The organism is Comamonas sp. wu1-DMT, from assembly GCF_040187805.1.
In the GTDB taxonomy this organism is placed as follows: Bacteria; Pseudomonadota; Gammaproteobacteria; order Burkholderiales; family Burkholderiaceae_C; genus Comamonas; species Comamonas thiooxydans.
In genome coordinates this window covers 1-55,513 of sequence record NZ_JBANEM010000014.1, presented here as the reverse complement: position 1 = coordinate 55,513, position 55,513 = coordinate 1, and the positions used below count along the sequence as shown (strand labels likewise).

The 55,513-nt window shown below is 62.0% G+C and carries 52 protein-coding genes and 2 pseudogenes (1 of these 54 cut by a window edge); 44 read left to right on the top strand and 10 right to left on the bottom strand.

All coding sequences use genetic code 11. The features are described from left to right. The 30 genes and pseudogenes from V8Z78_RS19100 to V8Z78_RS18955 all read left to right on the top strand — a co-directional run. Nucleotides 1-514, top strand: partial view of an SDR family NAD(P)-dependent oxidoreductase gene (locus tag V8Z78_RS19100; protein ID WP_179626865.1) — the 3' portion only. 254 nt of this gene lie to the left of the window's left edge; only the last 514 of its 768 coding nucleotides appear in the window; its start codon lies beyond the left edge, outside the window; it ends in the stop codon at nucleotides 512-514. 179 nt (nucleotides 515-693) lie between these two features. Continuing rightward, the gene (locus V8Z78_RS19095; protein WP_046460588.1) at nucleotides 694-1,701 is read left to right on the top strand and encodes a Bug family tripartite tricarboxylate transporter substrate binding protein; all 1,008 of its coding nucleotides are present in this window, start codon (nucleotides 694-696) and stop codon (nucleotides 1,699-1,701) included. Between the two features lie 91 nt (nucleotides 1,702-1,792). After that, a complete protein-coding gene (locus V8Z78_RS19090; RefSeq protein ID WP_349731904.1) occupies nucleotides 1,793-2,800 on the top strand; it encodes a Bug family tripartite tricarboxylate transporter substrate binding protein in 1,008 nt (335 codons plus the stop codon). Nucleotides 2,801-2,968: 168 nt separating this feature from the next. Further along, entirely contained in the window at nucleotides 2,969-4,732 is a 1,764-nt protein-coding gene (locus V8Z78_RS19085) for an acyl-CoA dehydrogenase family protein (protein WP_057093539.1), read from the top strand. Between the two features lie 96 nt (nucleotides 4,733-4,828). Further along, nucleotides 4,829-5,389, top strand: a complete 561-nt coding sequence (locus tag V8Z78_RS19080) for a MarR family winged helix-turn-helix transcriptional regulator (protein ID WP_349731903.1) — start codon at nucleotides 4,829-4,831, stop codon at nucleotides 5,387-5,389. A gap of 50 nt (nucleotides 5,390-5,439) precedes the next feature. Continuing rightward, on the top strand, nucleotides 5,440-6,318 hold the full coding sequence (gene dapF / locus V8Z78_RS19075) for a diaminopimelate epimerase (protein ID WP_034362972.1): 879 nt from the start codon (nucleotides 5,440-5,442) through the stop codon (nucleotides 6,316-6,318). Then, nucleotides 6,315-7,028, top strand: a complete 714-nt coding sequence (locus V8Z78_RS19070) for a DUF484 family protein (protein ID WP_003069020.1) — start codon at nucleotides 6,315-6,317, stop codon at nucleotides 7,026-7,028. Before dapF ends, V8Z78_RS19070 begins: the two co-directional genes overlap by 4 nt. A 24-nt stretch (nucleotides 7,029-7,052) precedes the next feature. Beyond that, nucleotides 7,053-8,099, top strand: coding sequence for a tyrosine recombinase XerC (locus V8Z78_RS19065; protein WP_179626863.1), 1,047 nt, complete (start codon nucleotides 7,053-7,055; stop codon nucleotides 8,097-8,099). 210 nt (nucleotides 8,100-8,309) lie between these two features. Beyond that, nucleotides 8,310-9,425 (top strand): CobW family GTP-binding protein, encoded by a 1,116-nt coding sequence (locus V8Z78_RS19060; RefSeq protein WP_034362970.1) that lies wholly within the window; start codon nucleotides 8,310-8,312, stop codon nucleotides 9,423-9,425. 254 nt (nucleotides 9,426-9,679) lie between these two features. After that, nucleotides 9,680-10,423 (top strand): RNA polymerase-binding protein DksA, encoded by a 744-nt coding sequence (dksA, locus tag V8Z78_RS19055; protein ID WP_003069012.1) that lies wholly within the window; start codon nucleotides 9,680-9,682, stop codon nucleotides 10,421-10,423. 46 nt (nucleotides 10,424-10,469) lie between these two features. Continuing rightward, on the top strand, nucleotides 10,470-12,197 hold the full coding sequence (locus V8Z78_RS19050; protein WP_046460591.1) for an STAS domain-containing protein: 1,728 nt from the start codon (nucleotides 10,470-10,472) through the stop codon (nucleotides 12,195-12,197). A 149-nt stretch (nucleotides 12,198-12,346) separates the two neighbouring features. Continuing rightward, entirely contained in the window at nucleotides 12,347-12,892 is a 546-nt protein-coding gene (gene hslV, locus V8Z78_RS19045) for an ATP-dependent protease subunit HslV (RefSeq protein WP_003051248.1), read from the top strand. A gap of 77 nt (nucleotides 12,893-12,969) precedes the next feature. Beyond that, nucleotides 12,970-14,289, top strand: a complete 1,320-nt coding sequence (hslU, locus tag V8Z78_RS19040) for an ATP-dependent protease ATPase subunit HslU (RefSeq protein ID WP_003051251.1) — start codon at nucleotides 12,970-12,972, stop codon at nucleotides 14,287-14,289. A gap of 354 nt (nucleotides 14,290-14,643) precedes the next feature. Continuing rightward, on the top strand, nucleotides 14,644-15,072 hold the full coding sequence (mraZ, locus tag V8Z78_RS19035) for a division/cell wall cluster transcriptional repressor MraZ (protein ID WP_003051254.1): 429 nt from the start codon (nucleotides 14,644-14,646) through the stop codon (nucleotides 15,070-15,072). A 9-nt stretch (nucleotides 15,073-15,081) separates the two neighbouring features. Next, complete coding sequence (gene rsmH / locus V8Z78_RS19030) at nucleotides 15,082-16,011, top strand: 16S rRNA (cytosine(1402)-N(4))-methyltransferase RsmH (protein ID WP_349731902.1); 930 nt, start codon at nucleotides 15,082-15,084, stop codon at nucleotides 16,009-16,011. 43 nt (nucleotides 16,012-16,054) lie between these two features. Further along, nucleotides 16,055-16,336 (top strand): cell division protein FtsL, encoded by a 282-nt coding sequence (gene ftsL / locus V8Z78_RS19025; RefSeq protein WP_003068998.1) that lies wholly within the window; start codon nucleotides 16,055-16,057, stop codon nucleotides 16,334-16,336. After that, on the top strand, nucleotides 16,333-18,081 hold the full coding sequence (locus tag V8Z78_RS19020; RefSeq protein ID WP_003068995.1) for a peptidoglycan D,D-transpeptidase FtsI family protein: 1,749 nt from the start codon (nucleotides 16,333-16,335) through the stop codon (nucleotides 18,079-18,081). Before ftsL ends, V8Z78_RS19020 begins: the two co-directional genes overlap by 4 nt. Next, complete coding sequence (locus tag V8Z78_RS19015) at nucleotides 18,078-19,583, top strand: UDP-N-acetylmuramoyl-L-alanyl-D-glutamate--2,6-diaminopimelate ligase (RefSeq protein ID WP_349731901.1); 1,506 nt, start codon at nucleotides 18,078-18,080, stop codon at nucleotides 19,581-19,583. The genes V8Z78_RS19020 and V8Z78_RS19015 overlap by 4 nt, the downstream gene beginning before the upstream one ends. Further along, a complete protein-coding gene (locus V8Z78_RS19010) occupies nucleotides 19,580-21,007 on the top strand; it encodes a UDP-N-acetylmuramoyl-tripeptide--D-alanyl-D-alanine ligase (RefSeq protein ID WP_349731900.1) in 1,428 nt (475 codons plus the stop codon). Before V8Z78_RS19015 ends, V8Z78_RS19010 begins: the two co-directional genes overlap by 4 nt. Beyond that, complete coding sequence (gene mraY / locus V8Z78_RS19005) at nucleotides 20,998-22,176, top strand: phospho-N-acetylmuramoyl-pentapeptide-transferase (RefSeq protein ID WP_003068985.1); 1,179 nt, start codon at nucleotides 20,998-21,000, stop codon at nucleotides 22,174-22,176. Before V8Z78_RS19010 ends, mraY begins: the two co-directional genes overlap by 10 nt. A gap of 5 nt (nucleotides 22,177-22,181) precedes the next feature. After that, nucleotides 22,182-24,087 (top strand): annotated as a pseudogene (gene murD / locus V8Z78_RS19000) (UDP-N-acetylmuramoyl-L-alanine--D-glutamate ligase). Further along, complete coding sequence (gene ftsW / locus V8Z78_RS18995; protein WP_012839829.1) at nucleotides 24,084-25,355, top strand: putative lipid II flippase FtsW; 1,272 nt, start codon at nucleotides 24,084-24,086, stop codon at nucleotides 25,353-25,355. The pseudogene murD and the gene ftsW overlap by 4 nt, the downstream one beginning before the upstream one ends. After that, nucleotides 25,352-26,437 (top strand): undecaprenyldiphospho-muramoylpentapeptide beta-N-acetylglucosaminyltransferase, encoded by a 1,086-nt coding sequence (gene murG / locus V8Z78_RS18990; RefSeq protein WP_003068977.1) that lies wholly within the window; start codon nucleotides 25,352-25,354, stop codon nucleotides 26,435-26,437. Before ftsW ends, murG begins: the two co-directional genes overlap by 4 nt. After that, nucleotides 26,434-27,867, top strand: a complete 1,434-nt coding sequence (murC, locus tag V8Z78_RS18985) for a UDP-N-acetylmuramate--L-alanine ligase (protein ID WP_003068975.1) — start codon at nucleotides 26,434-26,436, stop codon at nucleotides 27,865-27,867. Before murG ends, murC begins: the two co-directional genes overlap by 4 nt. Further along, nucleotides 27,864-28,835, top strand: coding sequence for a D-alanine--D-alanine ligase (locus V8Z78_RS18980; RefSeq protein WP_012839827.1), 972 nt, complete (start codon nucleotides 27,864-27,866; stop codon nucleotides 28,833-28,835). The genes murC and V8Z78_RS18980 overlap by 4 nt, the downstream gene beginning before the upstream one ends. Next, nucleotides 28,832-29,641, top strand: coding sequence for a cell division protein FtsQ/DivIB (locus tag V8Z78_RS18975; protein ID WP_003068968.1), 810 nt, complete (start codon nucleotides 28,832-28,834; stop codon nucleotides 29,639-29,641). The genes V8Z78_RS18980 and V8Z78_RS18975 overlap by 4 nt, the downstream gene beginning before the upstream one ends. A gap of 72 nt (nucleotides 29,642-29,713) precedes the next feature. Beyond that, entirely contained in the window at nucleotides 29,714-30,943 is a 1,230-nt protein-coding gene (ftsA, locus tag V8Z78_RS18970; protein WP_003051293.1) for a cell division protein FtsA, read from the top strand. 146 nt (nucleotides 30,944-31,089) lie between these two features. Beyond that, entirely contained in the window at nucleotides 31,090-32,283 is a 1,194-nt protein-coding gene (gene ftsZ / locus V8Z78_RS18965) for a cell division protein FtsZ (RefSeq protein WP_003068965.1), read from the top strand. A 262-nt stretch (nucleotides 32,284-32,545) separates the two neighbouring features. Next, complete coding sequence (gene lpxC / locus V8Z78_RS18960) at nucleotides 32,546-33,469, top strand: UDP-3-O-acyl-N-acetylglucosamine deacetylase (RefSeq protein WP_003068962.1); 924 nt, start codon at nucleotides 32,546-32,548, stop codon at nucleotides 33,467-33,469. Nucleotides 33,470-33,480: 11 nt separating this feature from the next. Beyond that, nucleotides 33,481-33,657 carry a hypothetical protein gene (locus tag V8Z78_RS18955; protein ID WP_003068960.1) on the top strand — a complete coding sequence of 59 codons (177 nt, stop codon included), beginning with the start codon at nucleotides 33,481-33,483 and terminating at the stop codon, nucleotides 33,655-33,657. 3 nt (nucleotides 33,658-33,660) lie between these two features. On the opposite strand, the gene V8Z78_RS18950 is transcribed toward V8Z78_RS18955, so the two are convergent. Continuing rightward, nucleotides 33,661-33,861: a hypothetical protein gene (locus tag V8Z78_RS18950; protein WP_179626857.1), complete on the bottom strand. Its 201-nt coding sequence runs from the start codon at nucleotides 33,859-33,861 to the stop codon at nucleotides 33,661-33,663. Here V8Z78_RS18950 and V8Z78_RS18945 point away from each other — a divergent pair. Then, on the top strand, nucleotides 33,860-34,288 hold the full coding sequence (locus V8Z78_RS18945; RefSeq protein WP_046460595.1) for an RcnB family protein: 429 nt from the start codon (nucleotides 33,860-33,862) through the stop codon (nucleotides 34,286-34,288). The genes V8Z78_RS18950 and V8Z78_RS18945 overlap by 2 nt on opposite strands. A gap of 163 nt (nucleotides 34,289-34,451) precedes the next feature. On the opposite strand, the gene ruvC is transcribed toward V8Z78_RS18945, so the two are convergent. The 6 genes from ruvC to V8Z78_RS18915 all read right to left on the bottom strand — a co-directional run bounded on the left by ruvC (nucleotide 34,452) and on the right by V8Z78_RS18915 (nucleotide 40,630). Beyond that, entirely contained in the window at nucleotides 34,452-35,000 is a 549-nt protein-coding gene (gene ruvC, locus V8Z78_RS18940; RefSeq protein WP_003068955.1) for a crossover junction endodeoxyribonuclease RuvC, read from the bottom strand. A gap of 123 nt (nucleotides 35,001-35,123) precedes the next feature. After that, nucleotides 35,124-35,852 (bottom strand): monofunctional biosynthetic peptidoglycan transglycosylase, encoded by a 729-nt coding sequence (mtgA, locus tag V8Z78_RS18935; protein ID WP_003068953.1) that lies wholly within the window; start codon nucleotides 35,850-35,852, stop codon nucleotides 35,124-35,126. Nucleotides 35,853-35,866: 14 nt separating this feature from the next. After that, on the bottom strand, nucleotides 35,867-36,733 hold the full coding sequence (aroE, locus tag V8Z78_RS18930; protein WP_349731899.1) for a shikimate dehydrogenase: 867 nt from the start codon (nucleotides 36,731-36,733) through the stop codon (nucleotides 35,867-35,869). A 181-nt stretch (nucleotides 36,734-36,914) separates the two neighbouring features. Beyond that, nucleotides 36,915-37,775, bottom strand: a complete 861-nt coding sequence (locus tag V8Z78_RS18925; protein ID WP_349731898.1) for an energy transducer TonB — start codon at nucleotides 37,773-37,775, stop codon at nucleotides 36,915-36,917. A gap of 29 nt (nucleotides 37,776-37,804) precedes the next feature. Further along, a complete protein-coding gene (locus V8Z78_RS18920) occupies nucleotides 37,805-39,874 on the bottom strand; it encodes a ribonuclease catalytic domain-containing protein (protein ID WP_349731897.1) in 2,070 nt (689 codons plus the stop codon). Between the two features lie 171 nt (nucleotides 39,875-40,045). Continuing rightward, nucleotides 40,046-40,630 (bottom strand): YqiA/YcfP family alpha/beta fold hydrolase, encoded by a 585-nt coding sequence (locus tag V8Z78_RS18915; protein WP_003068947.1) that lies wholly within the window; start codon nucleotides 40,628-40,630, stop codon nucleotides 40,046-40,048. 177 nt (nucleotides 40,631-40,807) lie between these two features. Here V8Z78_RS18915 and rodA point away from each other — a divergent pair, with 177 nt between their 5' ends. The 4 genes from rodA to V8Z78_RS18895 all read left to right on the top strand — a co-directional run bounded on the left by rodA (nucleotide 40,808) and on the right by V8Z78_RS18895 (nucleotide 45,583). Further along, nucleotides 40,808-41,989 (top strand): rod shape-determining protein RodA, encoded by a 1,182-nt coding sequence (gene rodA, locus V8Z78_RS18910; protein ID WP_003068946.1) that lies wholly within the window; start codon nucleotides 40,808-40,810, stop codon nucleotides 41,987-41,989. A 384-nt stretch (nucleotides 41,990-42,373) separates the two neighbouring features. Beyond that, nucleotides 42,374-43,834, top strand: coding sequence for a metalloprotease TldD (gene tldD, locus V8Z78_RS18905; RefSeq protein WP_003051333.1), 1,461 nt, complete (start codon nucleotides 42,374-42,376; stop codon nucleotides 43,832-43,834). A 10-nt stretch (nucleotides 43,835-43,844) separates the two neighbouring features. Further along, entirely contained in the window at nucleotides 43,845-44,132 is a 288-nt protein-coding gene (locus V8Z78_RS18900) for a hypothetical protein (RefSeq protein ID WP_314353378.1), read from the top strand. Nucleotides 44,133-44,422: 290 nt separating this feature from the next. Further along, nucleotides 44,423-45,583 carry a 3-deoxy-7-phosphoheptulonate synthase gene (locus tag V8Z78_RS18895; protein WP_003068944.1) on the top strand — a complete coding sequence of 387 codons (1,161 nt, stop codon included), beginning with the start codon at nucleotides 44,423-44,425 and terminating at the stop codon, nucleotides 45,581-45,583. Nucleotides 45,584-45,678: 95 nt separating this feature from the next. Here the strand turns inward: V8Z78_RS18895 and V8Z78_RS18890 are convergent, their stop codons facing one another. Continuing rightward, entirely contained in the window at nucleotides 45,679-46,050 is a 372-nt protein-coding gene (locus V8Z78_RS18890) for a YqcC family protein (RefSeq protein WP_012839819.1), read from the bottom strand. 395 nt (nucleotides 46,051-46,445) lie between these two features. Here V8Z78_RS18890 and V8Z78_RS18885 point away from each other — a divergent pair, with 395 nt between their 5' ends. Further along, nucleotides 46,446-46,763 carry a hypothetical protein gene (locus V8Z78_RS18885; RefSeq protein WP_012839818.1) on the top strand — a complete coding sequence of 106 codons (318 nt, stop codon included), beginning with the start codon at nucleotides 46,446-46,448 and terminating at the stop codon, nucleotides 46,761-46,763. 164 nt (nucleotides 46,764-46,927) lie between these two features. Here the strand turns inward: V8Z78_RS18885 and mpl are convergent, their stop codons facing one another. Beyond that, nucleotides 46,928-48,346, bottom strand: coding sequence for a UDP-N-acetylmuramate:L-alanyl-gamma-D-glutamyl-meso-diaminopimelate ligase (gene mpl / locus V8Z78_RS18880; RefSeq protein ID WP_039050230.1), 1,419 nt, complete (start codon nucleotides 48,344-48,346; stop codon nucleotides 46,928-46,930). 43 nt (nucleotides 48,347-48,389) lie between these two features. Here mpl and V8Z78_RS18875 point away from each other — a divergent pair, with 43 nt between their 5' ends. The 8 genes from V8Z78_RS18875 (at nucleotide 48,390) to V8Z78_RS18840 (ending at nucleotide 55,156) form a co-directional block, all read left to right on the top strand. After that, complete coding sequence (locus tag V8Z78_RS18875) at nucleotides 48,390-48,578, top strand: hypothetical protein (protein WP_131667111.1); 189 nt, start codon at nucleotides 48,390-48,392, stop codon at nucleotides 48,576-48,578. Between the two features lie 40 nt (nucleotides 48,579-48,618). Then, nucleotides 48,619-49,221, top strand: a complete 603-nt coding sequence (locus tag V8Z78_RS18870; RefSeq protein WP_003068937.1) for a hypothetical protein — start codon at nucleotides 48,619-48,621, stop codon at nucleotides 49,219-49,221. After that, the gene (locus V8Z78_RS18865) at nucleotides 49,214-49,765 is read left to right on the top strand and encodes a TlpA family protein disulfide reductase (protein WP_003068935.1); all 552 of its coding nucleotides are present in this window, start codon (nucleotides 49,214-49,216) and stop codon (nucleotides 49,763-49,765) included. Before V8Z78_RS18870 ends, V8Z78_RS18865 begins: the two co-directional genes overlap by 8 nt. Before the next feature lie 147 nt (nucleotides 49,766-49,912). Next, on the top strand, nucleotides 49,913-50,374 hold the full coding sequence (accB, locus tag V8Z78_RS18860) for an acetyl-CoA carboxylase biotin carboxyl carrier protein (RefSeq protein WP_003068934.1): 462 nt from the start codon (nucleotides 49,913-49,915) through the stop codon (nucleotides 50,372-50,374). A gap of 124 nt (nucleotides 50,375-50,498) precedes the next feature. Beyond that, nucleotides 50,499-51,857, top strand: a complete 1,359-nt coding sequence (gene accC / locus V8Z78_RS18855; RefSeq protein WP_003081083.1) for an acetyl-CoA carboxylase biotin carboxylase subunit — start codon at nucleotides 50,499-50,501, stop codon at nucleotides 51,855-51,857. 142 nt (nucleotides 51,858-51,999) lie between these two features. Continuing rightward, a complete protein-coding gene (gene prmA, locus V8Z78_RS18850) occupies nucleotides 52,000-52,890 on the top strand; it encodes a 50S ribosomal protein L11 methyltransferase (RefSeq protein WP_003068930.1) in 891 nt (296 codons plus the stop codon). Between the two features lie 61 nt (nucleotides 52,891-52,951). Further along, nucleotides 52,952-54,232, top strand: coding sequence for a zinc-ribbon and DUF3426 domain-containing protein (locus V8Z78_RS18845; protein ID WP_349731896.1), 1,281 nt, complete (start codon nucleotides 52,952-52,954; stop codon nucleotides 54,230-54,232). 24 nt (nucleotides 54,233-54,256) lie between these two features. Next, complete coding sequence (locus V8Z78_RS18840; protein ID WP_046460600.1) at nucleotides 54,257-55,156, top strand: carbohydrate kinase family protein; 900 nt, start codon at nucleotides 54,257-54,259, stop codon at nucleotides 55,154-55,156. Between the two features lie 103 nt (nucleotides 55,157-55,259). On the opposite strand, the pseudogene V8Z78_RS18835 reads toward V8Z78_RS18840, so the two are convergent. Beyond that, nucleotides 55,260-55,513 (bottom strand): annotated as a pseudogene (locus V8Z78_RS18835) (hypothetical protein); the annotation flags it as partial.

Genomic DNA, 55,513 nt, shown 5'->3' with positions numbered 1-55,513 from the left:
GGCCGGCATCGGTACGGCCAAGCGCGTGATCGGCCGCGATGGTGAGCCCGCACCGCTGGAGGACTTTGAACGCGTGATCCGCGTCAACCTTGTCGGCAGCTACAACATGACGCGGCTGTTTGCCGCACGCTGCGCCAAGCTGGCGGCGCTGGAGGATGGCGCGCGCGGCGTGATTCTCTACACCGCCTCGGTGGCTGCCTTTGACGGCCAGGTGGGACAGCAGGCTTACAGCGCATCCAAGGGCGGCCTGGTCGGCATGACGCTGCCCATGGCGCGTGATCTGGCCCAGCACGGCATTCGTGTCTGCACCGTGGCGCCAGGCCTGTTCGCCACGCCGTTGATGAAGGAGCTGCCCGAGCCCGTGCAGCAGTCGCTGGCGGCATCCATTCCCTTTCCTTCGCGCCTGGGCAAGCCTTCGGAGTTTGCCGATCTGGCCGTGCATATCGTGCACAACGATCATCTCAATGGCGAGGTGATTCGTCTGGATGGTGCGCTGCGCATGGCTCCGCGGTAAGTGTTACCCCCTGAGGCACTTTGCGCCTTCCCCCAAGGGGGACGACACCATCGCTGCGGGGCTGCCCTTGCTCGATGTCTCTGGGTTGGAGAGTGCCAGAGCCAGCTCAGTGCCAAAGATTGAGACGTGTATTGATTCCACAGGACCGAAGAGTCCGTATTTCAAGCAGGAGACAAGTCATGCAAGGTCGTCGCAATTTCGTCAAAGGCCTGGGCGCTGGTGCCGCGCTGGCTGCATTCGGCGGCATCGCCAGCCGCAGTGCCTATGCCCAGGGCGGTGGCCCGCTGGAGCAGGTGCGCATTCTGTACGGCTTTCCGGCAGGCAGCGCTGGTGACTCGGTGGCCCGCCGCGTGGCCGAAAAAATGGGCGGCAGCAGCTACACCAGAAATATGGGCGTGGTGGAAAACAAGCCCGGAGCAGGTGGCCGCATCGCGCTGGAGAATCTGCGCAATGCCGTGGGGGACGGCTCGGTGATTGCGCTGTCCCAGGTCTCGGCCTTCTCCATCTACCCGCATATCTATAGCAAGCTGAGCTATCAGGCCAAGGATTTCGAGCCAATTTCGATTGGAGCCATCATGCACCATGGGCTGGCTGTCGGCCCCGCCGTGCCGGCCGAGGTGAAGACGCTCAAGGATTTTCTGGCCTGGTGCAAGAACAACCCCGACAAGGCCAGCTTCGGCAGCCCCGGTGCCGGCAGTCAGCCGCATCTGCTGGGGGCGCTGCTGAGTCTGCGCTCCGGCGTCAGGCTCAGCCATGCGCCATATCGCGGCATGGCACCCGGCGTCTCGGACGTCGTGGGCGGTCAGATCGCCGCCATCATGGGTACGTGCGGCGACTACCTGAGCTATTACAAGGCCGGCAAGCTGCGCGTGCTGGCCACCAGCGGCCCGCAGCGCAACCCCTATCTGCCCAATGTCCCTACCTTTGCCGAGCAGGGCTTTGCCGACTTGACGGCCGAAGAGTGGTTTGGCTTTTATGCCAATGCCAGGACACCCGCCGACGTGCGTGCACGCGCCCATGCGGCCATCACGGCGGCGCTCAAGAGCGACGCGCTCAAGGAAAGCCTGGGTGTGGTCGGCCTGATTGCCACCAGCTCCACGCCCGAGGAAATGGCCCGTTCGCAGCAGGCCGAGTTCGAGCGCTGGGGTCCGCTGGTCAAGCAGATCGGTTTTACGGGCGATTCCTGATGACCCCTCGGTATCGAATAGCATTCGGGTCGGGATTTTTCAGACAGGCTCAAGCCTGCATATAGCGATCGAACAATAGAGGAGACAAACCATGCAAGATCGTCGCAATTTCGTCAAAGGCCTGGGCGCTGGTGCAGCGCTGGCCGCATTCGGTGGCATCGCCGGCCGCAGCGCCTATGCCCAGGGCAGCGGGCCACTGGAGCAGGTGCGCATTCTCTACGGCTTTCCCGCAGGCAGTGCCGGTGACTCGGTGGCGCGCCGTGTGGCGGAAAAGATCGGCGGCACCAGCTACTCCAAGAATATGGGCGTGGTGGAGAACAAGCCCGGTGCCGGCGGCCGCATCGCGCTGGAGAATCTGCGCAACTCCGTGGGCGACGGCTCGGTCATCGTGCTGTCGCAGGTCTCGGCCTTCTCCATCTATCCGCATATCTATAGCAAGCTGAGCTATCAGGCCAAGGACTTCGAGCCGATTTCCATCGGAGCCATCATGCACCATGGACTGGCTGTCGGCCCTGCCGTACCGGCCGAGGTCAAGACCCTCAAGGATTTTCTGGCCTGGTGCAAGAACAACCCCGACAAGGCCAGCTTCGGCAGCCCCGGTGCCGGTACCCAGCCGCATCTGATCGGCTCCCTGCTCAGCCTGCGTTCGGGCATCAAGCTCAGCCATGTGCCTTACCGCGGCACGGCGCCTGCGGTGTCCGACCTGGCTGGTGGTCAGATTGCAGCCGTGATGGGCCCCAGCGGCGACTTCCTGAGCTACTACAAGGCCGGCAAGCTGCGCGTGCTGGCCACCAGCGGCCCGCAGCGCAACCCCTATCTGCCCAATATCCCTACCTTTGCCGAGCAGGGCTTTGCCGATTTGACGGCCGAAGAGTGGTTTGGCTTCTATGCCAATGCCAAGACGCCTTCCGATGTGCGTGCACGCGCCCATGCGGCCATCACGGCGGCGCTCAAGAGCGACGCGCTCAAGGAAAGTGTGGGTGTGGTCGGCCTGATTGCCACCAGCTCCACGCCCGAGGAAATGGCCCGTTCGCAGCAGGCCGAGTTCGAGCGCTGGGGACCGCTGGTCAAGCAGATCGGCTTTACTGCGGATACCTGATACACCCCCTGAGCCGCTTCGCGGCTTCCCCCTCTCTCGCTGCGCGGGAGGGGACGATGCCTTCGCGGCGGGACGGCCCTTGCTTGGCATCTCTGGCATGGGCCGCGCTCGGCGCGTATGGGGTCGTTATTTAGAGATTTTCATTTGCTGCGTTGCAGCCGGTTATGTATGTCTTATTTGCCTGCCAGTGCCGATAACGCGTTTCTTCTATTTGATGTGCTCAAGGCCGATGAGCAGTTGCAGCGCCTGCCGGCGCATGCTGCAACGGATCAGGCGCTGATGCAGCAGGTGCTGGAAGAGGCCGGCAAATGGGTGGGTGAAGTGGTGGCGCCGCTGTCGCGCGAAGGTGATGAGGTCGGCGTGCAGTTTGCAGCGGGCAAGGTCACCACGCCGCCTGGATTTGCCCAGGCCTATCAGGACTTCTGGCAGGCGGGCTGGCCTGCACTGGCCTGTGCCGAGGAGGACGGCGGCCAGGGGCTGCCCTGGGTGCTGGAAGGCGTGCTGTACGAATGGCTGAGTGCCGCCAACCATGGCTGGACCATGGCGCCGGGCCTGCTGCATGGTGCTTATGAGTGCCTCAAGCACCATGGCAGCGATGCGCTCAAGGCCGCCTATCTGCCCAAGGTGGCCAGCGGTGAATGGCTGGCAACCATGTGTCTGACGGAAGCCCATGCGGGCAGCGACCTGGGGCAGGTACGCACGCAAGCCGTTCCGGTTGGCGAATCCGAGCAGGGCGAGCGCTTCGAGATCAGCGGCAGCAAGATTTTCATTTCGGGCGGCGAGCATGATCTGACCGATAACATCGTGCATCTGGTACTGGCGCGTCTGCCCGGGGCTCCGGCAGGGCCCAAGGGCCTGTCGCTGTTTCTCGTGCCCAAGCTGCTGCCAGGCGGCGAGCGCAACCGCGTGGTCTGTGAGCGCATCGAGGAAAAAATGGGCCTGCATGGCAGCCCCACCTGCGTGATGCGCTTTGATGGGGCTGCAGGCTGGTTGATAGGCCAGCCCGGAGCGGGCCTGAACGCCATGTTCGTCATGATGAATGCCGCGCGTCTGCATGTGGCGCTGCAGGGCATAGGCCTGCTGGACGCAGCATGGCAGAAGGCCCATGCCTATGCGCTGGAGCGCCGTCAGATGCGCGCGCCAGGGGCGGTTCCGGCCTCGCGTGGCACAGGCGATGCAGCAGATCTGATCATCGAGCATCCGGCCATTCGCCGCACGCTCGATCTGCAGCGTGCCTGGGTGGATGGCGGGCGTGTGCTTGCCTACCAGACCGGTATTTATCTCGATGTGGCGCGACATGCCGAAAGCGCCCGCGAGCGCGAGCAGGCCCAGCAGTGGTGCAGTCTGATCACGCCCGTGCTCAAGGCCGCCTGGACCCAGCAGGCATTCGAGGGTGCCAGCGCCTGCCTGCAGGTGTTCGGCGGCCATGGCTACATCCGCGAGTGGGGCATAGAGCAGATCGTGCGTGATTCGCGCGTGGCCATGATTTACGAAGGCACGAATGAAATTCAGGCCATCGATCTGCTGGTGCGCAAGGTGCTGCCGGACGGTGGTCAGGCCATGGGGCAATGGCTGCTGACTTTGCGCAACAGCCTGGATGCAGGTCGGGCGCTGGATGCAGAAGTGCTGCGCTGCCTGGCCCAGCTGCGCTACTTCACCACGGTGCTGGCGCAGGCCTGCAAGGAAGATGACACCCTGGCCTGGCGCGTGGCCGACGACTACCTGCGCTGCGTGGCCGTGGTGCTGCTGGGCTGGGCGTGGGCACGTATTGCGGCTACAGCAGGGGGCGATAGTGAGCGCTGGCGAGGCCCCTGCAAGCAGGTGCAGCAACGCATATTGCCCGAAATGGACTGGCGTCTGACTCTGATGAAGGCGCAGTGGGCGCAGGCTTCCGTCGTGCACGGCAACCAGCTGTTCACCTCCGCGCATTGATCAAAATGGCTGCAAGATGCGAGCAATACCGGCACAATTGCGGTCTTTTCATCGCGCTCCTGGATTGCTCTTTTGCCTTCGAAGTTGACATCGCCAATGCTCGCTCACAAGACTGCTGAACCAGACTCCAAACCTGCACGCTCCTTGCGCGGCACGCGCTCCAGAGAGGTGGGTTTGGACCTCCCGGGCTCGGGGCAGGAGCCCAGGGACAGTGCCGAGGTTTTTGCCGTCGATCAGGTCGATGCCAGCTTTCTGGAGTCGCTGCTGGGCTACAACGCCAGGCGCGCCTCGCTGGCTCTGGTGGGAGTTTTCATGCGCTGCATGGAGCGTTTTGACCTCAAGATCGTCGAGTTCTCCGTGCTGTCTCTGGTGGGCAGCAATCCGGGTATCACCTCGCGTCAGCTCTGTCAGCAACTGGCCGTGCTGCCGCCGAATATGGTGGGCATGATCGATGCGTTGGGCAAACGCGGCTTTCTGGAACGGCGTCCGCACCCGCGAGACGGCCGCGCCACGGGTCTGTACCTGACCGCGGCAGGGCGCGAACTGGTGGATACGGCCGAGCCCGAGCTCAAGAGCAGCGAGACCCGTGCCATCGCGCACCTGAGTGCTGCCGAGCAGGTGCAACTCATGGAGTTGTTGCAAAAGCTGTATCGCTGATCCCATGGCATGGCGCAGATCCTGCGCCCGGCGCGATAATGTGCGGCATCATGCAGATTCGCTTTACCAAGATGCAAGGTGCGGGCAACGACTTTGTCGTGCTTGACGAAACCCAGGCTCGCCTGGGCTTGAGCACCGCCCAGTACCGCTACCTGGCCAATCGTCACTTTGGCGTGGGCGCCGACCAGATTCTGACGGTGCGCCCGGCACCCGCAGAGGGCGTGGACTTTGAATATGTGATCCACAACGCCGACGGTGGCGAGGTCGAGCAGTGCGGAAACGGCGCACGCTGTTTTGCGCGCTATGTGCATGACAAGGGTCTGACCGACAAGAGCGTGATCCGCGTACAGACCCTCTCGGGCGTCATCGCCCCCGAAATTCATGGCAATGGCCGCGTCACGGTCGATATGGGGGCGCCTCAGCTGGATCCGGCCAAGGTGCCATTCACGACCGACGGTCTGCAGGCCGAGACTCTGGGTTCGACGCAAAAATGGCCTCTGACGCTTGATACTCCTTTGCAGCCGGCTACAGTCTGGATAGCAGCCGTTTCCATGGGCAATCCGCATGCGGTGCAGTTGGTGGACGATGTGGATGCTGCTTTGGTGGGGTTGCACGGCCCGTTGATAGAGAACCATGCCCGTTTTCCTCAGCGTGTGAACGCCGGCTTCATGCAGATCCTCAACCGCGGTGAGGTCCGCTTGCGTGTCTATGAACGTGGTGCCGGCGAGACCCTGGCCTGCGGTACGGGGGCTTGTGCCGCCGTGGTGGCCGGCATTGGCTGGGGCCTGCTCGATCAGCGAGTCGATGTGCATACCCGCGGCGGTCTGCTGACCATTGAATGGACTGGCGGTGCGCACGATCGCGTGCGCATGACCGGCCCTGCCGAATTTGTTTTTGAAGGCCAGATCGACATACCTGATACCTTATGAACAGCTTGACCGATACCGCCATGACCGAAGAGTCGATTGCCGATTACCTCCAGGAAAACCCCGATTTCTTCGAGCGCCATGCCGAGATGCTGACAGGCGTGCGTTTGATCAGCGGCCATGGCCCACGTGCCGTCAGCCTGCAGGAACGTCAGGCCGAGATGCTGCGCGAAAAGATCAAGGGTCTGGAGCATCGCATCATGGACATGGTGCGCCATGGCAGCGAGAACGCTTCCATCGCCAACAAGATTCATCAGTGGACCCATGCCCTGGTCAAGGTGCAGGACCTGCGCGAGCTGCCCCATGCGCTCACCGCCAGCCTGCAGCACACGTTTGATGTCCCCCAGGTCGCACTGCGTCTGTGGAATGTGGCGGGCGCGCACAGCGGCACCGTCTACACCATGGGAGTCAGCGATGATGCCAAGGCCTTTGCTTCGTCTCTGACCATGCCGTTCTGCGGCCCCAATATGGGTTTCGAGCCCGTGACCTGGCTGCCCAACCCCAATGCGGTGCAGTCGGTCGCGCTGCTGACTCTGCATGACGGTGCCATGGACAGCACTTCCAATGCCTTTGGTATGCTGGTGCTGGGCTCGCCCGACCCGCTGCGCTTCGATGCCACCATGGGTCTTGAATTCCTCTCCCGCATCTCCGAGCTGGCCAGTGCCTCGCTCTCGCGCATGCGCGCTCCTGCGCTGACGCTGGCGCACGGCTGAGGCTGCAAAAGGGGGTAGATACCGATGCAAGAGCGCGAGCAGCCCTCTTTTGAGGAGCAGTACGCGCAGCTTCCGGAAGTTGTCCACAGCTATCTGGAGCATGTGCGTGTGCAAAAGCGCCTGGCCGAGCGCACGCATACGCTGTATGCGCTGGACCTGATCAAGCTGCAGAGCTTTGCGCAGGCGGCAGCTCAGGAGCTTTTGGCGCTGCAACCCTCGCATATCCGTCGCTTTGCTGCGCAAATGCATGGCGCCGGCCGCAGTGCTCGCGGTATCGCACTGATTCTTTCGGGCTGGCGCAGCTTTTTCCGCTGGGCGGCCCAGCGGGAGCTGGTACCTTTCAACCCCGTGGAGGGCGTGCGCGGCCCCAAAGCCGCCAAGCCTCTTCCCAAGGCACTGGCTGTGGACGATGCCGTGCAACTGGCCAGTTTTCACAACCCCGAGGCCGACCCGTGGATGGAGGCGCGCGACGTCGCCATGACCGAGCTGCTCTATAGCTGCGGCTTGCGTGTGGCCGAGCTGGTGGGGCTGGATCTGCGGCCCGGCCAGCAGAGCCGGCATGAAGGCAGAGGCTGGATCGACCTGGAGGCGGGCGACGCCCATGTTCAGGGCAAGGGCAGCAAGCGCCGCATCGTGCCAGTGGGGCGCATGGCGACCCTGGCCTTGCAGCGCTGGCTGGCGCTGCGCAGCTGCGCGCTGGTCGGGGCCGCACAGCTCAAGGCACAGGATGAAGCGGCCTTGTTCGTCGGCCGCCGGGGCGAGCGGCTCAGCGCCCAGTCGGTCTGGTCACGTCTCAAGCAGCGAGGCCAGCAGGCGGGGCTTGCGACTGGCGTGCACCCGCATGTGCTGCGTCACTCCTTTGCCAGTCATATGCTGCAGTCCAGTGGCGATCTGCGTGCCGTGCAGGAGCTGCTCGGGCATTCCAGCATTGCCACCACGCAGATATATACGCGGCTGGATTTCCAGCATCTGGCCCAGGCTTATGAAAAAGCCCACCCGCGTGCGCAGCGCAGCAGCGTCGGAGAGACGCCCGCTCCATTGCGCATGCCGGACGACGAAGAGCAAAACTGAAGAGTCCTGATTTGATAGCTTGAAGTGATTGTTGAGTATGTGATGGAGGTGATTTTTTGCTGAAATTTCTGCCATCCCTGCTGCCCATGCGCGCTTGAAAGCACCGCTACACTCCCCAGCTGTTATCACCGGAGCGCGCATAGGGATGCGCCGCCCGTGTTTTTTGGACAGCCGCATGTGGCGGCTGGCCGCAGCAAGAGGTTTCAACGCATGGCTCTCATTCCTGTCACCATCCTCACGGGCTTTCTGGGCTCGGGCAAGACCACGCTGCTCAAGCGCGTGCTGCACGAATCCCACGGCATGAAGATTGCCGTGATCGAGAACGAGTTCGGCGAGGAGAACATCGACACCGACATTCTCAAGACCGAATCCAAAGAACAGATTCTGCAGATGAGCAACGGCTGCATCTGCTGCACCATCCGCGAAGACCTGCGCGAGGCTTTGCAGTTGCTGGCCGCCAAGCGCCGCAAGGGGCAGGTGGACTTCGACCGCATCGTGATCGAGACCACCGGCCTGGCCGATCCCGGTCCCGTGGCCCAGACCTTCTTCATGGATGACGAGATCGCCGAGACCTATCTGATCGACTCCATCATCACTCTGGTGGATGCCAAGCATGCCAACCAGCAACTCGACGATCGCCAGGAAGCGCGCCGTCAGGTGGGCTTTGCCGACCAGATGTTCCTGTCCAAGACCGATCTGGTGACGGATGCGGAAAAGGAGGCGCTGATCCATCGCCTCAAGCACATGAACCCGCGCGCGCCCATCCGTGCCGTTCATTTTGGCGATGTGCCCCTGAGCGAAGTGTTCGACCTGCGTGGCTTCAACCTGAACGCCAAGCTGGACATCGACCCTGATTTCCTCAAGGAAGATGATCACGACCACGATCATCACGACCACAGCGCTTGCGACCATGACCATGGCCAATGCGAACACGATCATGAACACCAGCACGACGAGCATTGCGGCCACGACCACCATGACCACGAGCATGGCGAGCACTGCAATCACCCACATCACCATCATCACGACGATGACGTGAAGAGCTTTGTCTACCGCGCCGATCGCGCGTTCGACCCGGCCAAGCTGGAAGACTTCCTGGGCGCCATCGTCAATATCTACGGCCCCAAGATGCTGCGCTACAAGGGCGTGCTCGACATGAAGGGCACCAGCCGCAAGGTCATCTTCCAGGGCGTGCACCAGCTCATGGGCAGCGATCTGGGCCCCGAGTGGGAAGCCGATGAAAAGCGAGTCAGCAAAATGGTCTTCATCGGCATCGACCTGCCGCAGGACATTCTTCGCCAGGGACTGGATCAATGTCTGGTGTAAACCCTGGGTTTAGGGGCTGTTTCGGCGAAAGCTAACGGTTTGCTGACAATGACTGACGGCCTGCCAAGCAGGCCGTTTTGTTTGTCTGTTATTTCTCGCAAACTGACCGAAACAGGCGCAGGCTTTGTTGCAAATTGTGGGGTATGTGCAACGGAGCCGGGATGGGGGGACTGGCGTGGCTACAATGCCGGCCCTAAAGAGGGTGTTGGAGCAATCCGGCCCTGCAAGGGCTCTGTACTGTAAGGAGACAGGACGTGACCGCTGTGAAAAGTAATCTGCCCAAGGCTGCAGCCAAAGCTGCGGCAGCGGCTGTGCACCCCCGCAGCGTCGAGACCTCTTTGGTGGACGCCGCGTTGGACAACCCGGTGCTGGTACCTGCAGCAGCGGGAGAATCTTCCAAATCGTCCAGATCCAAGCGTTCTGCATCGCCTCCAGCGCGGCAGCCTGAAACAGATGTTCCGCCCCTGGCAGCTTCGGCAGTCAAGGCTGCGGCAACCATGAGAGATACGAAAGCAATGACCAACACAAAGCAAGCTGTGCCCAAGAAAGATCCCAAGCTGGCCAACGCCTGGAAGACCAAGTCGGTAGAGGAGCTGACCGATGCTGAAGTGCTGGCCATGTCTGATGACGATTACATGAACGACGCCCAGCTGGCCTACTTCCGTCGCAAGCTGGTCGCGCTCAAGAACGATATGCATGTGAATGCGGGCGAGACTGCGGAAAACCTGCGTGAAGACACCGTCGTGGTGCCCGATCCTGCCGATCGTGCCACCATCGAGGAAGAGCACGCTCTCGAGCTGCGCACCCGTGACCGCGAGCGCAAGCTGCTCAAGAAGATCGACCAGTCCATTGCCCGCATCGATGCCGGCGACTACGGCTACTGCGACGAAACCGGCGAGCCAATCGGAGTGGGACGGCTGCTGGCCCGCCCCACGGCTACACTGTCGCTGGAAGCCCAGCAGCGCCGTGAACTCAAGCAGAAGATGTACGGCGATTGATCTGCGTCAGGCGTTGGCGGGGCTGCAGGCAGCAAAGTAGAGGACCATGGTGAAAGAAGAAAACAAGTCGGGAGGGTTGCTGTCCAAGGTGGTGCGTTTCGTGCGCCACCCGACCGTGAATTGGTCCGATTTGGAAAATCTCAACCAGGAAAGCGAAGAAAGCCAGTACAGCAAGCAGGCGTTAAAGGAGATGCTGGAGCGCAAGCGCCAGAACGACTTTGTGCGAAAGCGCGAGTTTGACCAGCTGCGCAAGCTGCGTCAGGCTCAGCTGTCCAAGACGGCGGTGACTGCCAGGGCTCCGCTCGAGACGCCGACCCCACTGGCACCTTCCTCTTTTTTGCAGACTGCCCAAAGCTCCGTGCCGGGCGAGCGCGCAGAAACCATCAAGAAGATCGACGAGATCGAAGCGCAGATGGCCCAGCAATGGTGGCGCGGCAAGCTGGCCGCTGATGCCGCCACCATGCCGCTGCAACTGCCCGAGGTCGGAGGCAGCATGCCTTCGGTATTTAAAAGCCAGCCGCTTTCGATCAGCACGTTGCCGCTGCTTCAGGATGTGTTGCCAGGCGATCTGGAGCTGCCGCAATCGGGGCGGCAGGGCAATCCTGTTGCTTTGCCGGGCCTGCGTGGCGAGACGGACTTTTCGCCGGCGTTTGCAACGACCGAGGTCTCCGCTCCAACCGATATCAACATGGTTCCGCCGTCCTTTGCGCGCTTCGAGCATGATGTCGCGCTGGAGGATGCTGCGATTGTCTTTGCCAGCGGTGACAGCGTAGCAGCCGAGACCAGTCTCAAGGCCTTGATTGCCGAGCGTGCTCAGGATACGCCGGCACAGCTGCAGGTCTGGCTGGCACTGCTGGACATGTACCGCGCAGCAGGCATGCAGGCTGAGTTTGAAGACGCTGCCATGGACTTTGTGGCGCGCTTCGGTCGTTCGGCCCCGCAATGGTTTGTGATGCCGCAGCAGGCGGGCAGGCTTAGCGAAACCGCGCCGGATGTCGCAGCAGTGCAGACCGGCTTTCGCTGGCAGGCTCCTGTGCATTTGGATGAGCCTGGCTTCAAGGCGCTGCTGGCCAGCAAGGCGCGCAGCGTCGGCAGCTCGGTCATGGACTGGAGCGTTCTGGAGAGCCTCGACCCCGGCGTGAAGAAGCCGCTGCTGGATGCGGCACAGCGATGGGCCGACGAAAAGGGATCACTGGTTTTTGCCGGCCATGAAAGATTGCAGGCCGTGCTCAGCAAGCACACCCCTTCCGGTGATCGAGCCGTCGATCAGGACTGGTGGTATTTGCGTCTGGCCATGCAGCGCCTGATGCATCTGCAGGACGAATTTGAGCTGACGGCGCTGGACTATTGCGTGACCTACGAGCTGTCGCCACCCTCGTGGGACGATCCGGTCTGTGCGTATTCGAACGAAGGGCAGGCGCAGAACCTGCGTGCCCAGGATAGCCGGCTCTTGGGGCCGGAGACGATTCAGCCCGGCATGCTCTGGAAGGAGCATCAGCCGCGTTTTGCGCTGCAAGGCGTGATCGACGGCGATGCATTGCCCTGGCTGGCCGAGGTTCAGGAAAAGGCCAAGCTTGGCGAAGCCATTGCCATTGACTGCGCGCGCCTGGTGCGCATGGACTTTGCTGCCGCAGGCTCGGTGCTGAACTGGGCTGCGCAGATGCAGGAGCTGGGTCATGTGTTGCAGTTCGGTCAGTTGCACCAGTTGCTGGCGGTGTTCTTCAATGTTGTTGGCATTCAGGAACATGCACAGGTGATCCCAAGGAGGGACTAGCTCCCTGGGTGGCTATGCCGCCTCCCCCCCCAAGAGACGGCGTCTCTGGCTGGAGCCGGGCCGTTTGAGGCCTTATTCACAGCAAGCGCTGCAAATTTAATTTTTCTGGGCCTCTTGAGGTCGATCTTGTCTGTCCCCATCTGCTCCAGATGGAACAGTTTCACGGCACCACCATTTTGAGCGTGCGCCGCCAGACTCCCGAGGGCGTGCAAGTCGCCATCGGCGGTGATGGTCAGGTCACATTGGGCAATATCGTCATCAAGGGCACGGCGCGCAAGGTACGCAAGCTCTATCACGGCAAGGTGCTGGCGGGCTTTGCGGGAGCCACCGCAGATGCCTTCACGCTGTTCGAGCGCTTCGAGGCCAAGCTGGAAAAACACCAGGGCAACCTGACCCGCGCCGCGATCGAGCTGACCAAGGAGTGGCGTACCGACCGCGTGCTGCGCAAGCTCGAAGCCATGCTGGCCGTGGCCGATGCGACGACCTCGCTCATCATCACCGGCAATGGCGACGTTCTGGAGCCCGAGCAGGGCATTGTGGCCATCGGCTCCGGCGGTGCCTATGCGCATTCCGCCGCCAAGGCCTTGCTCAACAACACCGAGCTGTCGGCCGAAGATGTGGTGCGCAAATCCCTGGCGATTGCCGGCGAGCTGTGCATCTACACCAATATGAATCACACGATCGAGACGTTGTAAGCACCTCGACTATCCGAATTGATAGCTGCCGGCGCTTTATGGATGGGCGCCGGAGGCATATTTGACTGAGAATTCACATGTCTTCTGCCATGACTCCCCAGGAGATCGTCTCCGAGCTGGACAAGCACATCGTCGGCCAGCATGGTGCCAAGCGCGCGGTGTCGATTGCCTTGCGCAATCGCTGGCGCCGTCAGCAAGTGCCCGAGGGCCTGCGTCAGGAAATCACGCCCAAGAACATTCTGATGATCGGCCCCACGGGCGTGGGCAAGACGGAGATTGCACGCCGCCTGGCAAAACTCGCCGATGCTCCCTTCATCAAGGTCGAGGCGACCAAGTTCACCGAAGTGGGCTATGTGGGCAAGGATGTGGACGCCATCATCCGCGATCTGGCCGAAGTTGCCGTCAAGCAGACGCGCGAGTCGGACATGAAGAAGATGCGTGCGCGCGCCGAAGATGCTGCCGAGGAGCGCATTCTCGATGTGCTGATCCCGCAGGCCCGTACCGGCGAAGTACCCGCGGACAACACGGCGCGTCAGGTTTTCCGCAAGAAGTTGCGCGAAGGTCAGCTTGACGACAAGGAAATCGAGATCGACATCGCCGAGCAGATGCCTCAGGTGCAGATCATGGGCCCCCAGGGCATGGAAGAGATGGCCGAGCAGTTGCGCGGCATGTTCAGCCATATGGGCCAGGAAAAGCGCAAGACGCGCAAGCTCAAGATCGCCGAGGCCCTGAAGCTGCTGACCGATGAGGAAGCAGCAAAGATGGTCAATGAGGAAGACGTCAAGACCCGCGCCATTGCCAATGCCGAGCAAAACGGCATTGTCTTCATCGACGAAATCGACAAGGTGGCGACGCGCCAGGAAACCAGTGGCTCCGATGTATCGCGTCAGGGTGTGCAGCGCGACCTGCTGCCCTTGGTCGAAGGTACCAGCGTCTCGACCAAGTACGGTGTGGTCAAGACAGACCACATTCTGTTCATTGCTTCGGGTGCTTTCCACCTGTCCAAGCCCAGCGATCTGATTCCCGAGCTGCAGGGGCGCTTTCCCATTCGCGTGGAACTGGAATCTCTGTCGGTACAGGACTTCGAGGCGATTCTGATGCAGACTCACGCCTCCCTGGTCAAGCAATATCAGGCGCTGCTGGCGACCGAAGGCGTGACTCTGGAGTTCAAGCCCGAGGGCATCACGCGTCTGGCAACGATTGCTTTTGACGTCAACGAGAGTACCGAAAACATCGGTGCACGGCGTCTGTCCACAGTGATGGAGCGTCTGCTTGACGAAGTCAGCTTCGATGCGGCCAAGCTTTCGGGGCAGACCGTGGTGATCGATGCAGCCTATGTGGATCAGCGCCTGCAGGTGCTGAGCAAGGATGAGGATCTGTCGCGCTTCATTCTTTGAAGAACCGAGCGCTTGAAGCGAGCTGCCCGCCTGTGCGGGCAGTTTGCTTTTGTAGGAGAAGGTCGAGACTTAAATCAGTTCTTTCCATTGAATTGAATGGTTGCAATTGACGTCTCCTAATGAGAGTCCACTTGCATTGACTTTGCTAAGTGCTTGTAAAGGAAAGGTATTTTCAGAATAAGGCTTTTCTTTTTCTCTCTAAGTGCTTGATTTCATTGCAAATAATTGTTCCTTCGGGTTTGGATTCACCTTAAATTGCTGATACAGTGCAAAAAAGTGCAATTAAGTGGTGAAAGCTGCCCTCGTGCCCATTTTTGGGGAACGAGCGGCTCCAGATGACCGGAGTAACTTGCCGTGTTTCAAGGGGCGTCTTCGCTGAATCTCGATGGAAAGGGTCGGCTCTCAGTGCCGACCCGGCATCGTGACGCCCTTTTGTCCTTGGCGGAGGGGCAGGTCACTTTCACCAAGCATCCCGATGGCTGTCTGTTGCTGTTTCCGCGCCCCGAGTGGCTGCAGTTTCGCGAACGCGTCGCGCAACTGCCGATCACGGCTCAGTGGTGGAAACGGATTTTTCTGGGCAATGCCATGGATGCGGAGATGGATGCAACCGGTCGGCTGCTGATTTCGCCCGAGTTGCGTGAGGCCACAGGTCTGACCAAAGAGGTCTTGATGCTGGGCATGGGGGCGCATTTCGAGGTCTGGGACAAGGCCACTTATGAAATGCGCGAAGCGGAAGCGCGCCAGCAACCGATGCCGGCGGCTTTCCAGGATTTTGTTTTGTAGGAAGTGCTTGTGAATCAGCCGTTGCAACATATCACCGTCTTGCTGGACGAGGCCGTGGACGCCCTGCTGGGTGGTGCCGCCAAGCCGCCTGCCGGCCAGTGGGTCGATGCGACGTTCGGTCGAGGTGGTCATTCCCGGCTTATTTTGCAAAGGCTGGGGCCGGACGGGCGCTTGATCGCGTTCGACAAAGACCCGGACGCAATTGCTGAGGCGGCGCGCATCACCGATGCGCGTTTTTCGATTCGGCATGAAGGATTTCGCCATCTTGGCGAACTGCCCGAAGGCAGTGTGCAGGGTGTGTTGATGGACCTGGGGGTGAGCTCGCCCCAGATCGACAACCCGGACCGGGGCTTCAGCTTCCGCTTTGACGGCCCCCTCGACATGCGCATGGACACCACGCGTGGTCAGAGCGTGGCCGAGTGGCTCGAAGATGCGGAAGTGCAGCAGATTGCGGAGGTGATACGTGACTACGGCGAAGAACGGTTTGCTGGCCCCATTGCAAAGGCGATTGTTGCTCGGCGCGAAAGCCAGGGCCCATTACGCACCACTGCCGAGCTGGCCCAACTCGTGGCTGGCGCGGTCAAGACCCGCGAGGCTGGGCAAAACCCGGCAACACGGACCTTCCAGGCTCTTCGGATTTTCATCAATGCCGAACTTCAGGAGCTTGAGCAAGCGCTAGAAGCCAGTCTGCGCGTGCTGGCTCCCGGCGGCCGTCTGGCCGTGATCAGCTTCCATTCGCTGGAAGATCGCATCGTCAAGCAGTTCATTGTCAAGCATTCCAAGGAGGTCTACGACCGCCGTGCACCGTTTGCGCCTCCCACGCCCATGCGTCTGAAGGCGCTGGAGCGCATCAAGCCCAGTGCTGCCGAGGTGGATGCCAATCCCCGTTCGCGTTCCGCCGTGATGCGCGTCGCCGAGCGCACCGAGGTGCCTGCATGATGCATCGCCATGCCGCTCCGAGCATGGCTGCGGGAGGGCTGCCATGCTGCGCATAAACCTGCTGCTGCTGCTGGCGGTCATGACCAGCGCCATCTTTCTGGTGCATACCCAGTATGAGTCGCGTCGCCTGTTCACCGAGCTGGACCGCGCCGAGGCAGAGGCACGTCGGCTGGCGACGGATCAACTGCGCCTGCAGGTGGAAAAGCGTGCCCAGGCCGCGCCTCAGCGCATCGAGACCTTGGCGCGCGAAAAGCTGCAGATGAAGCAGGCTTCTCAGGCCATTACGCAGTACGTGCATGAAACGGCTGCAGGAACTGCGCAATGACACGCAGCGTGCTCTATACCACCAGCCCTTTGCTGGCTTCGAAAACGCCGCTGTGGCGCAGCAAGTTCATCGTGGCTGCGCTGGCGCTGGGTTTTGTGGGCCTGGGTGCGCGTGCAGCCTATGTACAGGTCTTCGGCAATGACTTCTTCAAGCGTCAGGGTCTGGTGCGCTTTGCGCGTACTCTGGAGCTGCCGGCCAATCGTGGCCGTTTGCTGGATCGCAATGGCCTGATTCTTGCGTCCAGCGTGCCGGCGGCCAGTATCTGGGCCATTCCCGAGGACGTGGATCTGAAGGACCCTGAGGTCCAGCAAAAGCTCAAGGAAGTGGCGCGCCTCATGGACATGCCGCTGCGCTCCCTGATGGAGAAGCTGGATGTCGAGGACAAGACCTTTGTCTGGGTAAAGCGTCAGCTGGACTGGGATGTGGGCCAGAAGATCGTGGCGCTCAATATCAAGGGCATCTACAACCGCAAGGAATACAAGCGCCAGTATCCCGAAGGGGAGTCTGCGGCGCATATCGTGGGCTTCACCAATGTGGAAGACCATGGTCAGGAAGGCATGGAGCTGGCGTTCGACAAGGAACTAGCCGGCAAGGCTGGCTCGCGTCGTGTGATCAAGGATCGTCTGGGCCGCGTGGTGGAGGGCGTGGGCGATGAAGTGCCGCCGCAGGATGGGCAAGATATTCAGTTGTCCATCGACAGCAAGGTCCAGTACTACGCCTACCAGAAACTCAAGCAGCAGGTCGAGACCTTCAAGGCCAAGGCAGGCAGCGTGGTGGTCATGGATGCGCACACCGGCGAGCTGCTGGCCCTGGCGAACTATCCGAGCTACGACCCGGGGCATCGCAAGAATCTGACGGGCGAGCAGCTGCGCAACCGCGCGCTGACCGATACCTTCGAGCCGGGTTCGACCATGAAACCCATCACGGTGGCCGCAGCCCTGGAGCTCAAGCGTGTCAAGCCGAGCACGATCATCGATACCGCGCCCGGCCGCTACACGGTGACGGGCTCCACCATCACCGATACGCACAACTACGGCGCGCTGACGGTGGAGGGCGTGATCCAGAAGTCCAGCAACGTGGGCGCGACCAAGGTGGCGCAAAAGCTCTCACCCCAGGAAATGTGGGAGTACTTCAGTGCGCTGGGCTTCGGCCAGAAGCCGCAGATTCAATTCCCGGGCGCGGTCTCGGGTCGTCTGCGTGCCTGGAAGACCTGGAAGCCTATCGAGCAGGCCACCATGTCCTATGGCTATGGCCTGTCGGCCTCGCTGTTCCAGATGGCACGTTCCTACACCGTGTTCTCCAACGACGGCAATGTCATTCCCTCGACGATTCTGAAAACGAACGAGCCTCCTGTGGGCGTGCGTGTGATCTCCAAGGAAAACGCCGAGGCGGTGCTGCACATGCTGCGTCTTGCTGCAGGCCCAGGCGGTACCGGCCAGAAGGCCCAGGCCGAGGGCTACACCATCGGCGGCAAGTCGGGCACTGCCCGCAAGCAGGTGGGCAAGAGCTATGCCGCTGGCAAGTACCGGGCCTGGTTCACGGGCATTGCTCCCATCGACAAGCCGCGCATCATCGTGGCCGTGATGGTGGACGAGCCGACAGCAGGTTCCTACTACGGCGGCACGGTGGCCGGCCCGGTGTTTGCGGACGTGGTCCAGCAGACATTGCGTTTCATGGGCGTTCAGCCCGACAAGGAAGTCAAGCCTCAGATCGTGGCTGCACCCGCTGAGGAGCCTGTGCTATGAGCACCCCCATTCAAATCCTGAACAATGCAGCCGAGGCCGTTGCCTGGCTGCGCAGCCGCGTGCAGGGTGACCTGCAGACCGATAGCCGCAAGGTCAAGGCCGGCGATGCCTTTGTCGCCTGGCCCGGTGCTGCCACTGATGGCCGAGCCTATGTGGGCAAGGCTCTGGAGCAGGGCGCCGCCGCCGTGCTGGTGGAGGCCGACGGTCTGCAGGCCTTCGATCTGAGCGGCGACAGCATTGCAGCTCTCAAGGGCCTGAAGGCCGCGACGGGACTGATTGCCGACCAATGGTTTGCACATCCCAGTGGCGAGCTCGACGTGCTGGCCGTGACCGGCACCAACGGCAAGACCACCACAGCCTGGTGGCTGGCGCATGCGCTCTCGAAAGTGACGCTGAACACACGCACCGGCTGTGCGCTGGTGGGCACCCTGGGTGTGGGCGTGCCGCCTGCACTGGAGTCGACAGGCATGACCACGCCGGACCCGGTGTTGCTGCAGCGCGCGTTCCGCAGTTACGCCGACCAGGGTCTTGCCGCCTGTGCCATCGAGGCATCGTCCATCGGCATCGTCGAGCACCGTCTGGACGGCAGCAAGATTCGCGTGGCGTTGTTCACCAATTTCACGCAGGACCACCTGGACTACCACGGCAGCATGGATGCCTACTGGCAGGCCAAGGCCCAGCTGTTCGACTGGCCCGGCCTGCCGGCCGCCGTGGTCAATATCGACGATGCGCATGGCGCCAGGCTCTGGGCCAGGCTGCAAGGCCGCGCCATGGATGTGTGGAGCGTCTCCATCCAGGGACCGGCTCGCCTGCAGGCCAAGGACATCGGTCTGGGCGACGAGGGTCTGAGCTTTACCGTGCTGGAAGCCGGTCACAGCCTGCGCATGAATACGCGTCTGGTCGGTCAGTACAACGTCTCCAATCTGCTCGGGGTGCTGGCCACCCTGCGCTGCCTGGGCCTGACGCTGGAGCAGGCCGTACAGGCCTGCGCCGATCTGGAGCCCGTGCCCGGTCGCATGCAGCAGATCGTCAAGCCCGGTCAGCCTCTGGTGGCCGTGGACTATGCCCATACGCCCGATGCGCTGGAAAAAGCCTTGCGCGCGCTGCAGCCCGCCGCGCGGCAGCGCCAGGGCAAGCTGTGGTGCGTGTTCGGCTGCGGCGGCGACCGGGACAACAGCAAGCGTCCGCTGATGGGGCAGGCAGCCCAGGCGCATGCCGACTGCGTTTTCGTCACCAGCGACAACCCGCGCAGTGAAGTGCCCGAAAGCATCATCGACCAGATCCTGGCCGGCATGCAGGCGGGCCAGGCATTGCATGTTCAGGCCGACCGCGCGGCGGCCATTGCCCAAGCCATTGCCCGTGCCGATGCGCGCGACGTGGTGCTGATTGCCGGCAAGGGACATGAGGACTATCAGGAGACGAAGGGCGTGCGCCATCCGTTCTCCGACATGGCTGAGGCGCAGAAGGCGCTCGCAGCCCGCGAAGGAAAGATTCGGTCATGATGACCCTGGCAAAAGCGCTGGAGCTGATCCAGACGCATATCCCCCAAGCCCGTCTGGTCGGCAACGGCCAGCTGGAGCTGACACGCGTGCACACCGATACGCGCACGTTGCAGAACGGGGACTTGTTCGTGGCCCTGAAGGGCGAGCGTTTTGACGCCCATGATTTTCTGCCTCAGGCGCAGGCCGCCGGTGCTGTGGCGGCCATTGCCAGCCATGGGCTGGAGGCTGCAGGCATGGCCGGCATCGAAGTGCCGGATACGCTGCTGGCACTGGGCGCGTTGGCACGAGCATGGCGCGTGCAGTTCGATCTGCCCTTGATTGCCGTGACCGGCAGCAATGGCAAGACCACGGTCACGCAAATGATCGCGTCCATTCTGCGTGCGCATGTGGGCGGGCAGGGCGAGGCAGCACTGGCCACGCGCGGCAATTTCAACAACTCCATAGGCATGCCGCTGAATCTGCTGCACATGACGGACGCGCATCGCATTGCGGTGCTGGAGATGGGCATGAACCACCCCGGCGAGATTGCCGAGCTGGCTGCCATCGGCCAGCCCACGGTGGCCCTGGTCAACAACGCACAACGTGAACACCAGGAGTTCATGGGCACGGTGGAGGCGGTGGCGCGTGAAAACGGATCGGTGCTGCGCTTTCTGCCCAAGGATGGAGTGGCCATCTTCCCCGCCGGAGATGAGTACACGCCGCTGTGGACCGAACTGAGCGCTGGCCGCCCCAGCCTGATGTTTGGCGAGGCTGCTGATGGGGCTCAGGTTTTTGCCAGCGATGTGGTCTGGGCCAATGGAGCCTGGAGCTTTGCACTGAACACCCCGCAAGGCGTGGCAGCCGTGCAGCTGCATATTGCCGGCCGCCACAACGTGCGCAACGCACTGGCCGCGGCTGCCTGCGCCCAGGCTGCCGGTGTGCCTTTGCCTGCCATTGCACAGGGACTCTCCGGCTTCGAGCCTGTGACGGGCCGCTCGCGCGCGCTGGCCGTGCAGATCAAGGGTCAGGGCGTCACGGTGGTCGATGACACCTATAACGCCAACCCCGACTCGGTCGCCGCCGCCATTGCGGTGCTGGCCGAGCTGCCCGCACCGCAATTGCTGGTGCTGGGCGACATGGGGGAGGTGGGCGATGACGGCCCGCAGTTCCATGCCGAGGCCGGCGCGCTGGCGCAGCAGGCAGGTATTGCCCATTTCTTTGCTCTGGGTGACCAGAGCGCGTTTGCGGCCTCTGCCTTTGGCAGCGGAGCTAGGCATTTTGATAGCATGTCCGCCCTTGAGCAGGCGGTGTGCGCAGTTTTACCCAAGGTAGGTAGCGTGTTGGTCAAGGGTTCGCGGTTCATGAAGATGGAGCAAGTGGTGCAGAGCATTGAGGCCTGCGCAGACAAGAAGCAGGGCAACTGCGAGGAGGCCGCATGCTGCTGATGCTGGCTCAATGGCTGCAGGGTATCTCGCCGGAGTTCGGCTTTCTGCGCGTCTTCCAGTACCTGACGCTGCGCGCCGTGCTGGCCGCCGTCACCGCCTTGCTGATCGGCCTGTGGATAGGTCCCAAGGCCATCCGCATGCTGACCGCGCTCAAGATCGGCCAGCCCGTGCGCGGCTATGCCATGGAGACCCATCTGGTCAAGAGCGGCACGCCGACCATGGGCGGGGTGCTGATTCTGTTCTCGATTGCCGTATCCACCTTGCTGTGGTTTGACCTGTCCAACCGCTTTGTCTGGATCGTGCTGCTGGTCACGCTGGGCTTTGGCGCGATTGGCTGGGTGGACGACTGGCGCAAGGTCGTCAACAAGGACCCCGAGGGCATGCGCTCGGGCGAGAAGTATTTCTGGCAGTCCGTCATCGGTCTGCTGGCCGCCCTGTATCTGGTGTTCTGCATCTCCGAGAACAGCAATGCCGAGGTCTTCGCGCTGTTCGTCTCCTGGGTACAGTCGGGCTTTTCCATGGACCTTCCGCCCAAGGCCGGCCTGATGGTGCCCTTCTTCAAGGAAGTCAGCTATCCGCTGGGCGTGCTGGGCTTCATCGTCATGACCTATCTGGTCATCGTGGGCGCCAGCAATGCCGTGAACCTGACCGACGGCCTCGATGGCCTGGCCATCATGCCCGTCATCATGGTCGGCACGGCCCTGGGCATCTTCGCCTATGTGACCGGCAACGCCACCTATGCGCGCTACCTGCTGTTCCCCAGCATCCCCGGTACGGGCGAGCTGATGGTGTTCTGCGGCGCCATGGCGGGTGCTGGTCTGGCCTTTCTCTGGTTCAACGCACATCCCGCCCAGGTCTTCATGGGCGACGTGGGCGCGCTGGCGCTGGGCGCTGCTCTGGGAACGATTGCCGTGATCGTGCGCCAGGAAATCGTGCTGGCCGTGATGGGCGGCATCTTTGTGGCGGAAGCCATCTCGGTGATGCTGCAGGTGACTTACTTCAAGTACACCAAGAAGCGCTATGGCGAGGGCCGCCGTCTGCTGAAGATGGCACCGCTGCACCATCACTTCGAGAAGAGTGGCTGGAAGGAGACCCAGGTCGTGATCCGCTTCTGGATCATCACCATGCTGCTGTGCCTGCTGGGCCTGTCCACCCTGAAGCTGAGGTAGTCGCCATGCAAGACGAAGACCTCAAGCTCGATGATCAGGTTCTGCAGCCGGATGCGGTTGTGGATGCTATGCAAACGCAAGCACCTATCGCTGATATGCAAAGCATTTCAGATGGAAATATGTCTGAAATGATTCAGGAGCAAGCGCCAGAAGCTCCTGAAATGCAAGCGCCTGCCATCATCGCCAAGACGCTGGACGCCGAGCCGGTGCCCGATATCTCCACCTTGACGGCAGCCAGGGATGCGGCCGCCTTCGTGGCACAGATTTTTGCCGACCCCAGCATCTCCGATGCGGCCGATGCCGAAGTGACCGAGGTCGAGTCGCAGCCCGAAGCCGAGCTGGAAGCAGTGGTGGAGCTGCCACCTGTCCCCGTGCACTGGCCGCAAGGCGCGGCCCAGCACCTGCAGGGCCAGCGCGTGTTGATTCTGGGTCTGGGCATCTCGGGTATCGCCATGGCACGCTGGTGCGTGCGTGCCGGTGCCGAGGTCACGGTGGCCGACACGCGCGAAGCCCCCCCCCTATCTGCCTGCGCTGCAGGCCGAACTGCCCGGCGTGCGCTTTGTTGCCGGCGCATTCACGGCTGCTCTGGTCGATGGCCAGAGCCTGAGTTCCGTCTACCGTTCGCCGGGCCTGAGCCCGGCCAGCGTTGCCTCGGTCTTCGATGCCGCGCGCAGCATCGGCCTGCCCACGGGCGGCGAACTGGATCTGTTTGCCTTTGCGCTCAAGGGCCTGCGCGAGGCCCATGGCTATGCGCCCAAGGTGCTGGGCATCACCGGCACCAACGGCAAGACCACGGTCACCTCGCTGACCGGTCAGTTGCTGGAGCATGGCGGATTGAGCGTGGGCGTGGCCGGCAATATCGGTCCTTCGCTGCTCGACACCCTGTCCGCTCGCATCGATGCCGAGACTCTGCCTCAGGCCTGGGTGCTGGAGCTGTCCAGCTTTCAGCTCGACGACTGCCGCGGATTCGAGCCCACGGCGGCCACGGTGCTCAATATCACCCAGGACCATCTGGACTGGCATGGTGGCATGCAGGCCTATGCCGATGCCAAGGCCCATGTCTTTGGCGAGCAGGCTCTGATGGTCCTCAATCGCGAAGACCCCGTCGTCATGGCCATGCTGCCAGCGCCCGTGGCGGTGCCCGGCAAGCGCGGCAAGACTTTCCAGCGTGCCCATGTCAGCTTTGGCGGCGACATGCCGCGCCGCCCCGGAGACTTCGGTCTGGAGGTGGTCAACGGCATGACCTGGCTGGTGCGCGCCCATGAGGCCGACGAAACCAGCAAGGGCAAGAACGCCGACGATCTGCACATCGTGCGCCTGATGCCCGCCGATGCGCTGCGCATCCGCGGCCGCCACAACGCCATCAATGCACTGTCGGCCCTGTCGCTGGCGACCGGTGCGGGATGCACGCTGGCACCGCTGCTCTACGGCCTGCGTGAATACCGGGGCGAGCCGCACCGTGTGCAGCCCGTGGGCCGGGTGGGCGATGTCGAATACTTTGACGACAGCAAGGGCACGAATGTGGGCGCCACCGTGGCGGCCCTCATGGGCCTGGGGCCGGATCACCGCATCGTGGTGATTCTGGGCGGTCTGGGCAAGGGCCAGGACTTCACGCCGCTGGCCGCTCCCGTCTCGCGCTATGTGCGCGCGGCCGTGCTGATCGGCCAGGATGCGCCGTTGATTCGCGAGGCGCTTGGCGACACCGGCGTGACTCTGGTCGATGCTGCAACCATGCAGGATGCCGTGCAGCAGGCCGCGCGTCTGGCCCATGCCAATGATGCGGTGCTGCTCTCGCCGGCCTGCGCGAGCATGGACATGTTCAAGGACTATGCGGACCGCGCCCACCAGTTTGTGGAAGCGGTGCGTGAGCTGGCGCTTGAAGCCGGCCAGCAACTGGAGGACGGCGCATGACAGCCGCCTTCCTGACCAGCCTCTCCGGCCGCATGCGCTCGTGGTTCCGCAGCGCAGAGGAAAGGCCCATCGACGTGCTGCCTGTGCGCGTAGGCGGGCCGCTGTACGACCGTCCCACCCGTACTCCGGCAAGCGTACTGGGGCTGGATCAGGCATTGATCTGGGTCGTCATCGCCTTGCTGTCCTGGAGTCTGGTCATGGTGTATTCGGCATCGATTGCGATGCCGGACAACCCGCGCTTCGGCAAGATCGAGCCCTATCACTTTCTGCTGCGCCACACCATGTCGATAGGCATGGCCTTTGTGGCCGCGCTGCTGGCCTTCCAGGTGCCCATGAATGTCTGGGAGAAGGTGGCGCGCAAGCTGTTTCTGATCTCCATCGTATTGCTGGTGGCGGTGCTGATCCCGCATGTGGGCACGGTGGTCAACGGCGCGCGGCGCTGGCTGTCGCTGGGCATCATGAACTTCCAGCCTTCCGAGCTGGCCAAGTTCTCCATCCTGATCTACGCGGCCGATTACATGGTGCGCAAGATGGAGGTCAAGGAGCGCTTCTTCCGCGCCGTGCTGCCCATGGGCTTGGCTGTGGTCGTGGTGGGCGTGCTGCTGCTGGCCGAGCCAGACATGGGGGCCTTCATGGTGATCGTCGTGATCTCCATGGGCATTCTGTTCCTGGGCGGCGTGAATGCGCGCATGTTCTTCATCATCGCGCTGCTGGTGGTGCTGGCCTTCGGCATGATCATCGCCACCTCGGAGTGGCGCCGCGAACGTATTTTTGCCTACCTCGATCCCTGGGATGAGAAGCATGCGCTGGGCAAGGGCTACCAGCTCTCGCATGCGCTGATTGCCATCGGGCGGGGCGAGATCTTTGGCGTGGGCCTGGGCCGCAGCGTGGAAAAGCTGCACTGGCTGCCCGAAGCGCATACCGACTTCCTGCTGGCTGTGATCGGCGAAGAATTTGGTCTGGTCGGCCTGCTGCTGATTGCTGCCGTCTTCTTCTGGCTGACCCGCCGCATCATGCTGATCGGCCGTCAGGCCATCGCGCTGGACCGTGTCTTTGCCGGGCTGGTGGCCGAGGGCGTGGCGATCTGGATGGGCTTCCAGGCCTTTATCAACATGGGTGTGAATTTGGGCGCCCTGCCAACCAAAGGCCTGACTCTGCCGTTAATGAGTTTTGGCGGTTCGGCCATTTTGATGAATTTGATTGCGATAGCTGTGGTGCTCAGAGTCGATTACGAAAACAAGCTGCTGATGAAGGGGGGCCACGCATGAGCCTGCTCATCAAGCCAAACAAGCCACGCACGGCACTGGTGATGGCTGGTGGTACCGGAGGTCATATCTTCCCCGGTCTGGCCGTGGCACAGGAGTTGCGTGCGCGCGGCTGGAATGTGCACTGGCTGGGAGCGCCCGGCTCCATGGAGTCGCGCATCGTGCCGCCCCAGGGCTTTGCACTGGAGCTGATCGAATTTGGCGGCGTGCGCGGCAAGGGGCTCAAGACCCTGGTGCAACTGCCCTTCAGGCTGGCGAAGGCCTTCTCGCAGGCGCGTGCCGTGATGAAGCGCGTGCAGCCCGATGTGGTCATCGGCCTGGGCGGGTACCTCACCGTGCCCGGTGGCCTGATGGCTGCGGCTTCGGGCGTGCCCGTGGTGCTGCACGAACAGAACTCCGTGGCCGGCATGGCCAACAAGGTCGTGGCCAAGGTTGCCAAGCGAGTGTTCACGGCTTTCCCCAAGGTATTTGCCAAGGGCGAATGGGTGGGCAATCCGCTGCGTCAAGCGTTTCTGGAGCAGGCCGAGCCCGCCCAGCGCTTTGCCGGTCGCAGCGGCCCGCTCAAGCTGCTGGTGGTGGGCGGCAGTCTGGGAGCCAGGGCGCTCAATGAGATCGTGCCCCAGGCTCTGGCCCTGATGCCTGCCGATCAGCGCCCCGTGGTGTTGCACCAGAGCGGTACGGCCCAGATCGATGCGTTGCGTGCCAACTATCAGGCTGCAGGCGTACAGGCTGAGCTGACTCCCTTCATCGATGACACGGCCAAGGCTTTTGCGGATGCCGATCTCGTCGTCTGCCGTGCCGGTGCCAGCACCGTGACCGAGATCGCCGCTGTAGGGGCGGCAGCGGTCTATGTGCCCTTCCCTGCTGCGGTGGATGACCACCAGACCAGCAATGCCCGCTTCCTCGTGGATGCTGGTGGCGGTTGGTTACAGCCGCAAAGTACTTTGAGCGCCCAAGGGTTGGCGGAAATGCTACAAAATATGCAGCGTGCGACGCTGTTGGAGCGCGCTGAACTCGCGAAGAAAATGCAAAAGACTGATGCCACCGCGAAGGTGGTCGCCGCTTGTGAGGAGTTGGCAGCATGAAACACGCCATTCATCACATTCACTTTGTCGGTATTGGCGGCGCCGGCATGAGCGGTATTGCAGAGGTTCTGCACAACCTGGGTTACGCCATTTCAGGCTCCGACCTGGCCGACAGTGCCACGCTGCGCCGCCTGGCCGGCCTGGGCATCAAGACCTTTGTCGGTCATGCGGCCGAGAACGTTGACGGCAGCGATGCCGTGGTGACATCCACGGCCGTGCAGGGCGACAACCCCGAGGTCCTGGCTGCGCGCGAGAAAAAGATTCCTGTGGTTCCTCGTGCGCTGATGCTCGCCGAGCTGATGCGTTTCAAGCAGGGCATCGCCATTGCCGGCGCGCATGGCAAGACCACCACCACCAGCCTGGTGACCAGTGTGCTGGCTGAAGCCGGTTTGGACCCCACCTTCGTGATCGGCGGCAAGCTCAACAGCGCCGGTGCGAATGCCAAGCTGGGCCAGGGCGACTACATCGTGGTCGAGGCCGACGAGTCCGATGCCTCCTTCCTGAATCTGCTGCCTGTGATGGCCGTCGTCACCAATATCGACGCCGATCACATGGAAACCTACGGCCATGACTTCGGCCGCCTCAAGCAGGCCTTTGTCGATTTCCTGCATCGCATGCCGTTTTACGGGCGCGCCATTCTTTGCGTCGACAGCCCTGCCGTGCGCGAGATCCTGCCCAAGCTGGCGCGTCCGGTCACGACCTACGGCTTTGCCGAAGATGCCCAGGTGCGCGCCGTGAACGTGCGTGCCGAAGCCGGTCGCATGCGCTTTACCGTGCGCCGCCAGAACGGCCAGAGCTACCCCGATCTGGAGGTTGTGCTGAGCCTGCCCGGCGAGCACAACGTGCTCAACGCCCTGTCTGCCGTGGCGGTAGCCATGGAGCTCGAAATTTCCGACGAGGCGCTGCTGCGCGCCTTGGAAGGCTTCAAGGGCGTGGGACGGCGTTTCCAGCGCTATGGCGAACTGCCGGCTGCCAATGGCGGCACGTTCACCGTCATCGACGACTACGGTCATCACCCCGTGGAAATGGCAGCCACGCTGGCTGCGGCACGCGGTGCCTTCCCGGGGCAGCGCCTGGTGCTGGCCTTCCAGCCACACCGCTACAGCCGCACACGCGACTGTTTCGAGGACTTTGTGAAGGTCATCGGCAGCGCCGACTCGGTGCTGCTGGCCGAGGTCTATGCCGCGGGCGAGGCACCCATCGTGGCTGCCGACGGTCGATCCCTGGCTCGCGCCTTGCGTGTGGCCGGCAAGGTCGAGCCTGTATTTGTGGAAAACATTGCCGATATGCCGGCAGCCATCGCTGCCAATGCGCAAGCGGGCGATGTATTGCTGTGCATGGGGGCCGGATCGATTGGCGCCGTGCCTGGGAAATTGGTTGAAATGCTTCAGAAACAAGAGCTGGCTGCGCCCGCAGGGAGCGCGCAATGAGCATGTTTGGTACAAATATCGACGTGAAGGCACTGGGCAAGGTCGCCGTGCTCATGGGCGGTCGCTCGTCCGAGCGCGAGGTCTCGCTGATGTCCGGCGCTGGTGTGTTGGCCGCACTGCAGTCCAAGGGTGTCGATGCCCACAAGTTCGACCCTGCCGAACAGGGGCTGGAGCAGCTCAAGGTGCAAGGCTTTGACCGCTGCTTCATCGCGCTGCATGGCCGCTACGGTGAGGACGGCACGGTGCAGGGTGCACTGGAGTTGCTGGATATTCCCTATACGGGTTCGGGCGTGATGGCTTCCAGCATCGCCATGGACAAGATCATGACCAAGCGCATCTGGCGCTTTGAAGGCCTGCCCACGCCGGACTGGCGCATGGTCGCCTCGGCCGCTGAAACCCGTGCCGCACTGGAAGCCCTGGGCGCTCCCATGATCGTCAAGCCCGCACGCGACGGCTCCAGCATCGGCCTGACCAAGGTGATGAATGCCGACGAATGCGCCAAGGCCTACGAGCTGGCGGCCCAGTACGATGCAGAAGTGCTGTGCGAGCAGTTCATTGCCGGTGACGAGACCACCTGCCCCGTGCTGGGCACGGGTGCCCAGGCCGGGGCGCTGCCGGTGATCCGAATCGTTGCGCCCGAAGGCAACTACGACTACCAGAACAAGTACTTCACAGATACCACGCAGTACCACTGCCCTAGCGGCCTGCCGGCTGCCGAGGAGGCCGAGATCCAGCGCATTGTGGAAAAAGCCTTCCGCACGCTGGGCTGCCGTGGCTGGGCGCGTGCCGACATCATGATTCGCGCCAGCGACCGCAAGCCTTTCTTGCTGGAGATCAATACCTCTCCAGGCATGACGGGGCATTCACTCGTCCCCATGGCTGCGCGCGCTTCCGGCGTGAGCTACGAAAACCTGTGCCTTGGCATCCTGGCCATGAGCACGCTGGATGGAGAAGCGGAGCAGCCATGAACCGCAACCAGCCCACAGCCGTCGTCCCGTTCGACGTCAAGCTCATGAACATCACTGCCACGGTGATGTTCATGGGCTGCTTGACGGCGTGCGTGATGGCCGTGGGGTGGTGGTTGATGCGAACTCCGGCCTTCAATATCGGTCGCATTGTGGTGGAAGGCGAGCTGGTGCATAACAACGCCGTGACGCTGCGCGCCAATGTGGCGCCAGTGCTCAAAGGCAACTTCTTCACGGTGGATCTGAAGGCGGCCCAGCATGCATTCGAGCAAGTGCCCTGGGTGCAGGAGGCGCAGGTGCGCCGTGAATATCCGAACGGCTTGCGCGTTGCGCTCAAGGAGCATGTGGCCGAAGCCTTCTGGGGGGCTGAGACCGGTACCGGTCTGGTCAACAAGGCCGGCGAAGTGTTTGAAGCCAATCTGGGCGAACTGGACCGCGAAGGTCTGCCGCGTCTGCAAGGCCCCGAGGGCTCGGCACCGCGTGTTCTGCAGATGTATCGAGCGCTGGAGCCGGCCTTGAAGCCGCTCGATGTGGCGCTGGACAGCCTGACTCTGGATGCGCGTGGCAGTTGGACGCTGGTGCTGGACAACGATGCGCTGCTGGAACTGGGCGGCGGCACGACCGAAGACATCTTGCAGCGCGTGCAGCGCTTTGTGCGCACGCTGCCTCAGATCACCTCTCAATACAAGCGCTCGGCTGCGGCACTGGAGTCTGCAGACCTGCGTTACGAAGACGGCTATGCCTTGCGACTCAAGGGCGTGACCACTGGAACCTCCGCGCCGGCAACTGCTGCCAGGGCCAGACGATAAGCGGGAGCAGGGGAACAGACATGCAAGGCGCACACAAAGACAAGACAGAACCTACCGGGGGCGGAAGCTGATATGGCAAGAGAATACAAGGATGTGATTGTTGGGCTGGATATCGGCACGGCCAAGGTCATGGCGGTGGTGGCCGAGGTCATGTCCAATGGCGAGCTCAAGCTGGCGGGCCTGGGCGTAGCCCCCAGCAACGGCTTGAAGCGCGGCGTGGTCGTGAATATCGATGCGACCGTGCAAAGCATCCAGCAGGCGCTCAAAGAGGCCGAACTGATGGCGGATTGCAAGATCCAGCGAGTGTGCACCGGCATTACGGGTAGCCATATCCGCGGTCTGAATTCCAGCGGCATGGTGGCCATCAAGGACAAGGAAGTCTCGTCCACCGATATGGCCCGCGTGATGGAAACCGCCAAGGCCATCAATATCTCGTCCGACCAGCGCCTGCTGCTGGTCGAGGCGCAGGAGTTCGTCATCGACGGCCACGAGGTGCGTGAGCCCATCGGCATGAGCGGCATTCGCCTTGAGGCCAAGATCCATATCGTGACCGGCGCCCAGAGCGCGGCCGAGAACATCATCAAATGCGTGCGCCGCTGCGGCCTGGAAGTCGAGCAGCTGCTGCTCAACCCGCTGGCGTCGGCCCAGGCCGTGCTGACCGATGACGAGCGCGAGCTGGGCGTGGCAGTGGTGGATATCGGCGCGGGAGCGACCGATGTGGCCATCTTCACCGGCGGTGCGATTCGCCACACGGCCGTGATCCCGATTGCCGGTGACCTGATCACCAGCGACATCGCCATGGCCCTGCGTACCCCCACCAAGGATGCCGAGGACATCAAGGTCGAGAGTGGCTATGCCAAGCAGTTGCTGGCCGATCCCGATGCCCAGGTCGAAGTGCCGGGCCTGGGCGACCGCAGCCCGCGCATGATCAGCAAGCAGGCCTTGGCCGGCGTGATCGAGCCCCGCGTGGAAGAGATCTTCTCGCTGGTGCAGCAGGTCATCCGCGAATCGGGCTACGAAGAAGTGCTGTCCTCGGGCATCGTGCTCACGGGCGGCAGCGCCGTCATGCCCGGGATGATCGAGCTGGGCGAAGACATCTTTCTCAAGCCCGTGCGCCGCGGGCTTCCCAAATATTCCGGTGCGCTGGCCGACATGGTCGCCCAGCCCCGTGCCGCCACGGTGATGGGCCTGCTCGATGAAGCACGTCTGGCACGTCTGCGTGGCTACAAGGTGGCCCAGAAGAGCGGTTCCATGAAGACCGCTTTCGGCCGGTTCAAAGACTTCATCGTGGGGAACTTCTGATATGAGCACTTATCGCATGTTCATCACCGGACCACCACAGATGGATTTTTCGCGGTATCGACGACGAAGACCGCGAAGACCTCAAGAGTTCGAAATTTCTTTTCCACAGCAGCGACAAACCACCACTAGAGAACAGGAGCACCACCATGCCTATCGACATGATTGAAACCGAAGAATTCAACCAAGGCACGCAGATCAAGGTGATCGGCGTCGGCGGCGGCGGCGGCAACGCCGTCGACCACATGATTGAACGCAGCGTTCAAGGCGTCGAATTCATTACGGCCAATACCGATGCTCAAGCTCTGTTGCGCAGCCGCGCTCACCGCACCATCCATCTGGGTGGCAGCGGCCTGGGTGCCGGCAGCAAGCCCGACAAGGGCCGCGACGCTGCGGAAGCTGCTGTGGAAGATATTCGCGCTGCCATCGAAGGCGCGCACATGCTCTTCATTACGGCAGGCATGGGTGGTGGTACGGGTACCGGTGCATCGCCTGTGATCGCACGAGTGGCCAAGGAAATGGGCATTCTGACGGTGGGTGTGGTGACCAAGCCTTTCGAGTGGGAAGGCGGCCGCCGCATGCAGAACGCTGACGCCGGCCTGGCCGAGCTGGAGGCGAATGTGGACTCGCTGATCGTTGTGCTCAACGAAAAGCTGCTCGATGTGCTGGGCGACGATATCTCCCAGGACGAGGCTTTTGCCCATGCCAACGACGTTCTGAAGAACGCCGTGGGCGGCATTGCCGAAATCATCAACGAGTACGGCCATGTGAACGTCGACTTCGAAGACGTGCGCACCGTGATGGGCGAGCCCGGCAAGGCCATGATGGGCACGGCCAAGGCCGCCGGTCCCGATCGTGCCCGTATCGCTGCCGAGCAGGCCGTGGCCTGCCCGCTGCTGGAAGGCATTGATCTGTCCGGCGCCAAGGGCGTGCTGGTGCTGGTGACTGCAGCCAAGGGGAGCCTCAAGCTGTCCGAGTCGCGTCTGGCCATGTCCACCATCAATGCCTATGCGTCTCCCGATGCTCACGTGATCTACGGCGCTGCCTACGATGACTCGCTGGGCGACGAAATCCGCGTGACCGTGGTGGCCACCGGCCTGTCGCGTCCCAATGTGCGTCGCCAGAACATCCAGGTGGTGCAGGGCGGTCTGCGTACCGGTACCGACAACGTGGCAGTGGGTCTGCCTCCCCTGGGCGGCATGGACTACGGCACGGCCAACACCAATGTGCCCAGCGTCTGGCGCACCAACCGTACCCAGGCTTCGGAGCGCGTGAGCGCGCTGGCGTCTGGCGGCATGGACGATGTGGAGATCCCGGCGTTTCTGCGCAAGCAGGCTGATTAAGCTCCCCCTGAGCGGCTTTGCCGCTTCCCCCTCTCTGGCGCTTTGCGCCGGAGGGGGACGACACCCTCGGTGCGGGGCGGCGGGGCCGCCCAGGCCCTTCCTCGGTGTCTCTGCCTCCGAGTGCGCCAGCGCTTGAGAGTCAGCCGCAAAGGCCTTTGGTTCGTTAAGGACTGATGGCCCATCAGTTCGCTGTATCGCAGCGATTAAGACAACCCTGGGTCGGCGTAAGCCGGCTCGGGGTTGTCCCATTTAAAATACCAGCATGCTTCAGCAACGTACCATCAAGACCATTTCCCGTGCCGTAGGCGTGGGCCTGCACAGCGGCCAGCGTGTCGAGTTGACGCTGCGCCCTGCCCAGCCTGATACCGGCATCGTGTTCCGTCGCGTGGACTTGCCTGAGCCTGTGGATATCCCCATTTCCGCCGAGGCAGTGACCGATACGCGCATGGCTTCCACCATCGGCAGCGGCGGCGCCAAGGTGCATACGGTAGAGCACCTGATGTCGGCCATCGCCGGTCTGGGAATCGACAACCTCTACGTGGACATCACTGCCGAAGAAGTGCCGATTCTCGATGGCTCCTCGTCATCGTTCGTGTTTCTGCTGCAAAGCGCCGGAATCGAGTTGCAGAAAGCGCCCAAGCGCTTCATCCGCATCAAGAGCCCGATCGAGGTGCGTGAAGGCGAAGGCCAGAACCTCAAGTGGGCGCGTTTCGATCCCTACCACGGCTTCAAGCTGCGCTTCGAGATCGACTTCGCTCACCCAGCCGTGGACTCCACGGGGCAGTGCGTGGAGTTCGACATGGGTCTGGACAATTACACACGCGACATCGCCCGCGCCCGCACCTTCGGCTTCACCAAGGATGTGGAAATGTTGCGCAACAACGGCCTGGCACTGGGCGGGGGGCTGGACAACGCCATCGTCATGGATGACTACAAGGTCCTGAACAGCGACGGTCTGCGCTATGACGACGAGTTTGCCAAGCACAAGATCCTTGACGCGATCGGCGATCTGTATCTGATCGGCAAGCCCATTCTCGGTGCCTACAGCGCCTTTCGCTCGGGTCACGGCCTCAACAACAAGCTGCTGCGCGCAATGATCGAGCAGCCCGAGACCTGGGAGCTCGTGACCTTCGAGAGCGAGCGCCAGGCTCCCCAGGGCTTTGCCATGCCCGCTCAGGCCTGGTGAGCGAGACCTCCATGCTGATCTTTCGCTGGCTGGCCACCTTGCTGATTCTGGCTTCGGCATTGAGCTTTGCCTTCTATCTGGGAACCGGCAAGGCGCATTACAAGCGCCTGGGCTTTTTGCTGTTCAAGTGGACGGTGATTGCCGGTCTGGCCTTTTTTGCCGTGATGTTTGTCGGACGCATCATCTGAGAACTAATGAATATTGATAGCGGCTTGCCAAATCCGGCTCGGCGCTTCATAGGTTTCTGTTCTGTAAACAGCACGCAAAAAGTGGTAAATCGGCAGTTGCTCACTTCTTGCAGCGCCGAAATTGGGTAAAGATGGATCTGCTGCGGCCGCCATGACCGGCCGCACACCTTGTTGACCGAAACAATTCGACAAAGGAGTACCCATGTCCCGTTTGACTACCCGCATTCTTTCTGCCTCCATTGCCGCCTGCCTGGGTCTGGGCAGTCTGGCCGTCCAGGCGCAGCCCGGCCCGCCGCCCGGCCGCGGCAATGGACATGGAGCGCAGGACATGCGCCATGGCGGTCGCCATGATGATCGTGGTCGGCATGAGCAGCGCTATGACAGGCGCGACGACCGACGTGCCGATCATCACGACAATGGTCGCCGTGGCGGTGGTCCCGACCATAACTGGTACAAGGGCAGTCGCGTGCCGCCGCAATACCGCAGCCAGCACTATGTGGTGAATGACTGGCGCGGCCACCATCTGTCGGCGCCGCCGCGTGGCTATCACTGGATTCAGAACGGCGGCGACTATCTGCTGGTTGCCATTGCCACAGGCGTAATCGCCTCCATGGTGTTGAGCGCCTATTAAGCAAATCACACCATCAAAAAAGCCGTGGCATGTCACGGCTTTTTTTTGTATCGGGCAGAGCTTTGAAGCAGTGTGTGCTTCAGCTCGGGGGCTGCGAGGAAAAGCCATCCTGCGATCCCTTCCGAAGAGAGAAGGGGAAGCCGCGAAGCGGCTAAGGGCGAGCTCAATAGACCCGTCCGCCCCGGTACATGGCATGTTGCTTGCGGCGCAGATCGGTGGACTTGGCCATCAGCCCCATGGCGGCAGCCGCATGGGCATGGGTGATCGCCAGCCCCAGCGCGTCGGCGGCATCGGTGCCGGGCAGGCCGGGCAGTTGCAGCAGCCGTTTGACCATTTCCTGGATCTGGCTCTTGGCTGCGCGACCATGGCCGACCACGGCTTTCTTCATCTGCAGGGCGGTGTATTCGGAAACCGCGAGATTGGCGTTGACCAGGGCCGTCAGCGCCGCACCACGGGCCTGGCCCAGCAGCAGCGTGGACTGGGGGTTGACGTTGACGAAGACGATTTCCACGGCAGCCACCTCGGGCTGATAGCGTGAGGCAACTTCGGAGATGCCGTCGAACAGCACCTTGAGACGGCCCGGCAGGTCGCCGAGTTCCATCTTGTTGGTGCGTATGGTGCCGCTGGCCACATAGGACAGGCGCTGGCCTTCCATGTCGATGACGCCAAAGCCCGTGGTCTGCAGGCCAGGGTCGATTCCTAGAATTCGCATGGCTGTCGATTATCCACGTACAAAACCTTCACGCTCCATGCGGGTGACAGCAAGCAAGAGCCGCTTTGCGGCGATGCTGCCGTCCTCCTCGGGGAAGGCGCGGGGCCGCCCAGGCGAAGCGCCTCAGGGGGGCGTCACCATCGGTATATAGCGCGCAATCGTGCGACTGCGCTGCGCCAGATAGCGCGATTGCGGCATTTTCTCGAAGCGCTTGGGTGCCGGAAGCATGGCGGCAAGTCGTGCTGCCTCGGCCGCATTGAGCTGGGCGGCACTCTTGCGGAAGTAATGCCGGGCGGCGGCCTCGGCGCCGAACACGCCCTGGCCCCATTCCACATTGTTGAGATAGATCTCCAGAATGCGCTGCTTGCTCAGCATCAGCTCCAGCAATTGCGCCAGCACCAGCTCCTGGCCCTTGCGCAGAAAATTGCGTTCGCCCGACAGCAGCAGGTTCTTGGCCAGCTGCTGGGTGATGGTGGAGCCGCCATAGACCTTGGCGGGCTTGCTGTTGTTTCCGGCTTTTTCTGCCTGCATGGCCCTGGCCTCGGCTTTTGCGTTGCGCTGCCAGGCCCTCTGAACGGCATCCCATTCCACGCCGTGATGGTCCATGAAGCCGGCATCTTCGGAGGCAATCACCGCGCGCTTGAGGTTGCTGGAGATCTGGCCGTAGTCCACCCATTGCTGGCGCCAGCGCAGGCCCTCGCTGCTGTGGGCAAGCTGCCAGGCTTCGGAGCGCTGATAGCTGGTGGACTCTGGATCCAGCCATGCCATGACTGCGATGCGTGCTACAAAAAACAATTGCAGCAGCAGGGTGGCACAAAGCACCAGCAACAGCAGTCGGCCAAGAGCTTTCATGGTGGGGCGAGGTTTTAGTGAGCGGCTTCAGCGTGCAGCAGAGCGCGCAGTTCGGCCAAGACTTGTGCAGAGGGCGGACGCACGCCGCGCCATAGCGCAAAGGACTCGGCGGCCTGCTCCACCAGCATGCCCAGACCATCACGCGCCAGCGCGCCGTGGCTGCTGGCCCAATTCAGAAAATTCTGAGCGGCGGGGCCGTACATCATGTCGTAGGCCAGACTGCGTGCGTGCAGCACGCTGGCGGGCGCGGGCACATCAGCCCCAGCCAGGCTGCTGGCTGTGGCATTGATGATGATGTCGAAATTTTGGGTCAGATCAGTCTCAAGCACTTGCCTTTCAAGTGCTACCAGCTCTACGTTATGTAGTGTGGCAATGGCCGCATGCTGCTGGACCAGCGTTTGAGCCCTGGCATGAGTGCGGTTGACCACGACTAGGCGGCAGGGCTTTTGCTCCAGCAAAGAGCCCAGGGCTCCAGCGGCGGCGCCGCCCGCGCCAAGCAGCAGCACATCACGCCCGGCGATGGGCACACCGGCATTGCGGGTGATGTCGGCCACGATGCCCAGGCCATCGGTGTTGTCGGCATGAATGCCGTTGGCGCCGAATACCAGCGTATTGGCAGCACCAGCCAGCCGCACGCGCTCGCTGGTGCTGGTGGCCAGCTCGGCCGCCTGCAGCTTGAAGGGCACGGTCACATTGCAGCCCTTGCCGCCGCGCGCGGCAAAGTCGCGCACAAAGTCGGCAAAGCCATCCAGCGGCACCAGGGCGTGGTCATAGCTGACGGGCTGGCCGGTCAGCTCGGCGAAGCGGGCATGAATCCAGGGAGAGCGGCTATGGGCAACGGGGTTGCCCATGACGCAGTAGGCATCAAGCGTATTTGTCATAAAAAGGCTGAAGGAAATCGCTGAGCAGAGTTGGGTACGCGTTGGGGCAGTGGCCGGCGAGATCGGCGCAGCCTAAGCCAAGGCAGCCGCACAAGGGCCGTCCCGCCGCGCTGGCTGCGTTCCCCGCCTGCAAGCGAAGCGATGCGAGAGCGGGGGAAGGCGCCGAAGGCGGCACAGGGGGTCACCTTATGTCTGTTTCCAGTGTCTGCTCGCGTGTGAACCTGAAGCGCGAGACGACGGCGATCTGATCGGCCTTGGTGCGCATGGCCGGGCCGAAGTGGCCGTAAGGGGCTGCGGCGCGGGCAATGGCCTCGGCACGGGTATCGAGCATGCGGTTACCCGAGCCCTGCACAACCTCGGTGGAAAGCACGCGGCCGTCATGATTCACGGTCAGGATCATGACCAGCTCGCCATACAGCTTCTTGCCCTTGTTCTCGGGGAAGTTTTCCGTGCCCTTGTCTTCCACCTTGCGGCGCAGCGCATCGTAGTAGACGGCGTACACGGCCTCCTTGGTGGCGGGGCTGATATAGCGCTTCTTGGGGCGGGCGTTTTCTGCGTTGATACGCTTTTCAATCTCGGCCAGCAGCTTGATGAGCTGCAAGCGCTTTTCTTCCTGGGCCTCCAGGGCCTTGTTGTCGGCGCTCAGGCGCGGGTCTATCGGGGGCAGCGCGGCCACTTGCTGGCGCAGTTGGGTCAGCAACTGATTCTGCTGCTCCTGCATGGCATCGAGCTGGCGCTGTTTTTCCTCGAAATCATCGCCCACCGTCGTCAGGGCCGAGTAGGGCATGGGACTGGTGGAACGGCCCTGGTCGGCATCGCCGCCGCCGGCCAGCGAGGTCTGGGCAATGGCCTGGGCCTTGTCCGGCGTCTCGTTGGCGCGGGCATTGACCAGAATCACTTCCAGCGGCGTGTCCTGAAACACGCGCTCAAAGCGTTCCGGGTCCACGAAGCGGACGGTCAGCAACACGGCATGGACGGCGATGGAAACGCCCAGCGCCAGCTGCAGCGTACTCAGTCGTCGAAGAGAGGTGGGCAGTTTCACGGCAGCGTCAGGGCGATGAGATGTGGAGGTCAGGACTTGGGCTGGTCTGCAGCGGGATCGGCGTCGTTCATGTCCACCGCAATGGAAATGGGGCCGGCCACGGCGTCGTCATCGTCCTCGCCGCTGTCCTCACCTTCCCTCTCGGCTTCGGCGCCTGCATCCAGGTGCTCGATCAGCGTGCCCGAGATGTCCAGCGAGATCTCGTCGATCTCGCCGAGCTTGACACGCACATGGGCGCCGCGAGGCAGGTTCTGCGCACCCAGTACGGGCAGCACCAGCGGCAGATTGTCGGCGCGTACCAGGAAGGAACCGTTGGGGCCTTCCTTGAACACGCTGGCCGTCAGTTCGCTGATGCCGTTCTGCTCCAGATACTTGAGCGTCCAGAAGCGCTCCATGCCGGCCTGATAGCCGTTGTAGGCGCTGTAGGCGCCGTCAAAGCTGCTGATGATGCCGAACAGCTCGGCGTCCTTGGGCTTGAAGGGCGCGGCCAGGGCGGCCGTCTTGCCGTGGCGGGCGCAGGCAATGATCTGCCACTGATTGACCAGATCCACATAGCGGCGCAGCGGGGAGGTGGCCCAGGAGTAAGCTTTCACGCCGATGCCGGCATGCGGCAAGGCCTTGGTGCTCATGCGCACCTTGACGCCGGGTGCCAGGCTGGCCTGGCTGCGGTAGATGCCGGGCACACCGTGCTCGGCCAGCATCAGTCCCCAGGTGCTGTTGGCCACGATGGCAGCCTCGGCCACGATCAGGTCCAGCGGCGCGCCGCGCTTGCGCACGGTGATCTGCACCTGCTCGCTGCCATTGGGCTCGGCGCCGTCGTTGCCGACGAGACGGAAGTTGTAGTCCGGGCGGTTGAAGTTCTCGGGCTTGCCGCGCACCACTTCGCGATTGGCCTTGAGGAACTTGGACCAGCGCTGCAAAAAGGTGAGCTCCTTGCGCTTGCCCAGCAACGAATCAGGCGTATTTTCAACCTCGATTGAGGAGTCGGTCAGCCATTCCTCGGTGACGATGTGATCTAGCTTGTCGTAGCGGAAGTTGACTTCCACGGGCACGCGCTCGAGACGGGTTTCGCTGGAGATGGTCTCCAGCGTCTCTTCGTTGATCTGCACATACAGCGAGACCGCGGGGTTGGAGCGGCCTTCGTCCAGCGTGTAGATATGCACCACGTCGTCGGGCAGCATGGTGATCTTGTAGCCGGGCATGTAGACGGTGGACAGGCGGGCGCGGCCCAGCTTGTCCAGCTCGCCGCCGGGCGTGATGGCCAGACCGGGGGCCGCAATGTGGATGCCCACGGTGACGGTGCCCGTGCCCAGGCCCGTGACGGACAGCGCATCGTCGATTTCGGTGGTGGCCGAGTCGTCGATGGAAAAAGCCTTTACATCGGCCACGGGCAGGTCGGCCGGTGGCTGGGGGGCCTGCACGGAGGGGAAGCCCGTGCCCTTGGGGAAGTTGTCGAACAGGAAGCGCTTCCAGTGAAACTGGTAGGAAGAGTCGATGGCGCCGGCGCGGTGCAGCAGCTCCAGCGGGGCCAGCTTGGTGGCGCGGCTGGCATCGACCACGGCCTTGTATTCGGCTGCGTTCTTGTCGGGCTTGAACAGAATCTTGTAGAGCTGTTCGCGGATTGCCTGCGGGCACTCGCCGCGGCCCAGTTCCTCGGCCCAGGCGTTGATCTGTGCCTGAATCTGCTTTTTCTTCTCGATGGCGGCAAGGGCTTGCTGCAGGATTTCTGCAGGAGCCTTCTTGAAGCGGCCCTTGCCCGCACGACGGAAATAATGCGGTGCGTCGTACAGGCAGAACAGCGCACCGGCCTGCTGGGCCAGCGTCGCGGATTCGGAAAAATAGTCACGCGCCAGGTCGGCAAAGCCGAACTCTTCCTCGGGCGCAAATTCCCAGGCCAGATCCAGGTCGATCTCGGCGGCCTGGGCCTGGCCCTGGGCGACCAACTCGGCAGGAGCCGGCTTCTCGAACTTGAGCAGGATATTGGCGGCCTTGACCTTGACCCGCTTGCCCGAGTCCAGCTCGACTTGGGCAGAGGATTCGGCTTCGGAGAGGATGCGCCCGGCCAGAAATTTGCCGGCTTCTTCAAACAGTGCGTGCATAACCACGCATTTTCCCACGAGCCGAACATTCGGCGCTCAGAAGTGATTCAGTTCATGCTTGAGGTCGGTCAATATCAGACGCGGCCCCCGCGCGGTCAGGGCCGTGCACAGAGGGGCGCGTTGCAGCAATACAGCCGTTTCCTGGGGTGGCGCCTGGAGTCGCCGGGGGCATCAGGCCAAGGCCAGAAATTCGTCGATCCGGTCTAGATACTCGGCAAAGTTGCTCAGGGCGTGGTCGCCGCCTTCTTGCACCAATTGAAGTGCGTGAGGGTAGCGCTCGCTCATCTCGTTCCAGTCCAGCACCTCGTCGCCCTGGGCGATCAACACCATCTCGGGTGCTGCCGGCGTCATGGTGCGGGTGTCGAGCTGGCGCAATTCCTCAATGTATTCGGGGCGAAAGAAGAAGGTTTCCTCGGGGTCATGCCAGCTGGACTGCTCGCCAATGTATTTTTCCAGGTCGCGGGCCGGGTTGACGGCGGGGTTGATCATCACGCTCTTGCAGCGCGCCAGCTGGGCCACCCAGCTGGCGTAATAGCCGCCCAGCGACGAGCCCATGACGGCCATGTTCTGGCGTGGCCAGTTGGCGATGCCCTCTGCTATCACGGCCGCCGCTTCGCGCGGCGAGGGCGGCAGCTGAGGGCACCACCAGCGTACCTTGGAATGCCTGGCGCCCACATAGTCCGCCATGATGCGTGCCTTGTTGGACTGGGGGGAGGAGCGAAAGCCATGCAGATACAGCAGGTGGGTGGTCGTCATAGCGGCAATCTCCTCTGGTAAAAACACTTCTGTCTCGGTCATTGTGGACTGTCTGCCCCAAGACTATCAGGGGAGAAGGCCTATGGCGGGAGGAATGAGCGTGGGCCGACTTGAGTCGTCAGCAAAGCTCAACCCTGCAAGCTGCACGGCAGTCGGCTCCCACGATAATTGCGGCCCATGTCCGCCATCGAATTCGATAAGCCCTCGCTGCTGCAACGCATTGTTCCGCTGTTTCGCGGCTTTGATTTCCTGCTGCTCCTCTTTATCGCCATGTTGGCGGGTGCGGGGCTGCTGGCCATGTACTCGGCGGGTTTCGATCACGGCACGCGCTTTGTGGACCACGGTCGCAATATGCTGATTGCGGCGGGTCTGCTGTTCGTGCTGGCCCAGATATCCCCCCAGCAATTGATGAAGGTGGCCGTGCCGCTCTACACCCTGGGCGTGGTGTTGCTGGTGGCGGTGGCGCTGTTCGGCATCACCAAGAAGGGGGCCACGCGCTGGGTGAATGTGGGAGTGGTGATTCAGCCCTCCGAGCTTTTGAAGATCGCCACGCCGCTGATGCTGGCCTGGTGGTTCCAGCGCCGCGAGGGCAATCTGCGTGCATCGGACTTTGTCATCGCCTTTGTGTTGCTGATGGTGCCCGTGGGCCTGATCATGAAGCAGCCAGACCTGGGCACCTCGCTGCTGGTGATGGCTGCCGGCCTGTCCGTGATCTTTTTTGCCGGCCTGCCCTGGAAACTCATCGTGCCGCCCGTGCTGCTGGCCCTGGTCGGCATTTTCCTCATCGTCTGGTTTGAACCCCAGCTCTGCGCCGATGGCGTGAGCTGGTATTTTCTGCATGACTATCAGCGGACACGCGTCTGTACCTTGCTGGACCCCACGCGCGACCCGCTGGGCAAGGGCTTTCACATCATTCAGGGCATGATTGCCATCGGTTCGGGCGGTGTCTGGGGCAAGGGTTTCATGGCTGGCACGCAGACCCACCTGGAATTCATTCCAGAGCGCACCACCGACTTCATCTTTGCCGCCTATTCCGAAGAATTCGGCCTCATAGGCAATCTCTTCATCATCGTCGGCTTTCTGCTGCTGGTCTGGCGCGGGCTGGCCATTTCCATGAATGCCAACTCGCTGTTCGGCCGGCTGATGGCAGCTGCCGTGGCCATGATCTTCTTCACCTATGCGTTCGTGAACATGGGCATGGTCAGCGGCATTTTGCCGGTGGTGGGCGTGCCCCTGCCTTTCATCAGCTATGGCGGCACGGCCATGGTCACGCTGGGCCTGGCGCTGGGCGTGCTGATGTCGGTGTCGCGGGCGCAGCGGCAACTACCCGGCGGTGATGGGCATATTCCCCATGCGTGAAGACCCGTGATAGGGATTGGATGCTCTTGAAAGGAGAGCTTCCATCCTATGTTTTGCAAGCCTTGAGTAATGGTTTTGTGTGAAATTGCGTGCTGGGGCGGCGGGCTTAGATCGTTGAAAAATGTCAGTAGTTCCGTCCAGGGTCTTGCTTCGACTGTAAACAGCGTTTACAAACGGTTCTGGGGGGTCAGAAGACCGATCAAGCGGGAGCGGCAAAGACCCAGGTGGGGTTCTGCAATGCAAAGCGGGCAGGGCGGAACCCGGCAAGTGCGAAGCTAAGTGAATGGAGCGGAATGTTGTTCAGCCTGGTGGGGCAGCATTCCGCTCTTTTTTATGCGCAGCCCGAGACAAGTCAGGGCTTGCAGCTATCTCTACAATGCTCTCATGATTTCCCGCGAACCCACCATCGAACGCTTGGCCACGGCCCGTCAGTTGCTGCTTGAGCCCTTCGGCCTGGACGAAACCCATCTTGCGCGTGCGCTTGCCGAAATTCGCTCGCACCAGGTGGATGACGCCGATCTCTACTTCCAGTACACCCGCGCGGAAGGCTGGAGTCTGGAGGAAGGCATCGTCAAGACCGGCTCCTTCTCCATCGATCAGGGAGTAGGCGTTCGGGCGGTCAGCGGCGAGAAGACGGCTTTTGCCTATTCCGACGACATTTCCGAAGCCTCGCTGCTGGATGCCGCACGTACCGTGCGCTCCATCTCCAGCGCAACCCAGACGCGCCGCGTCAAGGCGGGTGCGCAGAAGATTGCGCAAAGCCGCTCGCTTTATCCTGAGCTGGACCCCATCAGCACGCTGGACAGCACGGCCAAGGTCGAGTTGCTGGGCAAGGTGGAAAAGCTGGCCCGCGCCAAGGACCCGCGCGTGGTGCAGGTCATGGCCGGTCTTGCCAGTGAATACGATGTGGTTCTGGTGGCGCGTGCGGACGGCACGCTGGCCGCTGACGTGCGCCCGCTGGTGCGCCTGTCGGTGACAGTGATCGCCGAGCAAAAGGGCCGTCGCGAGGTGGGCTCCTCCGGTGGTGGCGGTCGCTTCGGTCTGGCCTATTTCAGCGACGAGCAGATCAGCCAGTATGTGGACGAGGCCGTGCATGCGGCCCTGGTCAACCTCGAATCGCGTCCCGCACCGGCCGGTGTGATGACGGTGGTGCTGGGCTCGGGCTGGCCCGGCGTGCTGTTCCACGAGGCCGTGGGCCACGGCCTGGAAGGCGACTTCAACCGCAAGGGCTCCAGCGCCTTCAGCGGCCGCATCGGTCAGCGCGTGGCCGCCAAGGGCGTGACCGTGCTGGACGACGGCACGATTGCCGATCGCCGTGGCTCTCTGAACGTGGACGACGAGGGCCATGTCAGCCAGAGCAATGTGCTGATCGAGGACGGCATTCTCAAGGGCTATATCCAGGACTCGATGAATGCACGCCTGATGGGCGTCAAGCCCACGGGCAATGGCCGTCGCGAAAGCTACGCCCACATCCCCATGCCGCGCATGACCAACACCTATATGCTGGGTGGCGACAAGGATCCGCAGGAGATCATTGGCTCCATCAAGAAGGGCCTGTACGCCACCAACTTCGGTGGCGGTCAGGTGGACATCACCAGCGGCAAGTTCGTGTTCTCTGCCAGCGAAGCCTACTGGGTGGAAAACGGCAAGATCCAGTACCCCGTCAAGGGTGCGACCATCATCGGCAGCGGCCCGGAGTCGCTCAAGCACATCAGCATGATAGGTAACGACATGCGCCTGGACTCGGGTGTGGGCACCTGCGGCAAGGAAGGCCAGAGCGTGCCTGTGGGCGTGGGCCAGCCTACGCTGCGCATTGACGGCCTGACAGTCGGCGGCACGGCCTGATAGAGGTTTCATGACGGCTTTGCCCGTCGCGAGCACCAACCCCCGCTTTGCATGGCAGAGCGGGGGTTTTTCATTTCAGTGTGTTGCAGACCGTTCGCCACAGGCCGTTTACGGCAAAAAAGCGTGTGGCAAACCGCTGTATATCGCCAGGCAGCAGGGTTTTTTCATGGCGTTTCGAGGTCTTGCCATGAATATTGCCGATTCGCTGGAAAATTGCACTGATTCTGGTTTGGTAGAATTTTCTATCAATAAAATTCTGAAAAATATGAAAAAACGCAAAAATATTGCGCATGAATAAATTTTGAAAATGCGCCATTTCAGAGGGGGAACCTGTTTTTGACAGAACAGCGGTGCGAGCTGCTGATGTTGCAATGCAAAAGAGCTGTGCTACATTGAAAGACATGCAAACGCAACGCGCTTATTTCTTTTACTTTTGGTTCTCGCCCCCGGCGGCTGAGAGGTAAACGCGCGCATCCTGCAAACACCTCCCAAAGAACCGCCGAAGCTGCAAAGCCCGGCGGTTTTTTTTCACCCCTACGTTTCAGCACCCCCGGTTTTCAACGATCAAACACCTCACGAAAGATTGCCATGACTGCTCTGAACACTTCCGCCACCGATTCCTGGTATCGCGCCGGCTCTCCCAAGACAGGCCAAACCGACGACGCACGTATCAAGGAAATCACAGTGTTACCCCCTCCAGAGCACCTCATTCGCTTCTTCCCCATTCGCGGCACTGCCGTGGAGACGCTGATCAGCGACACCCGCCGCAGCATCCACAACATCATGCGTGCGCAGGACGACCGTCTCCTGGTCATCGTCGGCCCTTGCTCCATTCACGATCCGGCTGCTGCCCTGGACTACGCCCGCCGTCTGGCCGTGGTGCGTGAGCAGTACAAGGACACGCTGGAAGTGGTGATGCGCGTCTATTTCGAAAAACCCCGCACCACCGTGGGCTGGAAGGGGCTGATCAACGATCCCTACCTGGATCAGAGCTATCGCATCGACGAAGGCCTGCGCATTGCGCGCCAGCTCCTGATCGACATCAACCGCCTGGGTGTGCCAGCGGCCAGCGAGTTCCTGGACGTGATCTCGCCTCAGTACATCGGCGATCTGATCAGCTGGGGCGCCATCGGTGCCCGCACCACGGAAAGCCAGGTGCATCGCGAACTGGCTTCGGGCATCTCGGCGCCGATTGGCTTCAAGAATGGCACGGACGGCAATATCCGTATTGCCACCGACGCGATTCAGTCGGCCAGCCGCGGCCACCATTTCCTGTCGGTGCACAAGAACGGCCAGGTCGCCATCGTGCATACGGGCGGCAATCAGGACTGTCACGTGATTCTGCGCGGTGGCAAGACGCCCAACTACGATGCCGAGCATGTGGCGGCCGCCTGCAGGGATCTGGAGACAGCGGGCCTCACACCTTCGCTGATGGTGGACTGCAGCCACGCCAACAGCAACAAGCAGCATGAGCGCCAGAAGGATGTGGCCCGTGATATCGCGGCTCAGATCGCCGGAGGCTCCAGCAGCGTGTTCGGCGTGATGATCGAAGGCCATCTGGTCGGCGGTGCGCAGAAGTTCACGCCCGGCAAGGACGAAGTCTGCGATCTGACCTACGGCCAGAGCATTACCGATGCCTGCCTGGGCTGGGATGATTCGCTGGCAACGCTGCAAGAGCTGTCGCAGGCCGTGAGCCAGCGCCGCGCTGCTGCGCTCGCCAGCAAGCAGGAAGCAGAAGTGCTCGCCTGATCGATAAAGCGGGCGTGAACGAAACAGGCCACAGGGAGTATTTCCTGTGGCCTGTTTGTTTTTCTATATGGGAATGGGGCTGCTTGCCTGCTCGATCAGTGTTTGGTGTCCGGCGTTGATGCCGGAGTCATTTCGCATCCATTGAGGGTGGCATCGATGCGGTTGAGCAGGCGCAGCAGCTGTTGCTTGTCAAAGTCGGTGCGCTGCTGCCACTCGTGGTCGGCCAGCGGATAGACATGGCTTTGGTGGGGGAGGCTTCCCTTGGCATCGATCACGGCGCGCAGGCGCGGGATGAACACCCATTGCAGCCACTCGTGCAGCTTGAGCGTGTCGTACATGAAAGGCGTGGTGGATTCCAGTGCCTTGGGGTCTGGAGCAACGGCAGACCAGAGTTTCTGGACTTGAAGTTCGGCTTCCAGCTGCAGCAGATGCTCGCGTATTTCTTGGTGGATGTTCTCAGCGGTCATGGTGATGGTTCCTGAAGGCGTTGCAAGGCCTGCAAACTGGTATTCGTCAAAGATTTATGCAGTATGTAAGTCCTCTCATCACATTTTCAAGGCAGGAGCCTGGATGGAGATAACTGGCGGGTTACGAGTCCGTAATGACACTTGAAAAAGACAGTTTTGCCCTTATATTCTTGCCAAGCATGCGAGCAATGCTATGAAATTTAAAGATTTTTCAATGCTTTGCATGCCATGTTCCTGTAACCACTGTGATGCTTGATGCAAGTCTTTCAGGCCATGCATTGGTTGCCGCAGCTGTTTGCAAGCCGTCAGCTTGCAGCGTCTTCAGCACCGCGGTCACTATTAAGCTGTGGCCACGACAACGAATGGTGCAAGAGTCACCAGGTCAGAGGAGATTTATGCGTAGTGAAGTAATCGTGGTTTTGGATGGCGACCGTGAATACCGGGTCGATACCCAGTCGCTGTCCCCTATCAGTTCGGACGAAGGCCGACGCTGGCTGGATCAGCAGTTTGTCTCGCTCGAGTGCGAGCCTTTGCGGGCTACTGGCAAGGTGTTGCTGGCGGACAAGCTGGTGGTGGTGGCGCGTGAGGCGCGCAATCGCCCCGAGCTGTTTGACAACGAAGACTGGCGCAACAGCTATGCCCTGGCAGCGCATGCAGTGTTGTCCAAGCCCTTGATCCGGGTGGATGTGCCTGCGATGTCGATAAGTTATTGATACCCCTGAGCCGCTTTGCGGCTTCCCCCTCTCTGCTTCGCGGAGGGGGCGACAGCCTCGCTGCGAGACGGCTCTTGCTTGCTGTCTCCGTGTCAAGGCATGCCAGTTTTGAAGGTTGCTGATGAAAATGCACGCGTAGAGCGGGCATTTGCTTTTATCGGGGCTTATTTCAGCGCTTGCAACAGCTTGGCGTGGATGCCGCCAAAGCCGCCGTTGCTCATGCAGACGATATGGTCACCGGGGCGGACGACGGCGCTGATCTGCGCTATCAGGGTCTCGATATCACCTGCTACCTGAGCGCGCTGGCCGGGGCCTACGCCCATGGATTCCAGGGCTTCGGCGGCATCCCAGTCCAGACCTGCAGTGTGGCAGAAGACCAGATCGGCGCTTTCCAGCGACCAGGGCAACTGGCTCTTCATGGTGCCCAGCTTCATGGTGTTGCTGCGAGGCTCGAACACTGCCAGGATGCGGGCCTCTGCCCCGAGCTTTCGGCGCAGGCCGTCCAGGGTGGTGCGGATGGCTGTGGGGTGGTGGGCGAAGTCGTCATAGACCTCGATGCCGTTGACCGTGCCGCGCAGTTCCATGCGACGCTTGACGTTCTGAAAGCGCGACAGGGCTTCGCAAGCCACCTCGGCACTAACGCCCAGATGGTCGGCGGCAGCGATGGCGGCCAGTGCATTGAGCTGGTTGTGCACGCCGGTCAGGCTCCAGCGCAGTTGCGCCACCTTTTTGCCGCGGTGCAGCACGGCAAAGTCGCTGGGATCGCCATCGGCGCTGAAATCGCTGACCGCCGAGCCGAAGCTCCGCACTTCGCTCCAGCAGCCCTGGGCCAGCACGCGGGTCAGGCTCTCTTCCAGGCCGTTGCTCACCACACGACCGGTCGACGGTACGGTGCGTATCAGGTGGTGGAACTGGCGCTCGATGGCTGCCAGATCGTCAAAGATGTCGGCGTGATCGAATTCCAGGTTGTTGAGCACGGCCGTGCGCGGGCGGTAGTGCACAAACTTGCTGCGCTTGTCGAAGAAGGCGGTGTCGTACTCATCGGCCTCGATCACAAACACGGGTTCGTCACCGACGGGGCCAGGACCAGCGGCGGGGCGCTGGGCCGCACCGAGGCGGGCGGAGACGCCAAAGTCCAGTGGTACGCCGCCGACCAGGAAACCGGGTTGCAGACCTGCGCACTCAAGCACCCAGGTCAGCATGGAGGTGGTGGTGGTCTTGCCGTGGGTGCCGGCCACGGCCAGCACATGGCGACCGCGCAGCACATGCTCGGCCAGCCATTGCGGGCCGCTGGTATAGGCGGCGCCGGTGTCCAGAATCGCTTCCATCAGCGGGAATTTGGGCGACCCGTCGGGCAGACGTTTGCGGCTGACGACGTTGCCGACCACATACATATCGGGCTTGAGCGCAATCTGGTCGGCGCCATAGCCCTCGATCAGCTCGATGCCCAACTGGCGCAGCTGATCGCTCATCGGCGGGTAAACACCGGAATCGCAGCCCGTCACCCTGTGACCGGCTTCTCGTGCCAAGGCGGCCAGGCCCCCCATGAAGGTGCCGCAAATGCCCAGAATATGTATGTGCATGGCCGGGGATTCTACGTTTGCCTGCATGACCTGGAGGCAAGCCATGGCCTGCCTGAGCGCTGACGGTAACCTTTCTTACCAAATTGATAGCTGGTTGCGCATGGCCCATATGGATTTAAATGTGTTTTTACTTTCGGTTCGATACAAAGCGGTCGCTAGCAGCTATCAAAACCTTGGTCTGTACGGGCCAGGTCAAAGTGCGGTCATTCATCTGGGTCACAATGCGACATGACCTGCCGCGTCTACTGCGGCGGGCGTGATGAAATAGCGCTATGAGTTTGGATAACGTGACTGCTGAAATCGCTCAGACAGCGGCCCGCCTGGTGGTGGAGGAAGGCCTCGAATGGGGTCCGGCCAAGCAACGGGCCGTGCGTCAGCTCGGCCTGCCCGGCCGCACGGCGCTGCCCGACAACGACCAGCTTGAAGAAGCGGTGCGTGAATATATAGAGCTGTTCTGCGGCGACACCCAGCCGCAGGAGTTGCAGGCACTGCGCGAGCTGGCCCTGGTCTGGATGGACAGGCTGCAGGAATTTCGCCCGCATCTGGCCGGAGCAGTCTGGCGCGGCACGGCCACGCGGCTGTCGGATATCTATCTGCAACTGTTCTGCGATGATCCCAAGTCTGCCGAAATAGCGCTCATCAACAACCATGTGCAATACGAGCCGAGCACGGTCACAGGCTTTCAGGGCAAGCCGGTCGAGGCACTTTCCATTCATGCACTGTGCAAGCCGATCAATGAAACCGTGGGCGTGCATCTGCTGGTCTACGACCATGATGATATGCGCGGTGCCATGAAGCCCGACAGTCATGGCCGCAGCCCGCGTGGTGATGCCAAGGCCTTGCGCAAGCTGCTGCAGGAGAGCTGCGATGAGTGAAAACACCTCTGAGAACAAGTCGACCAATGGCTCGCGCCGTCTGTGGCTGACCGGCGCAGTGGCCGCAGTGGCGGCCGGGGGCGGCGCCGGCGTGGCCTGGTGGCGCAGCCAGCCTCAGGCCATGGGCCCTGGCATCGAGGCGCAACTGTGGGGTCAGACCTTTGAAACGCCCGATGGCAAGCCTTTTGTCATGGCAGGCTTCCAGGGGCGGCCCTTGCTGGTCAACTTCTGGGCCACTTGGTGCCCGCCCTGTGTCAAGGAGCTGCCGATGCTCAGCGAATTTGCGGCGCAGCAGGGGGCAAAAGGTATTCAGGTCGTTGGTCTCGCGGTCGACAAATCCGAAGCCGTGCTGCGTTTTTTGCAGCGTCAGCCTGTGCAATTTCCCGTAGCCATCGCCATGCAAGGGGGATTGGGACTGAGCAGAAGTCTGGGTAACTTGCAGGGAGGCCTGCCATTCACGGTTCTGTTTGATGCCAAGGGGCAAGTGCGGCAACGTAAAATAGGCGAGCTTTCCAGCGAAGATCTGACAGATTGGAGCAAATAGAGCGAATGAACATTGCTCTTGTCGTCAGAAAAGTGTAGGTAACTAAATTCCATGGCGACGTTAGTGAAAAATATCTGCCAATGCACGCAGAAGGCCGAATTTGAGGTAAATTCGCGCCCTGTTTAGAAATACGTCGCTGGAGCTCCCATGGATTTGCGAAAACTCAAGACCCTTATTGATCTGGTGTCCGAATCGAATGTGTCGGAACTGGAGATCACCGAAGCAGAGGGCAAGGTCCGTATCGTCAAGAGCGAAGGTGTGGTTCACCAATACGTTGCTGCCCCCGTGCAAGCCGCTCCTGTGATGGCTGCCCCCTTGGCGGCAGCTCCCGTTGCCGCTGCTCCCGTGGCGGCCGCAGCACCTGCTGCTGCTGAAGGCCATGTGGTCAAGTCGCCCATGGTCGGTACCTTCTACCGTGCCTCCAGCCCCGGCGCCAAGCCCTTTGTGGATGTGGGAAGCCAGGTCAAGGAAGGCGAAACCATCTGCATCGTTGAAGCCATGAAGATCCTCAACGAAATCGAAGCCGACAAGACCGGCACCATTGTTCGCGTTCTGGGTGAAAACGGCCAGGCTGTGGAATACGGCCAGCCTCTGTTCGTGATCGAGTGATAGATCATGAGGCGTTGCGTGCAGTTCGCATGGCAGCGCCGAGGTGCGCTAGCCACTGGCTGCGCGACTGAGTCATTGGCAGTAGTCTGTGCCGCGGCACAGGCACCAAGCTGCGAGGAACTTCATGTTTAAGAAAATTTTGGTTGCCAATCGGGGCGAGATCGCCCTGCGCATCCAGCGCGCTTGCCGTGAGCTGGGTATCAAGGCGGTGATGGTGTACTCCGAAGCCGATCGTGATGCCAAGTACGTCAAGCTGGCCGATGAGGCCGTCTGTATCGGCCCGGCTCCTTCTCCGCTGTCCTACCTCAATATGCCGGCCATCATCTCGGCTGCCGAGGTGACCGATGCAGAAGCCATCCATCCCGGTTACGGTTTCCTGTCCGAGAACGCCGACTTTGCCGAGCGAGTGGAAAAGAGCGGCTTCACCTTTATCGGCCCGACCCCCGAGAACATCCGCACCATGGGTGACAAGGTTTCGGCCAAGCAAGCCATGATCAAGGCCGGTGTGCCTTGCGTGCCCGGCTCGGACGGCGAACTGCCCGATGATCCCGCACTCATCAAGCGCATTGCAAAGACCATCGGCTATCCCGTGATCATCAAGGCCTCGGGCGGCGGCGGCGGTCGCGGCATGCGTGTGGTGCACACCGAAGCTGCGCTGATCAATGCCGTGCAGATGACCAAGGCCGAAGCCGGCGCTGCTTTCGGCAATCCTGCCGTCTACATGGAAAAGTACCTGCAGAATCCGCGTCACGTGGAGATCCAGGTGCTGGCCGATACGCACAAGAGCGCCGTGTATCTGGGCGAGCGCGATTGCTCCATGCAGCGTCGCCACCAGAAGGTGATCGAGGAGGCTCCGGCTCCCGGCATTCCCCGTCGTCTGATCGAGAAGATCGGCGAGCGCTGCGCTGCGGCCTGCAAGAAGATCGGCTATCGCGGTGCGGGTACTTTCGAGTTCCTGTACGAGAACGGCGAGTTCTACTTCATCGAGATGAACACCCGCGTGCAGGTGGAGCACCCCATCACCGAGCTGATCACGGGCATCGACATCGTGCGCACCCAGATCATGATCGCTGCCGGCGAGAAGCTGCCTTTCACCCAGCGCCAGGTCGAGTTCAAGGGGCACGCCATCGAGTGCCGTGTGAACGCCGAAGATCCGTACAAGTTCATCCCTTCGCCCGGCCGCATCTCCATGTGGCATGCTCCCGGCGGTCCTGGTGTACGTGTTGACACCCATGTGTACAACAATTACTTCGTGCCGCCCAACTACGACTCCATGATCGGCAAGATCATTGCCTATGGCGATACTCGCGAGCAGGCCATGGCCCGCATGCGCACGGCCTTGCTGGAGACCGTGGTGGAAGGCATCAAAACCAATATTCCGCTGCACCAGGATCTGATGGTCGACTCCAAGTTCATGGAAGGCGGCACCAACATCCACTATCTGGAAGAGTGGCTGACGCATCGCACGCCCAACAAGCGATGAGATCAGGAGCCTTGCTGCTCTGAGTTCCCATGCTGGCCTCTGGCAACGGAGGCCAGCATTTTCGTTTTTCAGGAAAGTACAAGTGCGTTCTCTCCGTCAGGGCTGACCTGGCATGGAGACGCAGTTGCTAGAAAGGATGGCCATGTTCGAGCTGAGCCTGCTGTGCCCCGAAGATCGGGTCGAAACCATTAGCGAAGCGCTGGATGCACTCGATGCATTGAGCGTGTCCGTAGAAGATGCCGATGCGCAGACCGAAGCCGAGCAGGCACTGTTCGGCGAGCCTGGCATGCCCGCACCGAAGGAGGGCTGGAATCGCAGCCGCGTGATCGCCCTCTATCCCGACGAAGCCGCGGCCACCGAGGCGCGTGATCTGCTGCTGCCTCAGGACTTTTTTGAAGGCTGCAAGATTCTGGCCCTCAAGCCCGTTCCCGAGCAGGACTGGGTGCGCCTGACGCAGTCGCAGTTCGAGCCCGTGGATATCACGCCCGAGTTCTGGATCGTTCCTACCTGGCATGAACTGCCCGAGCAGGCCAAGGTCAGCATCCGTCTGGACCCTGGTCTGGCTTTCGGTACCGGCACCCATCCCACTACCCGCATGTGTCTGCGCTGGATTGCACGCCAGCCCAAGGGTACCCTGGGACGCACGCTGGACTATGGCTGTGGCTCGGGCATTTTGGCCATTGGTGCAGCCAAGTTCGGCGCGACCGATGTGGATGCGGTGGACATCGATCCCGCGGCCGTGGAATCGACCAACTACAACACCAGTGCCAACCATGTGGAAGTCAGGGCCGGCCTGCCAGATGCGGCTGGCGGCGAGTACCAGACCGTGCTGGCCAATATTCTGGCTACGCCGCTCAAGGTGCTGGCACCGCTGCTGTGCGGTCGTGTGCAAGCTGGCGGCAATCTGGTGTTGGCGGGCATTCTGGAACGCCAGGCCGACGAGCTGAAGGAGGCCTATGCGCCTTATCTCAAGCTGGAGGTGGCCGACAGCGAAGACGGCTGGATTCTCATGACTGCACAGCGAGCAGCCTGATTGCGACGCAAACCCGCAGCCAGCAGGTGTGCGGGTTGTTGCTGCCTACAATTGAACCCTGATGAGCCAAGTCACCCGTTGCCCCTCCTGTGGAACCCGCTTCAAAGTGGTCGCCGACCAACTGCGCATCTCGCAGGGCTGGGTGCGCTGCGGGATGTGCCAAAGCGTCTTTGATGCCTCGCAGGAGTTGCAGTCCGTGCCCGACGAGCTGCTGCAGCCGGAAGCTGCTGATGCGCCGCAGAGGCCTGCCGTGCAGGAGGTGCAGCCGACGGAAGCCGGAGAGCAGCGGACGCCGGTTTGGCCTCAGCAGGATGCCGCGGATGCTCCCGCCCCCGATACGCAGAAGGCTGAGGCCTTGCAGGAGCTGGCATCGGACTCGGTGGACGCGGCACCGGCTGCTGCCCAGGTCGCAGAAGTCGCACCGGCAGCAGAGTCTGCCGATGTGGTTTCCGAATCCGAGCTGTCCGGGTTCATGCCCGGGATGGCGGATGCACAGCCCTCGTTTGTCGATCAGGCGCGCCCTCTGACTGAAGAGGATGCAGCGGCTGCTCAGCATGATCCTCATCCGGATGCGAGCGAGCCGGAGGCTGGGCTGGAGTCTGGTGATATTCCCGCTCCCACCGAGCCGGAGCTGCTTGTGCCGCCGCCGCCGAGCGAGGTCCTGATGGCCGAGGCTGCGCAGGACCTCAAGGATGAGGCCCAGGCCGAAGCTGTCTCGAAGGAGGCGCTGCTGCATGCCGATATCGGCGCCATACAACCCGCCAGGGGCCGGGCGCAGGCTGTCACGGAGGCGGATCAGGATGAGGCCGCAGCCATTGCCGGCAATGAACCTGGCTTTGTGCGTCAGGCCCGCCGGCAGGCGTTCTGGCACTCGGCAGGCATGCGTGTGGCGCTGGTGCTGGGCTCGCTGGTAGCCGTAGCCGGTGTCGTGGGGCAATATGCTTGGCTGCAACGCGATGTGCTGGCTGCGCAATATCCGGCACTGGCCCCTGTGCTGACCAAGGCCTGCAGTCTGGCGGGTTGCGAGCTGCAGGCCCGCCGCGCGATTGCCGATGTGGTGATCAGTGGCTCGGGCTTCAAGCAACTTGCCGATGACCATCAGTACCAGTGGAGCCTGACATTGGAGAACCGCTCCGATGTGCCAGTGGCCATGCCCATGGCCGAGCTGACCTTGACCGATGCACAGGACAGGCCTTTGCTGCGCCGTGTGATCGACCTGAGGCTGCTGGGTGCCCCGGAGCAGCTGCATGCCCGTCAGGAGTGGAGCGTGAACGTTCCTGTGCAGGTGCAGGATCTCGGCGCTGCAGTGGCGGGTTACCGGGCGCTGGTTTTTTATCCCTAATTCATTTCTGAAAGAGAACGCACCATGGCCGCTTTGATCTGCGGGTCGCTGGCATTCGACAACATCATGACCTTTGAAGGTCGTTTCGTAGACCAGATTCTTCCCGACCAGCTGCACATACTGAATGTATCGTTTCTGGTGCCCACGCTGCGCCGCGACTTTGGTGGCTGTGCCGGCAATATTGCCTATAGCCTGAAGCTGCTTGGCGGCGATGCGCACCCCATGGCCATGGTGGGCAGCGACGGTGCGGATTATGTGCAGCGCTTCAAGGAACTGGGCATTGAGACCCGTCATGTGGGTCAGCTGCAGAGCACGCATACGGCGCAGTGCATGATCATGACCGACCATGACAACAACCAGATCACGGCTTTCCACCCAGGCGCCATGATGCAGGCGCACGAGAATCGCATCACTGCCGACATGGCTGCCGATATCAAGATCGGCATTATTGCTCCCGATGGCCGTCAAGCCATGATTGAGCACGCCGCCCAGTTCAAAGCTGCAGGCATTCCCTTTGTGTTCGATCCCGGCCAGGGCCTGCCCATGTTCAATGGCGACGAGCTCAAGGCTTTTATCGAGCAGGCCGACTGGGTGGCAGTGAACGACTATGAAGGCAAGATGCTCAGCGAGCGCACGGGCCTGAACTTTGACGAGATCTCGCACAAGGTGCGCGGCCTGGTCGTGACCCTGGGCGCCGAAGGCTGCGAAGTCTGGCAGCAGGGTGAAAAGACATTGGTTGCTCCGGTGAAGCCCGCTGCCGTGGTCGATCCCACGGGTTGCGGCGATGCCTGGCGCGGTGCCTTCCTGTTTGGTCTGGAGCGTGGTTGGGACCTGGTGCGTTGCGCCGAACTGGGAAATCGCATGGGGGCGCTCAAGGTTGCGCATCGCGGCCCGCAGAACTATCAGCTGGACTTCCAGCCCTGATTGGGTGTCCGTGCCCTGAGGGCACTGATATCAGGCATGTAAAAAAGCCCGACTCTCGCAAGAGAGGTCGGGCTTTTTTATGGCGTGCAGGTCAGCGAACCGATCAGGGCTTGTTACCTGTGGGGAAGGGCCAGGCGGCTTGAGGTGCCAGGCGGGTCTGTGCCACGGGTGCAGCGGTTTCGGTTACTGCGGCAGGAGCGGGTGCTGCTGCAGCCTTCTTGGGGGCAGCCTTCGCTGGAGCAGCGGCCTTGGCAGCAGTTGCAGCCTTCTTGGGGGCAGCCTTTGCGGGAGCAGCGGCCTTGGCAGCGGTTGCAGCCTTCTTGGGGGCAGCCTTTGCGGGAGCAGCGGCCTTGGCAG

What these genes read in the sequence shown, in the direction of transcription:
- V8Z78_RS18845 (WP_349731896.1), top strand. Translation starts at nt 52,952, where the DNA reads ATGAGCCAAGTCACCCGTTGCCCCTCCTGTGGAACCCGCTTCAAAGTG.
- V8Z78_RS18895 (WP_003068944.1), top strand. Translation starts at nt 44,423, where the DNA reads ATGACTGCTCTGAACACTTCCGCCACCGATTCCTGGTATCGCGCCGGC.
- V8Z78_RS18875 (WP_131667111.1), top strand. Translation starts at nt 48,390, where the DNA reads ATGGCCTGCCTGAGCGCTGACGGTAACCTTTCTTACCAAATTGATAGC.
- V8Z78_RS18915 (WP_003068947.1), bottom strand. Translation starts at nt 40,630, where the DNA reads ATGACGACCACCCACCTGCTGTATCTGCATGGCTTTCGCTCCTCCCCC.
- ftsA (WP_003051293.1), top strand. Translation starts at nt 29,714, where the DNA reads ATGGCAAGAGAATACAAGGATGTGATTGTTGGGCTGGATATCGGCACG.
- V8Z78_RS18950 (WP_179626857.1), bottom strand. Translation starts at nt 33,861, where the DNA reads ATGGGTACTCCTTTGTCGAATTGTTTCGGTCAACAAGGTGTGCGGCCG.
- mtgA (WP_003068953.1), bottom strand. Translation starts at nt 35,852, where the DNA reads ATGAAAGCTCTTGGCCGACTGCTGTTGCTGGTGCTTTGTGCCACCCTG.
- V8Z78_RS19070 (WP_003069020.1), top strand. Translation starts at nt 6,315, where the DNA reads ATGAACAGCTTGACCGATACCGCCATGACCGAAGAGTCGATTGCCGAT.
- hslU (WP_003051251.1), top strand. Translation starts at nt 12,970, where the DNA reads ATGTCTTCTGCCATGACTCCCCAGGAGATCGTCTCCGAGCTGGACAAG.
- ftsW (WP_012839829.1), top strand. Translation starts at nt 24,084, where the DNA reads ATGACAGCCGCCTTCCTGACCAGCCTCTCCGGCCGCATGCGCTCGTGG.
- V8Z78_RS19090 (WP_349731904.1), top strand. Translation starts at nt 1,793, where the DNA reads ATGCAAGATCGTCGCAATTTCGTCAAAGGCCTGGGCGCTGGTGCAGCG.
- accB (WP_003068934.1), top strand. Translation starts at nt 49,913, where the DNA reads ATGGATTTGCGAAAACTCAAGACCCTTATTGATCTGGTGTCCGAATCG.
- V8Z78_RS18955 (WP_003068960.1), top strand. Translation starts at nt 33,481, where the DNA reads ATGCTGATCTTTCGCTGGCTGGCCACCTTGCTGATTCTGGCTTCGGCA.
- V8Z78_RS19085 (WP_057093539.1), top strand. Translation starts at nt 2,969, where the DNA reads ATGTCTTATTTGCCTGCCAGTGCCGATAACGCGTTTCTTCTATTTGAT.
- prmA (WP_003068930.1), top strand. Translation starts at nt 52,000, where the DNA reads ATGTTCGAGCTGAGCCTGCTGTGCCCCGAAGATCGGGTCGAAACCATT.
- lpxC (WP_003068962.1), top strand. Translation starts at nt 32,546, where the DNA reads ATGCTTCAGCAACGTACCATCAAGACCATTTCCCGTGCCGTAGGCGTG.
- V8Z78_RS19020 (WP_003068995.1), top strand. Translation starts at nt 16,333, where the DNA reads ATGACACGCAGCGTGCTCTATACCACCAGCCCTTTGCTGGCTTCGAAA.
- V8Z78_RS19015 (WP_349731901.1), top strand. Translation starts at nt 18,078, where the DNA reads ATGAGCACCCCCATTCAAATCCTGAACAATGCAGCCGAGGCCGTTGCC.
- mraY (WP_003068985.1), top strand. Translation starts at nt 20,998, where the DNA reads ATGCTGCTGATGCTGGCTCAATGGCTGCAGGGTATCTCGCCGGAGTTC.
- V8Z78_RS19050 (WP_046460591.1), top strand. Translation starts at nt 10,470, where the DNA reads ATGGTGAAAGAAGAAAACAAGTCGGGAGGGTTGCTGTCCAAGGTGGTG.
- V8Z78_RS18885 (WP_012839818.1), top strand. Translation starts at nt 46,446, where the DNA reads ATGCGTAGTGAAGTAATCGTGGTTTTGGATGGCGACCGTGAATACCGG.
- aroE (WP_349731899.1), bottom strand. Translation starts at nt 36,733, where the DNA reads ATGACAAATACGCTTGATGCCTACTGCGTCATGGGCAACCCCGTTGCC.
- V8Z78_RS18945 (WP_046460595.1), top strand. Translation starts at nt 33,860, where the DNA reads ATGTCCCGTTTGACTACCCGCATTCTTTCTGCCTCCATTGCCGCCTGC.
- V8Z78_RS19065 (WP_179626863.1), top strand. Translation starts at nt 7,053, where the DNA reads ATGCAAGAGCGCGAGCAGCCCTCTTTTGAGGAGCAGTACGCGCAGCTT.
- rodA (WP_003068946.1), top strand. Translation starts at nt 40,808, where the DNA reads ATGTCCGCCATCGAATTCGATAAGCCCTCGCTGCTGCAACGCATTGTT.
- V8Z78_RS18865 (WP_003068935.1), top strand. Translation starts at nt 49,214, where the DNA reads ATGAGTGAAAACACCTCTGAGAACAAGTCGACCAATGGCTCGCGCCGT.
- hslV (WP_003051248.1), top strand. Translation starts at nt 12,347, where the DNA reads ATGGAACAGTTTCACGGCACCACCATTTTGAGCGTGCGCCGCCAGACT.
- mpl (WP_039050230.1), bottom strand. Translation starts at nt 48,346, where the DNA reads ATGCACATACATATTCTGGGCATTTGCGGCACCTTCATGGGGGGCCTG.
- V8Z78_RS18840 (WP_046460600.1), top strand. Translation starts at nt 54,257, where the DNA reads ATGGCCGCTTTGATCTGCGGGTCGCTGGCATTCGACAACATCATGACC.
- V8Z78_RS18890 (WP_012839819.1), bottom strand. Translation starts at nt 46,050, where the DNA reads ATGACCGCTGAGAACATCCACCAAGAAATACGCGAGCATCTGCTGCAG.
- ruvC (WP_003068955.1), bottom strand. Translation starts at nt 35,000, where the DNA reads ATGCGAATTCTAGGAATCGACCCTGGCCTGCAGACCACGGGCTTTGGC.
- tldD (WP_003051333.1), top strand. Translation starts at nt 42,374, where the DNA reads ATGATTTCCCGCGAACCCACCATCGAACGCTTGGCCACGGCCCGTCAG.
- V8Z78_RS18870 (WP_003068937.1), top strand. Translation starts at nt 48,619, where the DNA reads ATGAGTTTGGATAACGTGACTGCTGAAATCGCTCAGACAGCGGCCCGC.
- V8Z78_RS18975 (WP_003068968.1), top strand. Translation starts at nt 28,832, where the DNA reads ATGAACCGCAACCAGCCCACAGCCGTCGTCCCGTTCGACGTCAAGCTC.
- V8Z78_RS19060 (WP_034362970.1), top strand. Translation starts at nt 8,310, where the DNA reads ATGGCTCTCATTCCTGTCACCATCCTCACGGGCTTTCTGGGCTCGGGC.
- V8Z78_RS19095 (WP_046460588.1), top strand. Translation starts at nt 694, where the DNA reads ATGCAAGGTCGTCGCAATTTCGTCAAAGGCCTGGGCGCTGGTGCCGCG.
- V8Z78_RS18900 (WP_314353378.1), top strand. Translation starts at nt 43,845, where the DNA reads ATGACGGCTTTGCCCGTCGCGAGCACCAACCCCCGCTTTGCATGGCAG.
- ftsL (WP_003068998.1), top strand. Translation starts at nt 16,055, where the DNA reads ATGCTGCGCATAAACCTGCTGCTGCTGCTGGCGGTCATGACCAGCGCC.
- ftsZ (WP_003068965.1), top strand. Translation starts at nt 31,090, where the DNA reads ATGCCTATCGACATGATTGAAACCGAAGAATTCAACCAAGGCACGCAG.
- V8Z78_RS18920 (WP_349731897.1), bottom strand. Translation starts at nt 39,874, where the DNA reads ATGCACGCACTGTTTGAAGAAGCCGGCAAATTTCTGGCCGGGCGCATC.
- V8Z78_RS19080 (WP_349731903.1), top strand. Translation starts at nt 4,829, where the DNA reads ATGCTCGCTCACAAGACTGCTGAACCAGACTCCAAACCTGCACGCTCC.
- V8Z78_RS18980 (WP_012839827.1), top strand. Translation starts at nt 27,864, where the DNA reads ATGAGCATGTTTGGTACAAATATCGACGTGAAGGCACTGGGCAAGGTC.
- dapF (WP_034362972.1), top strand. Translation starts at nt 5,440, where the DNA reads ATGCAGATTCGCTTTACCAAGATGCAAGGTGCGGGCAACGACTTTGTC.
- accC (WP_003081083.1), top strand. Translation starts at nt 50,499, where the DNA reads ATGTTTAAGAAAATTTTGGTTGCCAATCGGGGCGAGATCGCCCTGCGC.
- murG (WP_003068977.1), top strand. Translation starts at nt 25,352, where the DNA reads ATGAGCCTGCTCATCAAGCCAAACAAGCCACGCACGGCACTGGTGATG.
- murC (WP_003068975.1), top strand. Translation starts at nt 26,434, where the DNA reads ATGAAACACGCCATTCATCACATTCACTTTGTCGGTATTGGCGGCGCC.
- V8Z78_RS19010 (WP_349731900.1), top strand. Translation starts at nt 19,580, where the DNA reads ATGATGACCCTGGCAAAAGCGCTGGAGCTGATCCAGACGCATATCCCC.